Annotated in this window: 65 protein-coding genes and 2 tRNA genes (1 of these 67 running past the window's edge); 21 read left to right on the top strand and 46 right to left on the bottom strand. The window is 49.3% G+C overall.

The genetic code is table 11. The annotated features are described in order from the left end of the window. Together BLQ88_RS37670 and BLQ88_RS06375 are read right to left on the bottom strand one after the other, a co-directional pair. Positions 1-248 (bottom strand): ISAon1 family transposase N-terminal region protein (locus BLQ88_RS37670; protein ID WP_090148421.1); only part of this gene is annotated, 248 nt, incomplete at its 3' end. Positions 249-568: 320 nt separating this feature from the next. Beyond that, positions 569-1,033, bottom strand: coding sequence for a helix-turn-helix domain-containing protein (locus BLQ88_RS06375; protein ID WP_090147779.1), 465 nt, complete (start codon positions 1,031-1,033; stop codon positions 569-571). Positions 1,034-1,342: 309 nt separating this feature from the next. On the opposite strand from BLQ88_RS06375, the gene BLQ88_RS06380 reads away from it, so the two are divergent. Together BLQ88_RS06380 and BLQ88_RS06385 are read left to right on the top strand one after the other, a co-directional pair. Continuing rightward, positions 1,343-1,594, top strand: coding sequence for a hypothetical protein (locus tag BLQ88_RS06380; RefSeq protein WP_090147781.1), 252 nt, complete (start codon positions 1,343-1,345; stop codon positions 1,592-1,594). 67 nt (positions 1,595-1,661) lie between these two features. Continuing rightward, positions 1,662-1,952: a hypothetical protein gene (locus tag BLQ88_RS06385; protein WP_090147783.1), complete on the top strand. Its 291-nt coding sequence runs from the start codon at positions 1,662-1,664 to the stop codon at positions 1,950-1,952. A gap of 8 nt (positions 1,953-1,960) precedes the next feature. Here the strand turns inward: BLQ88_RS06385 and BLQ88_RS06390 are convergent, their stop codons facing one another. Beyond that, a complete protein-coding gene (locus BLQ88_RS06390) occupies positions 1,961-2,476 on the bottom strand; it encodes a hypothetical protein (protein ID WP_090147784.1) in 516 nt (171 codons plus the stop codon). Positions 2,477-2,534: 58 nt separating this feature from the next. Here BLQ88_RS06390 and BLQ88_RS06395 point away from each other — a divergent pair, with 58 nt between their 5' ends. The 12 genes from BLQ88_RS06395 to BLQ88_RS06450 all read left to right on the top strand — a co-directional run bounded on the left by BLQ88_RS06395 (position 2,535) and on the right by BLQ88_RS06450 (position 7,993). Further along, a complete protein-coding gene (locus BLQ88_RS06395) occupies positions 2,535-2,843 on the top strand; it encodes a hypothetical protein (RefSeq protein ID WP_090147786.1) in 309 nt (102 codons plus the stop codon). 4 nt (positions 2,844-2,847) lie between these two features. Next, complete coding sequence (locus BLQ88_RS36380; protein WP_143016801.1) at positions 2,848-3,045, top strand: hypothetical protein; 198 nt, start codon at positions 2,848-2,850, stop codon at positions 3,043-3,045. 196 nt (positions 3,046-3,241) lie between these two features. Beyond that, the gene (locus BLQ88_RS06400) at positions 3,242-3,451 is read left to right on the top strand and encodes a hypothetical protein (RefSeq protein WP_090147787.1); all 210 of its coding nucleotides are present in this window, start codon (positions 3,242-3,244) and stop codon (positions 3,449-3,451) included. 2 nt (positions 3,452-3,453) lie between these two features. Continuing rightward, a complete protein-coding gene (locus BLQ88_RS06405; protein WP_090147789.1) occupies positions 3,454-3,762 on the top strand; it encodes a hypothetical protein in 309 nt (102 codons plus the stop codon). Between the two features lie 193 nt (positions 3,763-3,955). Next, positions 3,956-4,028: transfer RNA gene (locus BLQ88_RS06410), tRNA-Met, on the top strand. Between the two features lie 230 nt (positions 4,029-4,258). Next, positions 4,259-5,770, top strand: a complete 1,512-nt coding sequence (locus BLQ88_RS06415; protein WP_090147791.1) for a hypothetical protein — start codon at positions 4,259-4,261, stop codon at positions 5,768-5,770. An 11-nt stretch (positions 5,771-5,781) separates the two neighbouring features. Continuing rightward, positions 5,782-6,126: a hypothetical protein gene (locus BLQ88_RS06420; protein ID WP_090147792.1), complete on the top strand. Its 345-nt coding sequence runs from the start codon at positions 5,782-5,784 to the stop codon at positions 6,124-6,126. 17 nt (positions 6,127-6,143) lie between these two features. Next, positions 6,144-6,398: a hypothetical protein gene (locus BLQ88_RS06425; protein WP_090147794.1), complete on the top strand. Its 255-nt coding sequence runs from the start codon at positions 6,144-6,146 to the stop codon at positions 6,396-6,398. Continuing rightward, positions 6,395-6,757, top strand: a complete 363-nt coding sequence (locus tag BLQ88_RS06430; RefSeq protein ID WP_090147796.1) for a hypothetical protein — start codon at positions 6,395-6,397, stop codon at positions 6,755-6,757. The genes BLQ88_RS06425 and BLQ88_RS06430 overlap by 4 nt, the downstream gene beginning before the upstream one ends. Before the next feature lie 304 nt (positions 6,758-7,061). After that, positions 7,062-7,475, top strand: coding sequence for a hypothetical protein (locus BLQ88_RS06440; RefSeq protein ID WP_090147799.1), 414 nt, complete (start codon positions 7,062-7,064; stop codon positions 7,473-7,475). 25 nt (positions 7,476-7,500) lie between these two features. Further along, on the top strand, positions 7,501-7,731 hold the full coding sequence (locus tag BLQ88_RS06445; RefSeq protein ID WP_090147801.1) for a hypothetical protein: 231 nt from the start codon (positions 7,501-7,503) through the stop codon (positions 7,729-7,731). Positions 7,732-7,744: 13 nt separating this feature from the next. Beyond that, complete coding sequence (locus tag BLQ88_RS06450) at positions 7,745-7,993, top strand: hypothetical protein (protein ID WP_090147802.1); 249 nt, start codon at positions 7,745-7,747, stop codon at positions 7,991-7,993. A gap of 300 nt (positions 7,994-8,293) precedes the next feature. On the opposite strand, the gene BLQ88_RS06455 is transcribed toward BLQ88_RS06450, so the two are convergent. The 25 genes from BLQ88_RS06455 to BLQ88_RS06575 all read right to left on the bottom strand — a co-directional run bounded on the left by BLQ88_RS06455 (position 8,294) and on the right by BLQ88_RS06575 (position 36,051). Beyond that, positions 8,294-8,650, bottom strand: a complete 357-nt coding sequence (locus BLQ88_RS06455) for a hypothetical protein (RefSeq protein WP_090147804.1) — start codon at positions 8,648-8,650, stop codon at positions 8,294-8,296. 338 nt (positions 8,651-8,988) lie between these two features. Then, positions 8,989-9,591: a hypothetical protein gene (locus tag BLQ88_RS06460; RefSeq protein WP_143016802.1), complete on the bottom strand. Its 603-nt coding sequence runs from the start codon at positions 9,589-9,591 to the stop codon at positions 8,989-8,991. A gap of 981 nt (positions 9,592-10,572) precedes the next feature. Further along, on the bottom strand, positions 10,573-10,980 hold the full coding sequence (locus BLQ88_RS06465; protein ID WP_090147807.1) for a hypothetical protein: 408 nt from the start codon (positions 10,978-10,980) through the stop codon (positions 10,573-10,575). A gap of 85 nt (positions 10,981-11,065) precedes the next feature. Next, positions 11,066-11,266, bottom strand: a complete 201-nt coding sequence (locus BLQ88_RS06470; protein WP_229212605.1) for a type II toxin-antitoxin system HicA family toxin — start codon at positions 11,264-11,266, stop codon at positions 11,066-11,068. An 85-nt stretch (positions 11,267-11,351) separates the two neighbouring features. Then, positions 11,352-14,648 (bottom strand): phage tail tape measure protein, encoded by a 3,297-nt coding sequence (locus BLQ88_RS06475; RefSeq protein ID WP_090147808.1) that lies wholly within the window; start codon positions 14,646-14,648, stop codon positions 11,352-11,354. Between the two features lie 2 nt (positions 14,649-14,650). Next, complete coding sequence (locus tag BLQ88_RS06480; RefSeq protein WP_090147810.1) at positions 14,651-15,118, bottom strand: hypothetical protein; 468 nt, start codon at positions 15,116-15,118, stop codon at positions 14,651-14,653. Further along, positions 15,115-17,178: a hypothetical protein gene (locus tag BLQ88_RS06485; RefSeq protein ID WP_090147811.1), complete on the bottom strand. Its 2,064-nt coding sequence runs from the start codon at positions 17,176-17,178 to the stop codon at positions 15,115-15,117. Before BLQ88_RS06485 ends, BLQ88_RS06480 begins: the two co-directional genes overlap by 4 nt. Positions 17,179-17,188: 10 nt before the next feature. After that, positions 17,189-17,692 carry a hypothetical protein gene (locus tag BLQ88_RS06490; RefSeq protein ID WP_090147813.1) on the bottom strand — a complete coding sequence of 168 codons (504 nt, stop codon included), beginning with the start codon at positions 17,690-17,692 and terminating at the stop codon, positions 17,189-17,191. A 1-nt stretch (position 17,693) separates the two neighbouring features. After that, entirely contained in the window at positions 17,694-18,146 is a 453-nt protein-coding gene (locus tag BLQ88_RS06495; RefSeq protein ID WP_090147819.1) for a DUF5675 family protein, read from the bottom strand. Next, a complete protein-coding gene (locus BLQ88_RS06500) occupies positions 18,131-18,415 on the bottom strand; it encodes a hypothetical protein (RefSeq protein ID WP_090147821.1) in 285 nt (94 codons plus the stop codon). Before BLQ88_RS06500 ends, BLQ88_RS06495 begins: the two co-directional genes overlap by 16 nt. Further along, complete coding sequence (locus tag BLQ88_RS06505; protein ID WP_090147823.1) at positions 18,387-18,701, bottom strand: hypothetical protein; 315 nt, start codon at positions 18,699-18,701, stop codon at positions 18,387-18,389. The genes BLQ88_RS06500 and BLQ88_RS06505 overlap by 29 nt, the downstream gene beginning before the upstream one ends. Positions 18,702-18,785: 84 nt before the next feature. After that, the gene (locus tag BLQ88_RS06510) at positions 18,786-22,076 is read right to left on the bottom strand and encodes a hypothetical protein (protein ID WP_090147824.1); all 3,291 of its coding nucleotides are present in this window, start codon (positions 22,074-22,076) and stop codon (positions 18,786-18,788) included. Next, complete coding sequence (locus BLQ88_RS06515; RefSeq protein ID WP_090147826.1) at positions 22,076-22,480, bottom strand: hypothetical protein; 405 nt, start codon at positions 22,478-22,480, stop codon at positions 22,076-22,078. The genes BLQ88_RS06510 and BLQ88_RS06515 overlap by 1 nt, the downstream gene beginning before the upstream one ends. Then, positions 22,477-22,851, bottom strand: coding sequence for a hypothetical protein (locus BLQ88_RS06520; RefSeq protein ID WP_090147827.1), 375 nt, complete (start codon positions 22,849-22,851; stop codon positions 22,477-22,479). The genes BLQ88_RS06515 and BLQ88_RS06520 overlap by 4 nt, the downstream gene beginning before the upstream one ends. Then, on the bottom strand, positions 22,851-23,378 hold the full coding sequence (locus BLQ88_RS06525; RefSeq protein ID WP_090147829.1) for a hypothetical protein: 528 nt from the start codon (positions 23,376-23,378) through the stop codon (positions 22,851-22,853). The genes BLQ88_RS06520 and BLQ88_RS06525 overlap by 1 nt, the downstream gene beginning before the upstream one ends. A gap of 13 nt (positions 23,379-23,391) precedes the next feature. After that, complete coding sequence (locus BLQ88_RS06530) at positions 23,392-28,938, bottom strand: hypothetical protein (RefSeq protein ID WP_090147830.1); 5,547 nt, start codon at positions 28,936-28,938, stop codon at positions 23,392-23,394. Between the two features lie 86 nt (positions 28,939-29,024). Beyond that, entirely contained in the window at positions 29,025-29,540 is a 516-nt protein-coding gene (locus BLQ88_RS06535) for a hypothetical protein (RefSeq protein WP_090147832.1), read from the bottom strand. Between the two features lies 1 nt (position 29,541). Further along, complete coding sequence (locus tag BLQ88_RS06540) at positions 29,542-30,354, bottom strand: hypothetical protein (RefSeq protein WP_090147834.1); 813 nt, start codon at positions 30,352-30,354, stop codon at positions 29,542-29,544. Further along, complete coding sequence (locus BLQ88_RS06545) at positions 30,351-30,587, bottom strand: hypothetical protein (RefSeq protein ID WP_090147835.1); 237 nt, start codon at positions 30,585-30,587, stop codon at positions 30,351-30,353. Before BLQ88_RS06545 ends, BLQ88_RS06540 begins: the two co-directional genes overlap by 4 nt. A gap of 11 nt (positions 30,588-30,598) precedes the next feature. Beyond that, positions 30,599-31,537 carry a DUF6712 family protein gene (locus tag BLQ88_RS06550; protein WP_310590141.1) on the bottom strand — a complete coding sequence of 313 codons (939 nt, stop codon included), beginning with the start codon at positions 31,535-31,537 and terminating at the stop codon, positions 30,599-30,601. A gap of 12 nt (positions 31,538-31,549) precedes the next feature. After that, positions 31,550-32,881 (bottom strand): hypothetical protein, encoded by a 1,332-nt coding sequence (locus tag BLQ88_RS06555; RefSeq protein WP_090147839.1) that lies wholly within the window; start codon positions 32,879-32,881, stop codon positions 31,550-31,552. Further along, positions 32,878-33,189: a hypothetical protein gene (locus BLQ88_RS06560; RefSeq protein ID WP_090147840.1), complete on the bottom strand. Its 312-nt coding sequence runs from the start codon at positions 33,187-33,189 to the stop codon at positions 32,878-32,880. The genes BLQ88_RS06555 and BLQ88_RS06560 overlap by 4 nt, the downstream gene beginning before the upstream one ends. 240 nt (positions 33,190-33,429) lie before the next feature. Continuing rightward, entirely contained in the window at positions 33,430-35,100 is a 1,671-nt protein-coding gene (locus BLQ88_RS06565; RefSeq protein ID WP_090147842.1) for a hypothetical protein, read from the bottom strand. A gap of 13 nt (positions 35,101-35,113) precedes the next feature. After that, on the bottom strand, positions 35,114-35,749 hold the full coding sequence (locus BLQ88_RS06570; protein ID WP_090147844.1) for a hypothetical protein: 636 nt from the start codon (positions 35,747-35,749) through the stop codon (positions 35,114-35,116). Beyond that, complete coding sequence (locus BLQ88_RS06575) at positions 35,746-36,051, bottom strand: hypothetical protein (protein WP_090147846.1); 306 nt, start codon at positions 36,049-36,051, stop codon at positions 35,746-35,748. The genes BLQ88_RS06570 and BLQ88_RS06575 overlap by 4 nt, the downstream gene beginning before the upstream one ends. Before the next feature lie 110 nt (positions 36,052-36,161). Here BLQ88_RS06575 and BLQ88_RS06580 point away from each other — a divergent pair, with 110 nt between their 5' ends. Both BLQ88_RS06580 and BLQ88_RS06590 read left to right on the top strand, forming a co-directional pair. After that, positions 36,162-36,509, top strand: a complete 348-nt coding sequence (locus BLQ88_RS06580; protein WP_090147848.1) for a hypothetical protein — start codon at positions 36,162-36,164, stop codon at positions 36,507-36,509. Between the two features lie 322 nt (positions 36,510-36,831). Beyond that, the gene (locus BLQ88_RS06590; RefSeq protein WP_090147853.1) at positions 36,832-37,122 is read left to right on the top strand and encodes a hypothetical protein; all 291 of its coding nucleotides are present in this window, start codon (positions 36,832-36,834) and stop codon (positions 37,120-37,122) included. A 46-nt stretch (positions 37,123-37,168) separates the two neighbouring features. Here BLQ88_RS06590 and BLQ88_RS06595 read toward each other — a convergent pair whose 3' ends face one another. After that, positions 37,169-37,384 carry a DUF6965 family protein gene (locus BLQ88_RS06595; RefSeq protein ID WP_090147855.1) on the bottom strand — a complete coding sequence of 72 codons (216 nt, stop codon included), beginning with the start codon at positions 37,382-37,384 and terminating at the stop codon, positions 37,169-37,171. A gap of 48 nt (positions 37,385-37,432) precedes the next feature. On the opposite strand from BLQ88_RS06595, the gene BLQ88_RS06600 reads away from it, so the two are divergent. Both BLQ88_RS06600 and BLQ88_RS06605 read left to right on the top strand, forming a co-directional pair. Next, a complete protein-coding gene (locus tag BLQ88_RS06600) occupies positions 37,433-37,867 on the top strand; it encodes a hypothetical protein (RefSeq protein WP_090147857.1) in 435 nt (144 codons plus the stop codon). Between the two features lie 107 nt (positions 37,868-37,974). After that, positions 37,975-38,184, top strand: coding sequence for a hypothetical protein (locus tag BLQ88_RS06605; protein WP_090147859.1), 210 nt, complete (start codon positions 37,975-37,977; stop codon positions 38,182-38,184). Between the two features lie 15 nt (positions 38,185-38,199). On the opposite strand, the gene BLQ88_RS06610 is transcribed toward BLQ88_RS06605, so the two are convergent. The 11 genes from BLQ88_RS06610 to BLQ88_RS06660 all read right to left on the bottom strand — a co-directional run bounded on the left by BLQ88_RS06610 (position 38,200) and on the right by BLQ88_RS06660 (position 46,328). Then, a complete protein-coding gene (locus BLQ88_RS06610) occupies positions 38,200-38,958 on the bottom strand; it encodes a DNA adenine methylase (protein ID WP_090147860.1) in 759 nt (252 codons plus the stop codon). Between the two features lie 2 nt (positions 38,959-38,960). Further along, positions 38,961-39,788 (bottom strand): hypothetical protein, encoded by an 828-nt coding sequence (locus BLQ88_RS06615; protein WP_143016804.1) that lies wholly within the window; start codon positions 39,786-39,788, stop codon positions 38,961-38,963. A 20-nt stretch (positions 39,789-39,808) separates the two neighbouring features. Further along, positions 39,809-40,003, bottom strand: a complete 195-nt coding sequence (locus BLQ88_RS06620) for a hypothetical protein (RefSeq protein WP_090147863.1) — start codon at positions 40,001-40,003, stop codon at positions 39,809-39,811. A 1-nt stretch (position 40,004) separates the two neighbouring features. Then, positions 40,005-40,547: a hypothetical protein gene (locus BLQ88_RS06625; protein WP_090147865.1), complete on the bottom strand. Its 543-nt coding sequence runs from the start codon at positions 40,545-40,547 to the stop codon at positions 40,005-40,007. Positions 40,548-40,589: 42 nt separating this feature from the next. Beyond that, entirely contained in the window at positions 40,590-41,000 is a 411-nt protein-coding gene (locus BLQ88_RS06630; RefSeq protein ID WP_143016805.1) for a hypothetical protein, read from the bottom strand. 75 nt (positions 41,001-41,075) lie between these two features. Beyond that, positions 41,076-42,053 (bottom strand): hypothetical protein, encoded by a 978-nt coding sequence (locus tag BLQ88_RS06635; RefSeq protein WP_090147868.1) that lies wholly within the window; start codon positions 42,051-42,053, stop codon positions 41,076-41,078. A gap of 41 nt (positions 42,054-42,094) precedes the next feature. Continuing rightward, positions 42,095-43,381, bottom strand: a complete 1,287-nt coding sequence (locus tag BLQ88_RS06640; RefSeq protein WP_090147870.1) for a S49 family peptidase — start codon at positions 43,379-43,381, stop codon at positions 42,095-42,097. A 190-nt stretch (positions 43,382-43,571) separates the two neighbouring features. Then, the gene (locus tag BLQ88_RS36385; RefSeq protein ID WP_143016806.1) at positions 43,572-43,859 is read right to left on the bottom strand and encodes a hypothetical protein; all 288 of its coding nucleotides are present in this window, start codon (positions 43,857-43,859) and stop codon (positions 43,572-43,574) included. A 166-nt stretch (positions 43,860-44,025) separates the two neighbouring features. Continuing rightward, on the bottom strand, positions 44,026-44,508 hold the full coding sequence (locus tag BLQ88_RS06650; RefSeq protein WP_176884926.1) for a hypothetical protein: 483 nt from the start codon (positions 44,506-44,508) through the stop codon (positions 44,026-44,028). Positions 44,509-44,761: 253 nt separating this feature from the next. After that, a complete protein-coding gene (locus BLQ88_RS06655) occupies positions 44,762-46,045 on the bottom strand; it encodes a tyrosine-type recombinase/integrase (protein WP_090147874.1) in 1,284 nt (427 codons plus the stop codon). A 211-nt stretch (positions 46,046-46,256) separates the two neighbouring features. Continuing rightward, positions 46,257-46,328: transfer RNA gene (locus BLQ88_RS06660), tRNA-Glu, on the bottom strand. A gap of 253 nt (positions 46,329-46,581) precedes the next feature. Here BLQ88_RS06660 and BLQ88_RS06665 point away from each other — a divergent pair. Continuing rightward, a complete protein-coding gene (locus BLQ88_RS06665) occupies positions 46,582-49,068 on the top strand; it encodes a M14 family zinc carboxypeptidase (protein WP_090147876.1) in 2,487 nt (828 codons plus the stop codon). 123 nt (positions 49,069-49,191) lie between these two features. On the opposite strand, the gene aroQ is transcribed toward BLQ88_RS06665, so the two are convergent. Continuing rightward, positions 49,192-49,605: a type II 3-dehydroquinate dehydratase gene (gene aroQ, locus BLQ88_RS06670; RefSeq protein WP_090148424.1), complete on the bottom strand. Its 414-nt coding sequence runs from the start codon at positions 49,603-49,605 to the stop codon at positions 49,192-49,194. 34 nt (positions 49,606-49,639) lie between these two features. Between aroQ and xerD the strand changes: the two genes are divergently transcribed. Further along, positions 49,640-50,536, top strand: coding sequence for a site-specific tyrosine recombinase XerD (xerD, locus tag BLQ88_RS06675; protein ID WP_090147878.1), 897 nt, complete (start codon positions 49,640-49,642; stop codon positions 50,534-50,536). Between the two features lie 4 nt (positions 50,537-50,540). Here the strand turns inward: xerD and BLQ88_RS06680 are convergent, their stop codons facing one another. Together BLQ88_RS06680 and BLQ88_RS06685 are read right to left on the bottom strand one after the other, a co-directional pair. Continuing rightward, on the bottom strand, positions 50,541-50,747 hold the full coding sequence (locus tag BLQ88_RS06680) for a hypothetical protein (protein ID WP_310590142.1): 207 nt from the start codon (positions 50,745-50,747) through the stop codon (positions 50,541-50,543). 1 nt (position 50,748) lies between these two features. Then, a complete protein-coding gene (locus tag BLQ88_RS06685; protein ID WP_090147881.1) occupies positions 50,749-51,255 on the bottom strand; it encodes a SixA phosphatase family protein in 507 nt (168 codons plus the stop codon). Positions 51,256-51,455: 200 nt separating this feature from the next. On the opposite strand from BLQ88_RS06685, the gene sppA reads away from it, so the two are divergent. Further along, positions 51,456-53,222, top strand: coding sequence for a signal peptide peptidase SppA (sppA, locus tag BLQ88_RS06690; RefSeq protein ID WP_090147882.1), 1,767 nt, complete (start codon positions 51,456-51,458; stop codon positions 53,220-53,222). Between the two features lie 50 nt (positions 53,223-53,272). Here sppA and BLQ88_RS06695 read toward each other — a convergent pair whose 3' ends face one another. From BLQ88_RS06695 to BLQ88_RS06705, 3 genes are all read right to left on the bottom strand, one after another. Next, a complete protein-coding gene (locus BLQ88_RS06695; protein WP_090147885.1) occupies positions 53,273-54,196 on the bottom strand; it encodes a YihY/virulence factor BrkB family protein in 924 nt (307 codons plus the stop codon). A 161-nt stretch (positions 54,197-54,357) separates the two neighbouring features. Then, complete coding sequence (locus tag BLQ88_RS06700; RefSeq protein ID WP_090147887.1) at positions 54,358-55,596, bottom strand: NupC/NupG family nucleoside CNT transporter; 1,239 nt, start codon at positions 55,594-55,596, stop codon at positions 54,358-54,360. A gap of 95 nt (positions 55,597-55,691) precedes the next feature. After that, on the bottom strand, positions 55,692-55,916 hold the 3' end of the coding sequence (locus BLQ88_RS06705) for a nuclear transport factor 2 family protein (RefSeq protein WP_090147889.1). Its footprint extends 330 nt past the window's final position; the window shows 225 of its 555 coding nt (coding positions 331-555); its start codon lies beyond the right edge, outside the window — the gene reads right to left on this strand; the stop codon is at positions 55,692-55,694.

Here is a 55,916-nt window from a genome sequence, read left to right on the forward strand (position 1 = left end):
TTAAGCCATCTGCGGCGTTTGATGTGAAGGAAGACCTTATGGCCCCGAATTGGAAAATCCTGAACAGTAATCATCGGAAAGAACCCTTTGGAGAGCAAATTCTTCCTCTCCGGGTCATTCTCATCCGCATTCTTCTCATCTATATGCACGTGAAATACTCCATCCTGACGGTCGATGGATGTCAATTCAAAATTTTCAAGGATAAACTCTGGTAATAGAAACTGGATAATAGGCAAGAAACTTTCCAAAACGAACTAGGTTGATTAAAAACACAAACCTAGAAAATCCTATGCGCTCCACAAGTTTTTGATTTGATCCGAAAATCCTATGCGCTCCACAAGTTTTTGATTTGATCCGTGATGATTTGTAACTGTGAGTGAATTTGCGGGGAGCATGTCTGGAAAACGAAAAAGCCTGCTTTTCAGCAGGCTTTCCAAGTTACTCATCGTGAAAGTAGTTGCCTTTTTGCACGGTTTTGTGACCCATAGGGGAACAAAGGTGGTCTCTTAGCGCATTCATTATAAGCCATTTGGAAACCTGATTTCCAAACTGTGAGTGGAACTGTGAGCTAGGCCGCCTCCATTTCTTCTTCCTGCGATTGTTCAACAGGCATCGGAAGGACCTTCCCGCAGGGCGTATTTCCACCCAGATCAGGCTTTCCCAGGGACATTTTAAGCAGCTCCTGTAAGCTTGCTATCTGAGTATCCTTCACGTGCAGTTGATCTTTAAGTGCCCTGAATTCAGTTTCAATTTTAGCCAGATATTCCATTAAGTAATTTCCCGCATCTGATTGGCTCCCCTGTCCGGTTTCCGAAACCATAAGTGACATGCGCTTTTCGATTTCTTCTTTCGTAACTCCAAGTGCTTTCGCCCATTTTCGAAGTTCTGTATCTGACATTTTTGACCTATTGTAAATAAGGTAAATGTTTTGACGATTGATACGGAGCGCGTCCGCGACGTCTTGTGGCCGCAGACTCTTCTCATCGATGATCTCCTTTATTATGACTCCAACTGGAATCCTTTTCGTAGCCATACTATTTTCGTTTGATGAAAATTGATCGATAAACTATATGCAAATATTAACCTCTCAGGGACAATTGTCAAACCATCTGTAAAGTTTTTTAACCTTTCAAGGGCGATTTCTGACCAACGAGGCGAAAACAACAACATCTAGTTGTTCTTGACTAAAATTAATAGCGCTGAAAATCAACTAATTGTAGAATTATTTTCCATTTTTTATATAAAACTATTGACAATTGATTTTTTTGAAAATACTTTTGATAGGTAATAAATAGTCCACTAAGGTACTCTAGAGTTCCAAACCGGTCAAATAACTCAAAGGATGAAGTTCGATAGAACAAAAGAACGACAGCCATTAGGCCATCTTCTGGCAGATTTAGAGGAATGGCAACGGATGAAAATCAAAACAAGACTCAAGGAATTAGGTTTTTCCCAGGGTCAGTGGAAAGGACTATTAACCAATGCAGCAGCTCACAAGGTACCTGCATTTGTGAGGGATGTTATTGTAGGTGAGCTCCCAGATTCAGCTCAACTTTTCAATCACCCAAATTTGAAAACAGAGCGGGTCGCGTAACGCGACCTTTTAATTGGTCATAAAAGTAGAAGTAGTTAATAGTAGAACCCTAAAGTAGCTTGAGATCATGAACCCATATTTAAATACGGCGCTGGTATCGCAAACACCGGAGGTTAAGGTTCAAGAAGTTATCGTTTCCCGACTGACCCGGCGTGGCGACGGCGATAATCAAGCGGATCCAGTCCGGACGGTTTTCCAGATTTTCGATTTAGAGGGAAATCTGCTTGCCGAGCGAGATGAATATAGTTCATTCTCGAAAGAACAGCTGCTCCACTTCGCGAAGTTCGTGAAAGAGATGGAGCTCAATGACGTGGAGAGAGCATTTGCAAGCTGGGTTGACTCGATTAACGGCGGATAATGAATGATTTATTCCGGCTTGCTAATAACTAGATAAACCTTTCGCTGTCTGAAATCAATGTCAATCTCATATTTAGTACCCGCCACTAGTGTTACGTCTTCCTCCAACTGGAAATCAGTTGACAATTGTCGCTCCTTCATTTTGGGGAAACTAAGTTCAAGCAGTGTCAATGGGTCTTTGGGATCAAAGAAATCAGGGAATCGGCTCTCCAGCAACCTAAGCGCATCATGATGTACGGAATATTCGAGAATTGGTTTTTTAGAAAACTCATTGGGAGCACCCCTCCGAAGCATAATAAATCCGTCACGCTCCATCTGGTTGATAACCGACCAGCGTCGACGCTCTTCCGTCCTATTCTCATCATCATTTATAAGACAGTCTTTAAAAAAGTACTTAAATACCAAATTGGGCTGGTCGCCGAAGTCATCGATGATAGCAATCAGTCGTTTCTGCTCCTCACTGAGTTCAACGGTTTTAAGCATCTCATAGCCTGCCTCCAGGCTTCTGTACTTATTGGTAAACATATAAGGGGTGACAAAATTTGTTCATCGCAAAATACGAATCCTTCACCGCCGATACAATATGGCTGAAAGGTTGAAGGGAAGAAAAACGCTCAACGATATATGGCAGGGGTTTCGGCAAGAATGGCGCAGAAATGCGGCCATCATGAAAACGCGCGGATTTTGGAGTGTGCAGTTGGTTTGGTTCGTGGCCGGAGGAATTTTCTTCCGGCTACTCCCAGCGCGCCAACAGGGCGAATCCTGGTTGCATTATGCACTTAGCGTTGCCCTGATTTGCGCGATCGTGTTGCCAATTTATTTCTGCGAGCTGCTGACCTGGTCAAAATGGGTCGAACGGCTGCTCAATAAGTTTCGAAAGCAAAAACCCTAGAAATATGAAAGCTCTATTATCAGTTTTGACGATTGTGCTCACCGGCGAGTGGGTCGCTGGGCTGTTGGCCAGCAACGCCGGCGTGCTCCTTGCAACCATCGCAGTCCTTGCATTCTGGTATCTGGTTTCCAGGAACGTGCCGCCCACCGGCCCCGGCACAAACAACAATCAGGATCTCACCTTCACCGGCAGCATGTCATGACAATTCTGGGTTACTTGATAGCCGCCTTTGCGTGCTTCGTATTTGCATTAGTGATCATCCACGAGCTCAAAAAGGCTCCCAAACTGGACACTCCGTCTGATCGAAAACATGAGCGACTTAATTCTATCAATCCTGGGCTGCGCGATCGTAGCCCTGTTCGGAATAGCCGTATTCAAGCGCCAAAACGCAACGAGCGATGACAAGCGTTGAGAAATCTCGCGAATGGGCGGAAGTCCTGCTGTTGTGGCTGGACCAGGCAAGTAGCCGTTTTCGCTACTACGATGATCTTAATGACAAGTTACAACGAATGTCAGCTTTGCAAGCGTGGGTTAATCACGGCGCTATTAAAAGCCAGATCAAACGTATCCGCGACAAGGAGCTCAAATTATATCTCAATTCACGGTAACCATGTCAGAAATTCACTCCACCGCCTTTTCAGCGACCGAGCTGCGAGCAATGATACTGGGCATACAGGTTTTAAGAGAAGTTAAAAACGGAGCATTTGCTACGTCGGAAGCTTCCACAATAGCACCGGAACGCCTTATCATTCAAAAGTTTAATGAAGAACGTCGGGTCGAACATCAACGTGGTGATGATCATTTAGCCGGCATTATAGGTAAACTGGAAGCTTTTTTAATTACCGCTGAGCTTCCCGAAATGGATAAAGACATCGGCCAGGAATGGCCACAAGAGCGTGCCGTCTCAGATGGCATTTGATAGAGGAGGGTTTACGCAGATTGCCGGTACGTATTGAATCACGGTAATCTCAGGGTGTGCCAGGCGGCTTGTTTGATTCTCGCGCTGGCAGGAAGTTCGGTCTTCGCACCCTACAAGAAGCATCCATTTTGAAAGTTAAGTCGCCCGGGAAATTTCCCCGGGCCGATTTTCAGAAGGAATGGAGGCAGGATATCGCGGGGTAGAGCAGTTGGTGGCTCGGTGGGCTCATAACCCACAGGTCGCTGGTTCGAGTCCAGCCCCCGCTACAGGGTAGGACAGACCTACAGCTGGGAAACCGGCATAGCCCCGAACCGCGGACGATAGCAACGTCCGCGGGTAAGGGAAGCTGCGGAATTAGGGTAACTATTTTGGGTTCGACTCCCATTCCGCACCACGGCAGAACATTCTGCTAACGGCAAGGTGCCGTATATCCATGAGCGTCACTAGTTTGACGGGTAAGGGATAGTATGCTTTGACAAGAAAATTTTGGCCTTAGATGCTCAAAAGAATTGAAACTTCCGATGTTATGCGACGTGCTACTCAGGCATTTGACGAGCACAATGAACGATGCCCGACATCAGTGCATTTCCGGAATACTGCGGATGGCCCAGTGGCCATCACGAGGAAAGTTGGCCTCATTCCCGAGTCTGTAACTACCACGTTTCATACTGTGCTTACCGAGTACGTTCACGCCTACAACCGCACCAGGGACATCATGCCGCTTTATTTGCAGGATCCTGCAAGCCCACCTGCTTTATTTACTACCGGTCCTAACATAGCCAAATTCGCGCGCTGCTCTGCCCGTACTGTGCGGAACCACCTGACTCGTTTGGAAAAATTGGGGTTCCTAACGCGCAAATTCCGGGGCGACAAGCATGCATTTCAGGTGTGGATTTCGCCGAAATATCTATACGGGGAAGTGGCGACCGAAACCGCGAAAAATGCCGCTCTGGCCGCATCTGAGGGGGGAGAACGGAAAATTTTTCCGCATAGCAGTACTCACAGAGAGATTTTAGGAACAGAAAAAGGGAGTGCGGATATGTTAATTGTACACGGAGAGAGCATTCAGGGACAGAGGGGTGAGACAGACGGGCAGAAGGAGCCCCTCGGTGCTCTTCCGGAGGGACAGAAAGGAAGCAGGGGGGGCGCGGCCGGCGCAGCGGATGATCCCGCGATCGCCGCCCAGGGCGAAGAAAACGGCACACAGCACCAGGAACTGGTAGCAATCGGTCGAGAGAATGAACGTCTTGTTAACCGACCGAAGGCGCCGAAGGGTATGGATCCGAAATTTACCAGACTACTTTTTGAATTTTGGCTGTATGCCTGGAAGGTGATTTATCCGACGCGGGAATTTTCGAAACAACAACAGGAAAACTCACTCGCAGCTATCAGCAAAGGCGTTTTTGAAAATTTCCAAGGCGAATGGAGCGATGAACAATGGCTCAGTTACTACCAGGTGCAGCTGGCCAAAGTCGATAAAGCCGGCCGTTACTATGACAATCACCCCGATGCTTACCTGCCTGACCCTTACGCTGTTCACATCCCGGGCAAAGGCTACTTCGATATAGAAAATTTAAAAGGTTTCATCGGAATTGATTCGTGGATAAAGCAGGATGCTATTAAGCACGCTAAGCAGCGCCAGGCATATGCCGACAAGCAGGAGGAGAAAACAAGACGCGCCGAAACACTGCTCCGGACCGCCCGTCGGGATTTCGAGAAACTCCGGAGCAATGCCAAACCTCGAAAGGAGGTTGCCAAATTTAACCAACTGGCTCTATTCCAATACTACAACGTCATTTTCTCAGGGCTTGGCAAAAAGTGGCAGGAAGCATACTGCAAACAATTCCTCGAACAACAAAGCCGCGATTTCCAAGCGCCTACCTATTACAAGCCGCGTAAAATCAAGGCGCTCGCAGCGCCGGAGCCGACGACGGTTGTGCAGGTCGAGTCCTGGATGACCTACGGTGAAGGATTCGATCCTGAATCAGGAACCAATATTTACATTTAACCTTACCTCAAATGAATCACAGACGCTACTACGGCCACAGGGAAAAGCAGTCAAAGCCCTTGTCCGACGAACGAAAGGACGAACAGAAAGCAAAAGCCAGCTGCTACCTGGTTGTAAAGTTTCACGACGGAAATACATGGTCGAAATGGAGCAACGAGCACGGCCAGCCGAAGAAGCTGCTCAACATTAACGATGCAGTAAACGAAATGTTCCGGATCGCCCACCAGTATTTCCAGGGCAAAATTCATTCAGCAGCCATTTTCGACACCCGGGAGCATAAAACGATCGGCGCTTTCAACAAGATATACCAATACGAAAAAGGCTTCTGGACTCAGGTCCAACAATTCACCTGGTAACCTAACCCGAGACTGATATGACAAAGATCACCATCCGCCAAACAGGCAAGAAGTTGACAAACATGGAGTTTCAAATTATAAATGGAGCTCAGCAGCATGCCCATGAATATGATCAGTTGGCCATGCGGTTGTTTTTGGAATCAGAAATTGACGATTGGAAGCGGCGTGACAAATACCGCGGCGCCCCTACCCGGCTGCTTGTCCGTAGCCAGTGGGAAATGGCACTCATGAATCAGGACGTCGAGCTGGCAATCTTCAAGACGATCGCATGAATGCCGGGGCAGTACCCATCCGCCTGCGTCTCTCCTATTGGGAGTCGCTCGGACTGAAGAAGTTCTTAGAGCCGATTTGCCAAACGAAGGTTGGACCGGAAACCCGCAACGAGACGATTGTACTTATTGAATTTGCCGAAAAGTTTTACGGCAAATGTTTCGGTCATGGTTTGAACAGAAGTGACAAGGTGGCTACCTATCAAATTCCGATATCAGTTGCCAGGATCATTCATTACCGATTACAGTGCCAGCCCACAAACGCCGCATTGCAGCAAATACTTTGGCTTCTGGACCAGCACCTAACCAATCGCGGACTGAAGCCCGAATTCGAAAAGACCCTCGCCATTCTTGGGCACTAATCTGAGGGTAATCTTAGCCGTTCCGAATGCACATTACCCGAAATATTACCCCGGTGAATCTAAACCAAACTGAGTAACGATCGTGGCATCGCAAATACTGATTGACATCCAATTTCTTGAGAGCGCAAGCGGGATAACCAGGTCGCTTTTGTACGGTCCAATAGATCTGACGAAACTCCAATATCTAGATCAAATGATTGAAATCCGGCTCAACGAACTGGTCAATCTCGCACACGAGGAGCAGCGAATTGCATGCCCTTACCTATATGACAATATGCGCTAACCTTAAACGATGAGAACCCCTATGAACCAACAAGACGAAAAGAAAGAGTTTTGGGCGATTGTTTCGCTCATGGGTCACCAGCAATTGGCCGGCCACCTGGATGAATACGTAATGGGCGGTTGCAGCTTTTTGCGACTGACGGTGCCGGAGACGACAAGGCAGCCGGCTTGGACTCGCCTGTTCAAAGACAACTCGATTTACTCCATTGACCCCTGCACGGAGTCGGTAGCTAGGTACAAAGCAGAAACGTTGAACATCGCCCCAATGACTGTTTGGGATGCAAACTCTATGCTTGAAAAGCAGCTCTCGAAGGAAGGCAAGATAGTTGTTCCTATCAACAGTTTGCCGGAAGGCTTCAAGGTAGAACCGGAGATTTCGGACCGTGGGCAGTATGTGTATGAGTCTGACGACGACGGCGACGAAAGACCTTTCTGATCAACCTTAAACGATCCGAACCCCTATGAAAAAAAGACGATACGAGGACCTGACACCTGATGAGCTCATACGCCATCAGCTCAAACAAAAAGGGTGGGCAGTGGTAAACCAGCTCGGTTACATTGACCTACACACCGTAAGTGGTACGCGCTCCGACTCTATCCGGAGATTTGAGGCGGATTCAACGCATAGTTGGAAAGACTGGTACCGGCACGGTTGGCGCTGCGTGAAAGTTGAAGTAATCACCAATCCTTAAACGAGTCGAACCCATGTCAGAGACAAACAAGCCAGGCGGCATTCATGGCGCCATTCTCCGGATAATCGTTGATGAAGGAACAGCAACCCCTAAGCAGGTGCAGGAGCTTAACAGGATTGAGCAAACCTGGAAAGATGCCGGGCTTGAAAAAGGCGACTGGGCAGCCGAAGTAATGGGCAAGCTGTATCGAGTAGGATCGGATGAGCATAGTGAAGCCGTCCGGGCATACCTGGCACAATATCAACCGATTGATCAACCTTAAACGAGCAGAACCCCTATGAATACCGTAGCTGAAATGCTTGAAATGCCGGTTGAAGAGCGGAAGAAGTTCCTACAATACGAGGGCTGGAATCCGTACTGCCTCATGTGTAACTATCGAGGCAGGATGCGCCCGGAGCCGTATGGCTGGCGATGTCCACAATGCAAAAACATGATCGGGCATCATCATGAGCGATTGCAAGAATCTCCACTCAATCAGCCAGGATACACGGCGCCCGGCTTGTACCCACTTTCATATCAACCTTAAACGATTCGAACCCATATGTGTTCAATAGCACCCCAATCACGTCGTTTGTGGAACCCCTCTGAAATCAAGTCCCGCTACCAGAATGGCCGGTTCACCGTCCTCTTTAATAAAGAATTCATCATACGCGGCAATGCGTCCAAGTTCATTAAGGAGTATTTCAAGTGTATTCGTTCCATGCTTTTGCGAATAAAGCACCGGAAATACTTCATAATTAGGATCGATCGGGATCCATACTTCAAACGGCACCGTTTGCAATGGCTTAGGTCTAATATTCCCGGGATCAAAATGCAGCAAATACGCTTTCTCCAAAATGTGAGGTAGAACTACGGGGTCATTGTTTATCTGCTCTAGGATTTTCGCAATGTCCTGAGACTTAATCTTTCTAGCGCTCATAGAAATCAAGTTTTGATTTAAGTCTCATAAGCAACCTTTTTTTTCTGAAAATTCAAAATGCTAATGATTCCGACAACTACATAAGTAACAGAACCGAATGACCATGAAAGGAGACTATAACGATGAATACTACCGCACGGCCTGCAACAGCAAACCCGCCACGTACTACAACCACTCGACGGAAAAACACTATTGCACGGGTTGCGCTCACCTGATCAACCTGCACAATGCAGCCGACGGGCAACGACTTTTCGGGCATGACCTGTGCTTACTTACGGTTGTAACAATCCAGCACCCGTTTTATGAGCGTAACCAGTCGAGTACCTGGCCAGGCCTTTTTACGATACGGCATATTGTCCAATCAACTCGACGTATTTTGCGCCCCGACACGAGAAACATATTCCATTCTCAATGTGTGAATATTCTTCAAAATGCCCAGCACCATTGCACCGGATGCATGGCTGGAGATTCATTTCTATTTTTCGGGCTTCATCCTGATAGTAGGGTATTTTACTGTGTTCATGTAACTCAATATGGCACTTATTGCAAAGTGTCGTTAATGCGCTCTCTTCGTATTGCCACGGATATTTCCCGAAAATATAATACTGGTGATGCACGTGTAGATAAATTGGATATTCTGAAAAGGTAGATCCGGCATATCCCGTTTCGGAATCTATCATATCATTCATTGTGTAGATCTGAGAACCACTTTTAATCAGTCGGTCTACCTCAATATCGGAATAGTCCCTAAAATGCCTGCCCATGATAAATTCCGTTGGAGTTACTCCGCACTGGGTGCAGCAATTTTTATCCCTTTTAATTATTGCCGCTCTCAACTGCTTCCATTCAAATGTTGATAACAAATGGCCGTAAGACGGTAGCTGACCGTTCAAATCCTTTAAAAGCTTATCAATTGATGGGTAGAATGGTGTAGGTTTCACGGCTAAATGTTTGGTTTGAGCGCAGATTTTGCCATAATTGAATGAGTTAATTTTTCAAATGAGATCAAAAATAAAAAAAACTGACATTCTACCCGGAAGATTGATTATTCGGTATTGCGCAGCCAGGGATATAAGTAAAGAGCGCGAGGCGAGTTTGGTTTCTGTTCACCAATTCTAGGCCGTGCCTTACTGGGTTTATCAACTTCATGAAAGTATAAACATATTACAAACGTGTTTTAATTAAGTTTACAAACAGGATATGTATTAAAAATGCAGACCTACCAAACCGACTCCTTCAACTTAATTTAAATGAAAAACCTATTTCTATCAGTTTTAATTATCTCATTGGGAACATCTTGCGAAAAGCCAACAAAAATAGATGATGATTCAAAAGCAAGTATCACGTATTTTAAAGATCGACGCACAGGATTGTGTTTTGCAAGGGTGGACCTAACGACAATGACCGGCGCCGGCAATATTCCGTCGGTATCGGTCACGAATGTTCCCTGTGATTCGGTTAGACACCTTTTGGATTAAATTGAAAATGCCCCCGGGTAGATGACATACAACCCAGCAGTCTGGAGTCTGAGCGAGAAATTTAAGATAACAAATTTGTTACTTTTTTTTATGCACTCGCTCGCAGCCTGGTCAAATCAATCTGATCCTGATATTTTTCAAATACGTTGTAATTCCACCCACTATCCGGCCGACTCGGCGATCGCCTGTGGGTGCGCGAGACATGGCCAGATGCAGGGTGGAATGGCAAGTATCCCGATCGCGCCGGCGTAGCACACTATACAAGGAAATACAACAATATCATCAACTGCTGCTCACCGAGAAGCTTTAATATTGACTTTGTCACCTTTGCACTAATATATCGGTTGCCTGTCCAATCAATTGAGTGGCAGGCAATCACATAAAACAAAAAAGGCCTTGAGAAACTCCCAAGGCCTTTTACAATAATATGAATGCTAACGAATATTACTTCGTGTAAATGTGAACTTCCGCAAGTCGAGACGCAATTTGCCTTAACGCCTCCTGCACTTTTTCTGCTTGCTTAGCAGAAGGGAATTTTTTTCCCGTTGCATACTGTCGAAGTAGGCTTCCATTTAATCCTGATGCATCAGCCACTTTTGAAATGTTCAAAAAGTTAAATTCTTCAAAAAGAGCGACCAAATCAAACAAAATGTTCAATTGAACATCGTCAGGATTAATATCATGAAAAGCCAACAACAACGATTTCATCTTAGCAATGAGCTCCTGTAAGGTCGCGGCACTTTCCACAATTAAGTTGTCGTCGTAAGAAACCCTTCCCCACAAAGCTTCATCGGATCCTTCTACAATCATTTCAAGTTGTAGAAGATTTGTTGCATGATTTTTAATATCCATAGAGCTGCAAGTCGTAAATGATAGATGTTGTCTGGCAAATCTTTATATATGTTCACAATTACATTGCCTGAAAGTCAGGCGGACTCTATTTCAAGCCCGCCTGTTTCAGAATGCTATTCAAAGTACCCTTCGGAATTTCATCCTTACCCTGGTAAGAGACCGTCACCTTTCCCGACTTTATCGGGTGGACGAACTGTCTGTGACTACCAGCTTGGGCCTTCAAATACCACCCATCCTCTTTCAGGATTTCCAGTAATTGTTTGGCATTCATTATTTCAAATAACATTGTTCTGCTGCGTTGCAGAACATTACAAAAGTAACATATACGTTACTTAGTTCCAAATTTAAAATAACAAATTTGTTACTTTTTTTTACGCACTCGCTCGCAGCCTGGTCAAATCAATCTGATCCTGATATTTTTCAAATACGTTGTAATTCCACCCACTATCCTTGTCAAGCAGCTTACGCAATAGCATGTTGGTTTCGGCAAGCGAAAGATCCGCATACGGCGCCATCGGCATGGCCGGCATAGCAGTACTCCCACCATCGGCAAATGCCCGACCAGTACTGCGCATTGTTTCCAGCATGTTGGCAAAGTCGGCTACAACAGGATTCCGGAGCATGCGGTTGCTTATCACGTATTCAGTGCCTGCTTCGCCGGCCACGTAAGAGCGCCGGCCGAGCGAGAATAGCGTCGGCTGACTCACCCACCCTTGCGGATTCCCGGACTTGTCGACCTGGATGCTGGCAAGATCGGTCGGTCCGCCTTCCGCGCGGAACGCTGGCCGTTCCGGCTGATCGGCAGCGTTGATCAGCTGCTTGGCTTTAACCATACCGGCAGTAACGGCCGCAACAGCTGCTGCGATCCGGAGTGCGACAGTGTACGGATCACCTTTTGTACCCGCGGCAACGGCAGACGCGACGGCGGTACCAGTATCGACAGCTATCTGGAATAGCCCGAGTGCCTTTTGAAATTCGGCATACTCGTTTTGGTTATCGGTTGTCAGCGTCAAAACGTCGGCGATCACCTTGCCGCCCTCGGTCATCGCCTGACCGGTCTTGCTGATCTGATCTAGCTTAATGGCCAGCAGCTCGCGATCGGCTTTTGCAATCTCGGAATTGACCAACTTCTGGTGCTCAATATCCATCGTGCCATACTTCTCCCGCAGGAGCCGGAGCCGCTCGAGCTGGTTGCGCACAATATCCTCCTTGCTCGTACCGGCTTCGTCGGCAAGCGACATTTCGCTCCGGTACTGGTTGAGTATCCCGGCCAGGAAATCGTCAGTACTTTCCTTCGATTGCTTTTTGGTAAGTGCGCTTACTTCTTCCTTCCACTGCTTTTCGAGCTCGGTAGTCGCCTTTCCGTGCGCTTTTGCCAGGGCGATCTGCTCCTGGTAGTGGTTGTTAATCTCAAACAGATCTTTATTACGCCGCTTGGCTTCATCATCCCGGCGCTGCTGCTCGTATTGCGCTTCCTCCTTGACATCGCGATTAATGCCGTCCAGGTGTGAACGCACCGTTTTATCGAAGTCTTCGAGGTACTTTTTGTTGTATTTTTTATTGATCGAAAGTACCTCCTGACCATGCTGTTCGTTAATCGACTCAAGAAGAACCGCGTTTTTGCCAGCACGCTTCCGTAGCTCGTCGTATTTAAACTGCGCGTCCTGAATCTCCTTCTTCTGCCCTTCCAGCATGGACAGTGTTATCTTTTGCTGGTTTTTCATCAAGTCTTCGGCCAGCTGCTTCTGCGCTTTAAGTGCCTCCTTGGCCTGGTCTTTACTCGGGCCGGCATACAGATTCACTTTTGGCGCCGGCTTTCCAGCGTCCGTTGTGGTGGCCTGTGGCGCTGCAACGGGCGAACGCCCCTCCAATGCATCGAGATCCTTTTTCAAGGCGACAATCTGATCCTGGAAGCTTTTCGCCTCCTTGCGTTTGCTCTCAAAATCCTCCTTTGTGAACGGCGACGTAATTAGCTGCCCGCCAGAGTTTACCGAATACTTTTGCCGCAGGTTCAGCTCGTACTCGGCCACCTTGGCGCGCTGCTGTAAATCGCTAATTTCTTCTTTTAGCATGTCGCGCCTGGTCTGCCGCATCGTTTCAAGCAGCGTCCGCTGGCTCTCTATGAATTCTGTCGCTTTACCGCGGCTGAAATCAAGTGCATTGCCGTATTTATCAAAGCCGGTGGCCGCTTCCGGAATTTCGTCGGCGATCGTATTGATAATCTTTTGAAGCTCGGCCTGCTCTTCGGTCGATAACTTCGACTTAGATTTGAGCTCATCGTACCGGCGGAGCAGCACAGGAAATTTGGACTCGACGGCCACCACCTTTTGCTGCTGATCGTTGAGTTCTTTCAGTTGAAGATCTAGCTCAGTGACCACGCCGGCCCACTTGCCAAACATCTCGATGAATGGACCGAGGCCTTCGGCTGCGCGTTCCCAATAGCCGTTTAGCTTCTTCTCAATCTTATCCATGATCGCGGCCCAGTTCTGATTTTTGACGTTGAACTCATCAATTACAGACGTGCCCTTTTCGAAGGAAGCGTTGGCGATATCCTGCTGCTTTCTTACCAGTTCGGTATTTTTGGCAAATGCTCCGAGAACTGCCGCGCCTTCCGATCCTTCGATGCCCAGATTTTCCAGCATTTTAGCCAAGCCTTCTACACCTTTGGTAGTGCTGCGGGCTCCTTCCAGTACACGCAGGAAAGCTTCGTTACCATCGGTTTTTAGCAGGGTACTGAAATCCTTAACCTGCATGCTGGCAATCCGCGCGAAATACGGGACGTCTTTGCCCATGGCGATCACCATCTTACCGATATTGGTCGACGATAATTCACTTGACTGCCCAAGAATATCTGCTGCTGCGGCCATACCCAGCGTGTCAGCGATGCTGATGCCGGCATTCGGCGCAATCCCGGCAAACCGTTTTGCCCATTGTACCAGGTAACCCTCGTTGGCCTGGCTACTCGCGCCGACTGTATTGATTGCACTACCAATTTTCAGCATTGATTTCTCAATGCCAAATTCTTCTTCAAGCCCGAAGATGGCAACCAGCTTACCGATATCGTTCAGCGTCTCTTCTACATTCCCACCCAAATCTTCACCCAGGGCAACATTGAGCACGTCGGCAGCCTTTACAAACGCCAGTACATCTTCGCGGCTTCCATAGCCTAATTTACCGGCGACGGCGGCCAGCTGTCGCAGTTGCTCGACGGGCGTGCGGGTGTCGATCGCTTCCAGGTCCTTATTGAGCTGTTGAAGCTGCTGGCCGGTGATCCCGGTTTGTTTTGAAACGTCGGCCAGCTGATCAGAAAGCTCGCCGGCCGTGTTGGCCAGTCCAGGCAAAAGCTGGATCGCTTTCTGCACGCCCTGGTAGGCGAGCGCCGCAAGGCCTGCGCCGGTGATCATCTCCTTCCAGTTCAATTTCATGCGTGAGAAAGCGCCATCACCACCGCGGATCTCGCCCACCATTTGAGTATGGGCTTTGCGCACCTGATCGAGCTGCTTGCGCAGTTTCTCAAAGCCGGCCGGGTCGTCGTCCTTTTTCATGTTGAGCAGCTGACGCTCCAGGCCGATCATCGTCTGCCGCACTTCCTTGATGGAAGTTTTCGATTTTTCATTGTTGATGATCAGCTCAATGACGGCCTGCTCATCAACTTTACTTTTTGCCATGGCTATAAATTGATTGTCACTGTATTGTTAAGCATGCTTTCGGCCAAAGCGACCAGGCTCATTCCGTACTTCTCGGCAAGGATCTCGGCCAGCCGTTTCTCCTGGGCAGTCTTGCGCCGGCTATACCATTTGATCGGCTTGCGCGGCACATCCGGCTTGTGGATCGAGTACCGCTTCCGGAGCAGCGCCGCATTCATCGGCACCCCGCGGCCAACGCCCATGTCGATGAAGCGGCCGTACATCGGAAATTCAATCCGGAGCTCGTCGCCGCCAGCTGCACTTTCGGTTTGCTTGGTTTTCCAGTGATCATACAATCCCCGGGTGCGCGGCTCCTGTCCCTTCCTTTGTGACCGGTAAACCTTCTTGTCGAGCTCCTTACGGAATTCGACGACGGCAATCTTGAGAAACTGCGCATAGGTCGCCTTCAGGTTGATCCGCGCGTTGATATCCATTTCAGTGTAATTGCTCATCTTGTCCGGTAGCCTTCGCCATCAAGCATTGCCCAGGTCGTCCATTTGATCAGGCCGCGCGGGTTGCCGGCCACCAGGTGCAGCACATGAGATTCTACTACCGTGCGATGGCCGGTGATGAAAACTGAGTGCTTTGTAGTTTTTCGGGTAGGTATCGCGTTCACATCGTAATCGTCGACGGTTTTGCGGTACTCGATTTGAAAGCCCTGGTTTGGCTCCGGCTCAGTGAAGAGCCCATCCTTCCAGATGTATGCGACGATATCGGCGTAGTTGTTTTTAATGCTTCCGTTCTCGTTGGAATTTTCTTGCACCCGGTTTTCCATGACCAGCCTTACCCAGCTGGTTACTAGCTTGCCGTCATAGCCGCCAGTGGCATTCATGGTTTTGGGAACAACCTGGCGCCCTTCGAACTCTGCCATCACATATCCTTCGCTCGAAGGCAAGCGGTAACTGAGCTTTTCCAGGATATACTTACCTAAAACTTGATTTGAAAGCTTGAAACCCACCGGCTTGCTCGGACTGATATCGGAGAGCTTTCCAAGGCCCAGCCGGGAGAGCACGGTGATTTTTTTGGAGGAAGCCAGAAACTCGTAATACGCTTTCTGGTACCTGTTCCAAATATCATCCGGCTCACCAGGTTGCAGCGACAGGTCCCCGAAAATCCTGTATTTGCTATCGTATGAAACGCTGCTGGCATACGGGTATAAGTTGCCGGCCGTGTCCTCCTTCAATCCCCAATATATCAGCATCCGCAGGCCCCAGCTATTTTTTGCTGGCGGGATCATATCCGGATCGTTCGAATCAAAATAGGGCGAGTAATTGGCTGATTTCTCAAAGAAAGGATCGGCCAGGTTTCCGGATTGCTGGGCAGCGGGTATTAGCCACGACGGGCCGGCCGGCGTGGTGTCATTGGTGCTTTTAAAACTATCCATTCTGATCGTGCCGACCGATAACGGAACTTCGTTTTGTTTGCTGCCCACGCTGAACGAAAAAGTGGTTTTCAGCTCCTTTGGCTGTATCTCATTAGAATCAAAAGGAAACGGGTGATACCTGACATACTTGTCCGATGAATCAGTGGAGACCTTCACATTATATCCCTTGCCAGTGTTTTTGTCCACACCTTCAGTGTTCGGCACGATCATCGAAGAAATGTCAGTGTAATCTTGCAGTGCGGCTAAGGATTTGTAAGTGCTGAATACTGCCTTCCTGGTGGTAAAATTAAAATCGATGCTCATGCCTATGTACGAGCGCAGTGCCTTGAAAAACTCGGAAATACTGTACTCTCCAAGGTGACGCCCGATCTCGACGGTATAGCCTGCCGTGTCGACGGTTAATCCGGGCGTGGTCTGCGTATTGTAGATCACCAGGCGGCTCAATACCGGATCATTGAAAAAAGACCCCGAAGCTGAAAACCCCAGCTTGTTGCAGATATAGGTGATCAGCCAACCGACGTAGATGAACGGGACCAGTAACCGGTCGCCTGTGCCGTGCAGTGTATTGGAATAGACCGGTTCAGGCAAGCCCGGGTAACAAACGTTGACGATCGTTGGCGCTTTGTAATTTTCGGTCGGCTTGAATTCGGCGTCGACCATTTCCGAATTGTGGAATGGCGGAAAAACACAAGGGTAACGGCTGGGTGGCGCTGTGGCCAGCTTCCGCATCGATGGAGTTTCGCCCGTTTCGTCGGTGGTGACAAAGAAGCGCTCTGTCACAAACTCGCGAACTGGTACATTCCGGATCTGGTCGGCCAGCTCGCCCAGGTCAATCAGTAGCGATGCATTGGCCTTATTGCCCGTTGTTTTGAAAGTCAGCAGTGCGTCAAAATGAAAAGGCCGTGACCGGACCGATACTTTCATATCAGTTGCCACCGGACTTTCCGGCAAATGGCTGTTGCCGATAAATCGGCAGTTGTGTGGGCTCAACCCGAACTCAAACGGATAAGAATACGATCCGCGAAAAACATCGTCGGTATCAAAGATGGTGCTGTTCAGCTCGACGGTGATCGACTGATCAGCCGGCAGTTCGAGCATGAGCCCGTCGGCATTACGGATTTCGAGCATGGCATTGTGGTTAACCAGCCAGCCAGGTGATCACCGCGGCCATCAGGATAATGATCTTGAAGGATAGCAGTAATCCGGCCACGGCCAGAAGGGCGAAGACAGAAATATTTATCCAGGATATCGGCGCGGCCGGCCGATCGATGTGCCATTCACCTTCAATGGATTTATAGCAGTGATCCCCGTCGAGCACGCCCAGAAACCCAGCGCAACCCAGACCGAGCCAGGTCAACCTGGCCAGCGTCCAGTTCTTTCCCAGCGCGCTGCTGAGCGTCTCCCCTTTTCGTCCGAAATGATAGCCGCCTGCCGACAAGAAAAGCCCGTTGAAAAGCGAGTAGTAAGTTTCATTGGCATAGACGTCCAAAGCCCGTGCCCCTGTCAAAAATGAGTCGCGGACCCGGCCCGGTTGGGGAAACCTAATCGCGTCGACAATAGTCATCACCAGCCCGAAAGGTGCAAAAGCGATGCAGGAAATTGCCGAGTATAGGAAAAGAAAGATGTTTGTGATCAGCTTCATGTCAGTATGCGCTTACGATTTTACACCAGATTTTTTCACCTGCCTGGATCCGTTCCTGGATCATTTGATAAAGCCCGTCAAAGGCTTTCCGGCTGTCAGTCACAATCCAGTCCTTGCCTTGGGCACGGTAGTTGGTACCCGGAAGTAGGCACCCTTCGGTGTCTAGGTGTGTATTGCCTGGATGGATCAGGATGCCGGCGAATCCGGGTACGTCGACCAGGCGCGGCAGCCGGCGCTTGAACCGCGGCGACATCACATCGACCACCTGGTATTTGCCTTCCGGAATAGCCGTGGCGCCATGCACCTTTTTGGCCTTAATCTCTTCCAATGTCATCGTGCTGACAAGGCCACGATCGGCATCTTGAAGCACGTAGCAGAAAAACCGCCCATTAACCGAAAGCGAGCTGATCGTGCTGTTCTGCCCGCCTTTAATTTTGGCTACTGTGATATCCATGTATCAGAGGTTTTAAAGCGGATGTACAACATGGCATAGGAAGCCAGCGCGACGGACGAGTGCACAACCCCGTTGGTAAATCGGATGTGCGCCGGGTCTGCATTGCTGGCCAGCAGGAAAAATGCGCCGACCGAAATGGCCAGTAGGGTGACGCGTTCGAAGAAAAACTCGCGAAGCCCGTCGGCCAGACGGACCAGCGCGGCAAGCATGATCACCACCAGGATCACCTGGTTGATCACGTTACTCTGTGGTGCTGTTAGTGCTTCCATCGTTTGGGTTGTTATTGATTTTTAGAAAGATCTGGTCGATGGCCCGGTCGACCACCGAGAAACCGCCGACGCCGATCGCAAAGGCAATCCCTTGTAATGAGCTCAGATTTGCCATTTCGGCAATCAGTTTGGTCAGATAGACAGCGGTCATGTAGTTTATCAGGACCGCCGAAACGATAGCCTTCTTGCCTCTTTTTTTGCCGTTAAGCAGTAGCACCGTTGTACCGATGAATGCAGCTGTGGCGATGCTCCGCTCGACCGGAAAAAAAATATCCCAAATTGACATCGTATGACAGGGGTTTACGATGTGCAATTTGGGATGCTAACCCTGATGAGCAGTAGGACAGGCTACCCTCATTCCAGGACTTAGCTACGGCGCATGGTACAGAATTTGATCGAGCGTCAACTGAGCATCAGTTTTTATCCCCAGCGCGGAGTGGTGGATATCTGAGCAAAACAGCTGCTGCTTTTTTTCCTTGTAGGTCGTCGGCGTTGACCCGTTGTAAAGGGTGACAGCCTCCATGTTTTCCAGGGGGAATGCAGTTACATCCCGCGCGATATTTTGAATGCCGTAAAGCCTGTGGATCGGCATGTGACGCGGTGAAATGAATATTTTTTCAGCGTCCCGGCCATCAAATTTTGCAATCAGTAGCTCGCTTTGTTCAAGCTTCCGATTCTGATCCTGGTCAGTATCGATATTCATGCGGCTGCTGCTTCCCGGTGGCACCGTGCCAACAATAACCGGCAATGTTGCGCTGTACTGCCTGATCGAATCAATCATAAGCTGCGTCGAAACGCCCGTATTGGAAGCGGGGTTTACCGGGTTAGTGCCAAGCAAAATTGCTACGATATCAACTTGTCCAATGTTGTAGGTGCTCATGTACTCAGAGAAGCTGAAATATGCGCTGGCCGCGGTGTCGTTGGGGCTGAACATGAATGAACAGTGCAGCTGCCCTTGTCCGTTATCACTACTTCCTGCCGGCAACCTGTTCGCAACCGGCACATACCTGGTTGTAAAGGTTTGCTCGGTCCAGGACCCGTAGGCTTCCGCAAAAACAGTCGCCCCGGTACCTGCCGGGTATTTATAGTTCGTAGGCCTGGTGCCCTTGGAAACGATCGTGTTTCCGCCAGCTGCCGCCATGGCCATTACCTGCTCGATATATCCGACGCCGTCCTGGGAATTATTGCCTAGGCTGTCCATAATGAAAAGGACATTGATTGTTTTGCCGGTCGGACGGGGTTTGGCCGCAATGCCAACTACTTTTTCATCGATAACCAGCGGAGCATTGGTCGCGTCACGGTGCAAACAGTCATAAAGCTGAACCGTCATATTGGAATCTGCAGCCGTGCCTAACACCTGCCCAAACTCCTTTCCGTAAGCATAATTGGTAACAACGCTGCTATTGGAAACCAAGCGAGATACGAGAGACAGACCGTATGGCAGTTTATCGTAAACCTCGAAATTTTTGACGATCGTGTCGTGATAGAACCAGATTTTAGAATCGGCCAGCGGGTAAAATTTCGATGGTAATACAAGCTTTGGAATTATCGGATCCACGTCTGCCACACGCGCCACAATTTTCGAAGAAGTCGAAAGTGTGTAGGTACTCGTTTTAAAAGCGGCGGATTGAGCAAGTGTGCCGGCATTCTCAATTGCAAGGTTCTGCGCCAAATACCGTATCCGCGTCGACAGGTTGGCGTCGACAACATCGACGCTCCAATTCAATGAGGTGGGGAATGGCGCGAAAGACTGGTTACTCGAATCACAATAACCGAAAGTAATCTTGATATCGGTCTTGCTCTGATCGTAGAGCCGCGGCATCAAAAAATCGTAATTGGTAACACGCTTATCAAATTTGATTCTTTGGAGATCCTTATTGGTCCCATCGTCCACCAGGCAAAACGCATATTTCGCGCGGATATGCGAGAAGTTGTGCCCCGGAAATGAGAACGTATCGAATCTATTGGCATTCCTGGCCAAGACTAAAATGATGGCGGCAAAGTTGTTGCTGCCTATATTTCGCACCGCTGGTTGATTGTACACATTCGTCAGCTGCCTGGATTCTATTCGAGAGCTGTCCGTCACGCGAATATTCTCAGAAATTGCTTTCGCTACATCGCTTGGCGCTACGATCGGGGCCACCACCACATCTGTGGACATCATCAGGCGATAATTCGTGCAGTTCCAACCCGTCGCCGCAGCCGCGCCGGTATCGAAAATATCGCGCACATTGGTCAAAACACTAATCTGCGCTGTGGATTGGTTCGCGTCGACATCAACAGCAGCCCAAAGAATGGCTACACCCGGGGCGAACGTATTTGCATTTGCGTCACAATAACCGAAAGTGATTGAAATGCCCTCCAAAAGCGAGTAGGTTCTTCCCAGAGTAAATGAGTATTCACTGGTGCGCTTGTCGAACTCGCATGTGCGGGATTCCTTTTCACCGTTTGCGGTTCGAATTACGCAGAATGCACTTTTTGCACTGGCATGCGCCATATTGTGACCCGGGAATTTGAAAGTATTAAAGTTCAAATCAACAGCAACAAAACCTACCCGAACCGCTGAAATCAGCGCGTGAGAGACCGTTTTTGTTACAGTGTTACTCAGAACAACGCTTTCTTTCGATGCGAGGACTTTCTGTTCAGTTGATGATTTTATTGGCTGGATATCGGCGATTTGACTGGTCATGAAGCGTTTGTTGTCGTATGGAGACTTATAGCACATTTTGGAGATACCCGTGTGGCCGATCTGCAAGCCAGCCGGGTAAAACCCATCTGGGATCAAACTCCAATCGATCGTGATATAAGCCAGCAGTTGGCCAGCTCCTTTAATCTCGATCCTTTCCGGGAAAGAACTTGGGGCATAACTCGATCTTGTGAAATCGAACACTACCGGCCATGAACCACTTTCAACATATTCATGAATTTTGATCACATATTGTGAAGAGCCTAATGGTTTCTTCCCGAAGATGCCAATCAGGTAAGTTTTTGCCTGGTCGACCCCGATCAATTGAATGTCAGATATCGCAGCGCGGATTATCGCCGCATTGGCATTAACGGCCCCAGGTAACCATGGATAATTCTTCCATACAACGTCATCCCCCAATTTTGAAGATGTAACAGCGCCGTCCCGCGGCACCGCGCCCATTTCTGACTGCTCCCATGCCGTTCCGTTGGATATAGCTTTGTTGCCCTTTATCCAGGTAATGGAGCCAGCGCCAAGATCCCGGGAAGCTCCCGTCTTGATTTCATACCAGGTACCTGCCGGCGCTACCGTGTTCAAGTTGGGTACGTTTGCGGCCGCATCCCAAAAACCCTTATAAATCGCTCCGTTGGTAACAATTTCACGGGCGCTATCTGCAATTTCCTGAGTTTCATCTTTGAGCGCCGTGAGCTCTTCCAAATAGGATGTTTCACTATCTAAATTTGGGTACCGCGGCACCAGGTTTTCGAGTTGAACCCCGCCTTTGTACCAGTATTCAATGATACCTTTTCCATCGCCTTTATCGATGTAACGCCTGCGGCCCTGACGCAGAAAAGCAATATCCGCGCCATTATGAGCAGCTGCAATGGATGGCCACGGCGCGCCCGATGGTTGCCATTCGAAAGCAAATTCAGGCTCGTCGCCGAGCATGCGAAACCCCTGATGAATGTCCTTCATTATGATATTCTGAATTCAGTAGTTGTTGAAAAATAGGTTTTGGACTTGGATCGGTATACGCGCCAACCGTTGACCACGCCAATCACGGAAAATACCTGGTCCGGGCCAATCTGTCCGTTATCGTCCGATGTCGCATACCACACTGTTTTGAGAGGTTCGGTATCACGCTCAGCCATATATAAAAACATAGGTTGTGAGTTTCCAGACCGGAAGTCTGCCACGACTTTCGCGCCGGCGGCAAATTCCGCGGAGCCTTGCAGCACAACGATTTGTGCTTCGACCAACATATCCGGAGTACTCATCCAGCCCCAGTAAGCCTTTTTAGCCGACCCTGTGAACGGAACTGACGACAGCGTTATCTCTATGAGATCATCGTCGTCCCTGGTATAAACTGTGAAACTCATGATAGCGGTTTGGTTACGTCGTCAGTGATAGTACAAGTTCCCCGGAAACGGGTTTTCACCTTGCCAGTTACAGCGTAGGTCTGCTGCATGTCAAACTGGTAGGTGCCAGGATTCAGCGTTGACATCTTTGCAGCATCAATTACCAAAGCCAGCACTCCGCCGGGCGTTTGCTCGAAGGTGATCCCTCCATTGGGATCAGTGGTCAATTCGATGATGACGACCGATGCTGAACGTACCTGCATCCGAAATTGGTGGTCAGAAAGCTGCTCTTCCACCCCGTTCCGCTTGATCTGGATAAATCGCTCCATAGTATCGCCACGGTAAACATTGATATCAAGGCCTGTCGCCGGGCCAGTTGTCGATGTAGGCATTAGTTTGAGTGGTTTGACTTTAAAAGAATAATGATGATGATCAGCATTCCCACAGTGATCAGTCCTATCGAGAGTAGCCCCGTCGCGTTGGGCTTCCGTTCCTTTTCAAGGCGGTCTTCCTTTACGTGCTTTTCTTCGTTTTGCCGAATGAATTGTTGCGAGGAATGGCGGGTGATCTGTCGAAATGCGACCTTTGCCGCCACTTTTTTTTTAATTGGAGAATTCAGGTTCGACCGCACCAATGTGGGGTGCTCGCGTAAATCCTTTTCTGACAAACCGGGAGCCCGTTGGATCAGGCCCAATAAGGAAGACAGTGGCGCACCGGATTGTATAAATGGAAGTTCATCAGACTCGATGACGATCTCCTGGATGGTTTCGTCCCGCCAGGCGTTTTGCTCTTCGACATTACGGACGATTGTACTGTCGGCCGATAATTTCCCTTTTTTGAAACTGCGACAGGCAAAAAGGCCGTAACAACTCAAAAAACTGAGCGCGGCCAGTAACAGGTAAACAAAGCACTTTTTCATGGCTAATAGGCTGTTAAAACTTGATAAACTTAGTTTGACGACCGTAGACGCGGCCAAGGTTGACAGAAGAGCCCGCATGCGTGACGGTGACGTTGTCCTCGTATTCCTGAGCGGATAAATAACCGTTGTAGTACACTGCGACCTTGCCAGCACCGCCGACGCCGACGATGGCCAGCCCCGCCTTTTGATCACGGCCGTCCACAAATGAGAGTGAATTCATATTCAGTGGACCAAAGCCATTCAGGTGTAATCCGGCATTTCCCGGCGCAGGTGTAAAGCTTTTTCTACTGGAAGTATAGGAAGCGAAGTAAAGCGTATCCGCACAATCAAGGATCCCGCGGGCTTCCTCATAGCCGTAGTGGGCGTAATCGACCACAGTAGCATAAAGCAAATCCGCGACGCCGTTACCGTCATTAACCGGAGCGCCGTTTTGCCCACTTACCCAGTCTTCGCGCGAGCCTCCGTTCTTTGTCCAAAATATCGGCTGGTCGAGCGGTTCATAAGTCGAGATCTTGGTCGCATCTGTGCCGAAATTGTTGCTCGCCCAAATAGCGATGCCGTTTCCTACAAACGTCGACCAGAAGGCCAGGTCGAAATATTCTCCGGCCACGGCTGCACTCGGCGTATTATAAACCGACAATACTTCCCCGTTTGGAAAAGGGATCACATCGCCAGTGCGGACTTCTTCAATGCCGATTTGCGCGCCATTTCCGTCGCGCACAAGCGTTTGCACCAGTGTCGTGGTGAACACCATCCATTTAGATTCACGGTCCTGTCCGTTGTATGTTTTCGTTCCAATTTTTACCCGCTCATTGATGTACACCAGCTCATAAGGAAGGTTTCTTTGAATCCCATTCATGAACTGGAAGCCATTGTACATGTAGTAGCTGGCGTTGATGTTTCGCACATCGATCTGCCCGGATGAGAAATAAGCCTGTACCCCTGCCCATGTCTGATTGGTCGCATCCCAGTTATGCCAAACCTTGCTATCCAAAGATTCCGCGACCAATGCTTTCGATCCGTTGATGTGGTGTTGCGGGAACGTGTCTGCACCATAAGAGCCGTACAGGTTCGTCTCCGACTTATCCAGGCCGGGCTCTGTCTCGCGGAACTTGTCGAGCGCTCCCTTGTAGGCATGGTACATGCGGTCATAAATAGTCGGATCTTGCCCCTGGGCATTTTCAGGAAACTCGTCGGTGATCACCGTGTCTTTGGTCAATCCGAGCGAATCGATGAAACCGCGGAAGGAATTGTATAGCTGCTCATTGGTAAAGATCGGCAAACCGTCCCATGGCCATTTGAAGGTATGGAAACTGTAAGGCTGATCGATCGTGTCTTCGCTAGTCAGCATGCGGGTATGCGCAGCTTTCGCGTGGTAAACCGAATGCGCATCACCCACGTTGTGTGCCTCCATGGCGAAAATCTTATCATTCCGGAACGATTTATTTTTGGCACCGGCTCCAAAATTCATTTTACGGGAGGCGATTAGCCATTTAGGAATGCCCGGATTACTTTCGGTTCTGATAGCAATGGTAATCTCTGACAAGCGAGCGTTGTACTTGTTTAGCCCATTGGAACCATAGCCGTGGCTTTCAGCCATAAACGTTTCCAGCGTCGGGAACTTCGATGCATCACAGTTAAATACACGAAGGGTGTGTACCCCGTCCCGCAACCGAAGATTTTTTAGTTCGGAATAAATTGGGACGCCGTCTCCATTGGAAACCAAGGTCGAATAATTAACTCCGTAAAAGATGTTGCGTCCGTCAAGTTTGTTCGGCGTCCCGGGTTGCAACCCCGGCGTCACGTCACTAATCGTGCCGTCAGCGTTGAAGGCAAGGCGAACTTCCGGAGATTTTGTGTACGTGAATCTCCGTCCACCGGCATCAGCTGTCAGATAAGTACCAAGTGGCGTCGGATCCGGGTCTGACGTGTCAGGTGAATTAGCGACTGAGTAAGGGCTGGACCGAACAGATGGCAAAGACGGGTTTCGAAAAATCACCTGTTTCGTAGAACCCTTCGGAAAATTGTCGATTGGGTTATTGTTCAATATCCAGACATTTGAATATGCTCCTTCGCCTCCCCAACTGTCAGGTGTCGGACTAACATCATTATACCAGGTATTACCTCCATCAACGCTGTATTCAAGTTTTTGCCCCTGGCCCCCACCAAATGGCTCCACCCATGAATTATCATCTACTACGCCCTTACCATCGTACAGGACTTTCCTGATGAGAGGACAATACCTGTTAGGTTGCCCGCCAAGATTTGAAACGGTCCCCAATATTTCGAAAGCATGCAGCTTAAATGTTTTCTGAATTGTTTTTACTGCCGGTGTGAACTCAGTTACTCCGGAAAACAGGGTAAAATCGACCCTGAATTCACCATACCGGTTCAAAGATTTACCTTGAAACGAAATTACACGCGAGTCGACGCCGGGAGAAGAGAACAGGCGAGTGAGAGGAATCACGGTTGTATCTGCCTGCGAGACACCAAAGGACTGTGCATTAGGAACCGTGTTCCAGGTCCCACTGACCTTATACATGAGCATTAACCGGTAGCTGCGGCCGGCGACTCCAGTATTAGCTGCCTGGAAAGAGGCGTTAAAACCCGACACGGGTACCGGCCCCTCATAGTCTCCACCAAGCAAATCGGCAATTTGAGCGCCATTCCAACCGGAAACAAGCTTGAATGTCTCGTCAGGGCCTGCTGGCGGCGTACCCACGGTAAGCTCGGCGGTCGCAGTCCCTACGTTAATCCGGTATTTACTGTCGGCATAAGTTCCGGCTTTCCAAACCTGGTGCTCAGTTGTGTTGGCGACATAGTCAACTTCTTCGGAATAAATTTTCGTGTTTTCCGGAAGCTTGATGATTTCTGTCAGGAACCGGCCCGACGGCTCGACCATCATCAAGAATTCGCTAAAGGTTCCATTATTATTGAACTTCGGATATCCCTCGGAAAAGTTAACCTGACTGTTCTCCGGAAAAACAATCTGACGCCATTCCCAATTGCTTTTGCACAACACACCGCGGATACCCAGCCAGTAACTTCCAGCTGGCACCGGGTCGGTCGTCACGTCTATGAAAGGGGTTTGGTTGAAAGCAGGTTCCTGCCCCTTTCGGATGAAAGCGGCCGCGTCTTTCGTCGCAGAGATCACCCAGTCGACCGGGTCCACTCCTTCGGCATCGAATGGCGCTTTAAAGTGCCCGTTGTCAAATATTTCGATCGGAAGCTGTGGGTAATGGAACGGCCCTTTTGGACAGGTCGGGCGGTTATCCGGAACTTCTGGTTCGTCGATCGCTTCAATTCGGAGTGCGACCGATCCCTGATTTCTATCCGGGTCCCGGATGATTAGCAGGACGTTGTCAGTTTGCTTGAGCAGCTCGGTTAAGGTGCCTTTTACTGAAACCAAGAGGCCATCGGCGGTAATTTGGATGCCGGATAATTTGTCGGATTTAAAAACAATTTCCACGTCTAATTGATCATCGGGATGAAAGGAGGTTTTGTAAAGCGAGAGATCCAAGTATTTCTCAAACAGCACGCCTCGCTCCACCACGATCGGAGGGACCAGGTCAAAAGCGGGATGCGTCATGCGTTGGATGTACCACGAAGCCAGCTGTCCGCCGAGCTTTGGCACGTTCAGCCCTGTCTCGGGTGGAAGGGCTTGCAGGTCATTTACTATCTTCATGACGCTGTTAAGCGTCTTTGCATAGGTTGGAACGGTAGGGTCTACCTCGTTTGAATTGACCGCCTGCCGCATACTCCGCATCTGATGCAAACCATTCAGGTATTGGTCTGCATCGCCAGTGGGAAGCCTCTTTTGGAATTGTTCCAGGAGACGGAAGACCCCGTCGCTGCTGATCGGATTTTTGCTCCCGGATATTGGATAAGGATCTACATAAAAATTAGAAGGTGCCGTCGGCCCTGCCGACCCAGTGTTTTGGGATCCGGCCAAAACAGTGTTGGGCGGGATGATATCGGCCTGGTCTTCGCCTTCAAGCAACTCTTCATTGACAGAATCAAAAATCCTGGCAAATTGGTATTCGAAAGTGAGCGCATGCTGGTTGTCTCCATCAGCTCCCTTCTGGATGGTATCACTATTGATCTGGATTGCGTAAGGCTTTCCATTGATCACGCGGTATTTGAGAGCGGCAATAAACAGGTCGAGCCAAAGGAGCAAATCCTTTCTGCGCATCCATCCTGTGGCAACCTGTTGATTGTCCTGGTAGGTGGCATTCCACTCGACGAACTGCGCTTCCGATGATTTAAAGTTGTATGGAAGAACTTTCTGCGCCTGCTCCTTAAATACCTTCCAATAAGAAGACCCTTTCCCGCAGCTCATCAAAGTTTCGATGCACCCGTAGCTGCTGACGTGCGCGAAGTAACGGACGTATTCCTTATGGCCATAATCCACCACCAGGCGGTATTCATCTGAAACCGGCCCGAGATCGTCGCGCAGTTGAACAGTGTATTCCGTAACAAACCTGCCCTGGCCATTGTAGATACCCAGACTCAATTGACTGAACCCTACGCCAAAAATCAGCTTGTCGTATGAGTCGATATTGTTCACCAAGTTCGTATTGGTGATCGTCTTGGAGCCGTCCGCAAAAGTCACCGACGCAATGGCCACGATATTACGGCCGGCATCTCCAGTGTTTAGCCAGCTGACAAATACAGGTTCATCCGTCCGGACCACGCGCAGCGCGGGCCGGATCTTCATGATCCTGGATTCCCGCACGCTGATCTTAAAGCTATTGATTACGCTTCTAGGACCTTCTTCCCACTGGGCAAAGCCGCCCAGCAAGACCACAAACTCTTCGGTACTCTGGATCTGTCCGATGCTGGGCGGCGTGCCACCAAACAATGCGTACCGCAAATAATAACGACGCCTGCTTTGCCTGCACCGCTCGGCAACTGGCAGTAGCATATCCGGAACTTCGGACGCCAGAGATGCATGCAACACTGATGCCACATCGAATTCGGCGACTGAATTGGAGTCAAACAATTGCGGAGCCCCATATTTTAATTCGAAAATACCTGCATCAGGATTTTCGACCCATGCTTCAACGTAGACACTGTTATTGCCAACGACGCTATCATCCTTACCTTCGACAACCATACTGATCCCGCCGCCGGCAAACGAAGTATCGGCGAAATTGTAAGCTGATCCGCGCTGCTTGGCAGTCAGCTGCACGACCCAAATTTCGATGCCGAAAATGGGCACGCCGATTGCCTCGATATCGAAATCGCGACCCAGGAAGAAGTTGTTCTGAAGGTAGGGTACCAGGTTCTGGATGTATTCGTTATGGCCTTCCACAGAGTATACCGGGAATGTCGGAATCTCGTTACCGTACTCCCCTACCGTGTCGCGGGCAGTAAACCGCAGATCGTTGTTGCCCCAGCGGAAGATGATTTGCGTACCGTCAAAAACTTTGTCTCCAACTGATAGGTACGCTTGTGCGTTGATGCCAGGTGTGATGCCGGCCCGATCGTCTTCGAACCGCCACAATATAACATCTTTGGAAAAACCGACTTTTTCGGGGGGAGTAACAACTATCGCCATGCACCAAAATTATTGGCATCTCAAGCGCGACGATGGGACAGGAAAACGGTAATTAAACCGCTTTAATTAAAGTACTTTAATGGCCGTTACAGCTCCCAGGCATTCAGATCAAGGCATATTCCAGACGGGATCCGCCATTCAAAACTGTAACGCCAGCCGTACATGTTGTTAAACAAAGGCCCGACCCAATTGCCATGAACTGCGCCTTCCATGGTGATCATTTGGCCGTCGAGCTGCAACTCGCCACGCCTGGTGAGATTTCGCATCCTGGCCATGATCTGGTCGGCGGCAGGCTTCAAGCGCTCATAGACGCCGGCGCGGATATCATCTGCCCCGTTGGCATCTGTCTTGATTGGTTCCAGCACAGCGAACGCGCCGGTGATGGTCCGGTAGTCAAGCGCGCCGGCGTCCAGGTCTTCATCTGGGAATTCAACAACCACGCACGGGTAGCTCATTTTATTTTTCAAAGCAACCAGCAGCGCATTGGCCAGTTCTGGCTCCTGAATAAAGATAAGGTTGCTTTTGCCGGAGTCGCGGCCAAGCAGCAGGAGCTTCGCAGAAACGTCCCGAAAAAAATCTTCGTAAACAGGGTAAGTGTTCATGTTACTTTTTGTTGGCTTGCATCATGTCATTAAACCCGAACAGGACAGTGTGCATCGACGTTTGCTCGGTAGATTTGATCCTGGTCACATCCCATTCAGCTGTGCGGAATAGCATGTTAAGCCAGGACAGCGAAACCGACTTCCTTGGCTCCTTCACTTGCATCTTTTCCGATGCCTCATTTTTTGGCGCAGGAAACACGTTCGGGTACATTCTGGGCAAGTACTGCGTCGCGCCAAAATAATTGAGCAGAATCGCCTGTTTAAGCGCGTCGCCGACTTTTTCGAACAAGGTGCCGTAATATGCCACTGTCCCCTCCGAGTAGGGAACCCGCTTATCCTGCTGTTTTTGCCGCTCCGGATCCTGCGGCCTGTAAAGCACACCGCACAGCTGATTAAGCATTGTCACATCGCCTGTTTTTTCCCAGGCTTCGAGCCTGCCTTCGGCCATGACAAATTCGCCAAATGTCAAATGCTTGATCGTATCGCCAGGGCCAGCCATTGAAACCTGCCCGTCCTGAGTTGCAACCTTGAATGGCGGGATCTTTGATTTGTGCGGTAATCCTTTCAAATCAAATAGGAATGCCAATTGCAACAGCAGTTCAACCCGCTGAACACCGTTAAGTATTTTTAGGTCCTGGTAGGTGATCCCGCTGACGTACATCAGCAGCCGCCACTGAATCGCCGGATCGATCTCGGCAGCTTTGATCAGCTCAATGCAACGGACAAATTGCTCGTCGGTCAGCTCATCAAACCCCGTAGGTAAAATGAGTGCTTTTTTCTTCCCGTCACGGAAATTTAGTTGCGCGGTGATCATCGTTCCAGGAATTCAAGCACATCGTCAAACGTGAATTTCCGAAACGCCAGGCCAAACAGGACGCAGCCTGCAATCCTTAGCACGGCCTCGATAATAAGTGTTGGGTATTCGTAGACATCAAACGCTACATACGCCCAATAAGGCGCATATAAAAACAGACACGTCCATGCTAAACCCTGAATAATGCCGCAAGCCACGGCAATGAAATACGCAAATGCTTTCAGAAAATCCATTGAGTGAAAGGTTAAAAAAAGGCAAATCCACGGGGTTCATCGTCGCCCACCGGAGCAGGCCTGGCCGCCGGCGGAATGTAGCCTTCCGGAGCAAGCTTGTTAAGCTCCTTGACCAATGCTGCCAGCTCGCTTTCGCCGCTCTGCTCGTACTGTTTGGCGGATGCCTCAATACGCTTGTTTTCAGCTTCGGTCACCGTGTACTGGCTTACGATCACCTCTATGCCGGCAGCTGTCAGCTTCACAGTCCTGGTCAGCATCGCCCTGGCCGTGGCCATGTAAATCAGAGCCCTGCGCGCCAGCGTGCGCAGCTCTTTATCAGACTCGTCCAGCTCGTCTTCTGACTTGCCGAGTAGGTTGTCGTAGTAGTCCTGCATCACCGGCTGGATCCTGCCAGTCTCGTGGAAACGCAGCGCCTCGCGCATGGCATCGAAAGTCACCCGTTTGTAGATTAGCTTGTGAACCGAGCCTAGCACCGCGGCTGAAGGGACCAGCGAGTAAGTTTCTTCCTTGCGGGCATGCGAGTCTCGGTATTCCGGATAATCGTCCAGGTTGCGTTCCAAAAAGTCTATCAGGTAATCAAGCTGATCCAAACCATCCGAGAGGTACGCATTTTCTAGCTTCTTCTGCTCTGAATCGCTCAGGTTCCATCGGTCCGTCTGCTTGTGTTTATACATACCCGAATCGTCGGTTGTTACACCTCCAATCTGCGAATGATACCACATGGCCAGTGGCGCTGCTGCTGCACGGATGTGTTCAGCAAGACTTTCCAGTTTGTCGGACATTTGTCCGGACTTAAACGCACTGACAAGATTTTCATAAAACGGAAAGCCTATGAGCGGAGCAACGAAACGCTTCTCTGCCTTCCTAATAGAAGACTGAATTGACTTAAGGCTTAAATCTTGCGAAACAGAGACGTGCTCTTGTAATTGTTCAATTGTCGATATCAACATGGCCAAGTAGGGTTAAGCAGGTACTTTTTTGGCGTCGGCACCGGTATCGAGCGTGGTCAGTAGAGACTGGTGCGTCCTGAACTCGAGCCCGGGATACTTTTTCTTCCAACCATTGAACTCGGCGACAAAGTCGAGCGGTTCAAAGAGCACGTCCTTGTATGGTTGCAGCTGCTCGTAGTAGATCAGCAGGGATTCGCGTTTGTCGGACCCACCAGAGCGGGATCCCATTTCCTTGCTGGCAAAACCTACGAGTGTCGGATCAAGGCCGAGCGCATAAAGCAAATGGGCGGTCGCCTCCATGTTGTCGGCCAGGTACGCGCCATCTTTCAACTTGTCGGGCAGTACGTCGATCTTCCAGCCTTCAATGGTCTTTCCGTCGATTTCAGAGATACCGAACTCGGTTGCCATTGCGATGCCGGCATTTTCTGCGCCCACCAGGCGGCGGTTAATTTCACGAACGACGTCTTTTTTCATCGCCTCGCGCTCATCCGGACTTGCCTTTTTCCAAAGGTCAAGAAACCTCGTTTCCCAATAGCTGTTAGGAATCTGGATGTGGTATTTGATTGTCATCTGGTTGTCGAGCAGAGACTTTTTCAGGACAGGTACTTTTTCAAGAACATCCAGCCATCCGGATGAGCGGATGCCGTCCCAATGCGCCAACTGATAGAAAGCATTGCCCGGCGTCGGGTAGCTGCTCGGATAGATGAATTTGAAGTCCTTGGTGTGCTGCTCACGTACCCAGCCGACCAGGTCAAACTCATAAGGATCGATCATCCGGATCTTATCTGTCTGCTCGGAATTGTAGGCCGCGTTCGGCCAGTTGGCATTGTGATAAAGAAACTCTGAAACACCTTGCTTATTCTGGGTCCCGATACGGCAGTACGATGCATCATTGGGCAGCAGGTGTGTGATCTTCTGCCTGTTCTTGGAAAGGATCACTTCCGGGAAAATATTCAGGAACCAGAAAATGTCGTTGGCCGATTCCTTTTGATAGCGTTTGAAATGCCGGCTTGTAAGAAAGTTGTTAATCTCCGGATCCCGGACGTAGCTCAGCTTCTCTTTTCCGTCGTCGTCAAAGTCAACCATGAACGGGATCACTTTGCGGGCGATCATGTTCGCCTGCCATTTGAGGGCCGTAGGTATTATTGTCGATTTTCGCCCTTTTTTTAGGATTTCCTGCGGGAAATTGTTGGCTGCTCCCCACGGCACAATTTCCTGCGTGCCGACGGTTTCGTTGTCCAGCACGATCCCCTGGGTCGGGCGCGCGCCTGGTGTTTCCATGCTCACTACTGCCTGGGCGCCTGGCAGCAATGCACTGTTAGAATCTGGGAATATGATATTCATAGCACAGGGTGGCCGTTCAATGTTTCAATCAATTCAATGTTGACGCTCCGGATTTCCAGACTGGTCATGTTCTTCACTTTGATCGGGTACCTCTTTTCACGACTTCTTTTTTTTCCGTCGGTACTGGCGATTGCCGAACGCCGGCGCGCTTTGGTAAGGATGGCCCGGTCGAAGACGATTCGCTCGCCACCGGTGCCGTGCGTCCGGCTTCCTGTACAGAATACAATATGGAACGGGACTGGCCGATCTCCGCGGACAGAATCGTCGAGTATCTCTAATGCTTGGTTTACCCTGATTGGTGGCTTCATTGCTCGAAACTACCCCTGATTTCAGGGCTTTAATGGGACAGTAAACACCATAATTGCACGGAAACAGCCGCTTTCGGTAACGGTTTTGCAGTAAATTTTCCGACTTCAACTTCATTATCAACCACTTGACCGGTTCGCTTTTCAAAAACAGGCCGTTTGCCACGAAGAAGACCCAGCCACACCCTGTCGCGTAAGGCAATTGCTTGTGGGGGGCGGCGGCCATATATGAAAGCGCCCAACTCAGAAGTCGATCATCGAGGCGGTCGCCTGGCTGCCCGCGCGTCGGCGCTTGATCATCCCGTATACCAGGATGTCGGCCGCATCGGTATAGTGTGGCGCCTCGCGCTGGTCGACGTCGCTGCGCCGCTCCATCGACTTATCCTTCTCAAAGCCGGTCTTGCCATTGACCGCAAAGCTGGTCTGCTCCATGGCTGTGCGCAGCACCTTGGTATTCTCACGGTTGAACTGCACCTGGTAGAACTCCCCGGTGCGGTAGGCCGCACCCTTCAATAGGATTGACCAGATCCGGTAACGGTTATAATACGACGGCGTCACACCCACGTTGAAAGGAGTGACCCGCCATCCAAGCTTGGAGATCTGTTCGACGAACTCGTCGACCGGGTTCTTGTCGCTGACGGGGTTCTTCGGTACGTGAGTGTGGTCATAGTACAGGATCAGCTCCTTGCGGGAGTAGTACTTATAGTAAGTGGCGAACTCCTTAGCCAGGTCGGCGATTTTCTTCGGGTTGAGCACGTCCATCGCATTCAGGATCGAAATGGTCTGCTCTGTCTCCTGGCCACACGCCAATGTGTTGATCCGTCCGCCCACGTCCATGGCCGCTTCGATCGGCATCGTCCTGTCCAAGTCAGTATCCTTGCGACAGTCGTTGAGCTTACCCTTACCATACACCGATTCGTTATGGCCATCGACGATCGAGTAGTCGATCGCATCGTAGAAGTTGCGGTCTTTCAGGTCTGGGTAGAAAGTATTCTCGACGTTAGCCGGCCGCTCGTTGAGCACCGACGTCCGGAAGATGAACTCGGGAAGTGTCCGTTTGAGCTTTTTGATGAAATCTACCCCAAGGACGTCGATGTTGTCCAGGGTCGATGCTTCTTTGTAGTAGACCAGGTGCCTACGGATTTTCGACAGATCGCGTTGCAGGAAATCGACCTTATAAGTTTCCTGCCTGGTAAAATGGCCACGGTCACCCGCGCGGGCGCGAATCAGGAACAGTTCGGCCTCGATGCCCAGCACCATCTCGACGGCTTCTCTGTCCACGTCTTTTTCGAAGTCATGGATCCATTTCGACTCCGGACTGGTAGGCATATCCGTGGTATAGATTACCGAGTGGTGCAAGTGGCAATCCCGGAAGTAGCGCTCGTTCCCGCGGTTGGTGGGTACCAGCTCGCTGTCGAGCTTCTGCTTGTTGAGCAGCTTGGTTTCATCACCACCATACCAGTCAATGCTCATACCGTTTGAGGAACCAGGTCGGTCCTGAGACACCAGGCGCATCACTGAAACATCGTACCGGTTCACACGCATGAATACGCTGTGCTCCGCCGTTTCCGGAGCAACATACGGCATACGAAGGCCAATGTTCCTGGGAGGGAAACGCCGCACCCAGAAGTCGACGTCGCGCTGTAAGCCCATTTCCTGCCACCGCTGAAAGATGGGAGGCAGCGTCCGGTCGAGCAGCTGCATGTAACTTTGCGCAACATTTACCCCCGAAGATCTGGGCATTAATGACAGGCATCGGTGAAACCGGTGTGAGAGTACGCCGGCGCTCTTACCGGTACCGCGGCCGGCAACAAGTGCAAGCTCGTTCGCATCGACCAGGTTGACATCCAGCTGGGGCTTGTTAAAATATAGGGAGCCCAGTAGAATAGGCTCCTGATCAGGGAGGGAAACCATATTAAGTCAGGGCTTAATTTTTCTGATGTTCGCGCTCGTTGCGCGGATTGTCCATTACTTCGTCGAAGTCGACATCTTCGATCTCGGCCAGCTCCTTTTCCTCTTTTTTCTTCCAGAAAGCTTTCAACACTTTCTCGACATTCGGGATCGGCAACGCGCCGATTGTCGACGGATCCGAGCTGATGGTCACCTGGACAATCTTCGGTTCTGGCATTTGAGCCTTTTCACGATCAAAGCCATAGATCTTGACCAGAGTGGCATCGCATTTGGCCGCAGTGTCCAGCCCGCGCGCTGATCCGGACGCGAGCGCCTTTTTGCGCAGCCGCTTGGTGCGCTCAATTAGCATTACCTTTTCGAAGTCTTCATTAGTCTGATCGACCGTGCAAAAGAAGCGTTGGCTGTTTTTGACGTCGGTGTATGCCTGGCGCTGCGAGATGGAGAAATGATTCACCAGGGCACGAACGACCTCGATATCGTTGGAGGGGTCAAAATTGGTGTACCACTCCCTGGCAAAGCGCCACCGTTCCAGCTGCTTTTGCTGGACGGCGGTCAACTTGAATTTGTCCTGGTTGGTGTACCATTTGTACACTGCGTCGAAGTCATCCGCAAACGGATCCGACAATGCCGGCACTTTCTCTGGAAGGTTCATGCGTCAAGAATTCTTTGTCGTTCCATGGCCTTCTCCAAGCTGATCAGCGCAGCAGACTCGCCCATGTGGGCAAGCGGGATCAGCGCCAGGTTCATCTGCTTTTGAAACCGGAGCCGACCGCGGTTAACAGCGATAAAGAAAGGGTGATGACGGTCATTCATCCAGCGCTGAGCGTGGATCTCGTCGACTTCGGCAAGGATTGCAATCTCCGATATCGTCATTTGCGCATAGGCGCTTTGTTCGACATCAAAAAGGGCATCCTGAGACAGTACTGGCTCAGCTTGATACAATTCGGCTTCCATGGCTTATGATTTACCATGCAAGGGTAGCGGTTTTTTCGCCTGGTGAGTGGGACAGGGCCGGAAGGTCGATTATCGTAGTATATTTATATCGAAAGAAAGCCCGCAATGTTATGGATCAACAACACTGGCCGGATATTTCCGGAGACAAATTCACGGTCGTCAAAAGCGAGCTGGCTGCTGGATCGGACGAATCAACGCTTTTCGAAAAAATGGGAAAGCGTCTGGTGCAAGAATTCAAGTCGGATGTTAAAGGTTATGCGCAGCTCATATATCGGGGCTACTCGTTTCACTACATACTGCGATATAATGGTCAAAAAGTCGACTTTGGAAGAGATTTTCTTTCCATAGACGTCCCCGTCATTGTCCAAAATGAAGACGTTTTTGAGCACATGATCACACGGTCGATCAGTGAAGCAGTGGCTTTGTTTCCAAATGGTCGTCAAGTTTCATTGAGATAATTACCTATGACAACAGGAGAAAAAATCCACTTCCTAATGCACTGGTGCAAGGGATCGGTGCGAATTTTAATTAACCAACATCGGGACTTTCAATCGACCATAATAGAACACCTAGATAGGTATGGCCCGGGACGGGGACGGATTGGCCAGGAAATAGTGCAAAATATGATCAAACTGGATTTTCTCGTTCAAATTGACTTTACCCCGGAAACACCGATCACTGCTCATGTAGTATGGCACTACGACCTGGATCAGGGGCTGGATGATTGTGTGGAGATAATCCGGAATAAAGAAACGATACACTCACTTAAAATTCGCAATAATGGGCCACAGTAGATCCAAAGTGACGTTTGATTGTCAATGTGGAAAGTACTACGACGGGAGCTGCGATCACAAAAGCGCCGTTTTCATGCAGTATTATCATGGGACCAACTTCTTCGAAGTTGTCCACAAGCGCCATATTGATGATCCGGAAGAAAAGCCAGAGAAGATCATCGAAGGAGGTGACAACATTCTTCTGGCACTACAAAGGCTTCTATCTCTTCCGGACCACCAGCTGGAACGCTGGGATGCGGCAGATTTCGATACTTTCAAGGCTGCCCGCGGTAGGTAACTGGGTGAAACCTCCGTTGCGCGGAGCAGGGAGCAGTCTACTCCATTCAGGCATGTCCATTCTCTTCAAGCCATTTCTTCATTAAAATGAGCCTTAGAATGAAAGGTTCGTTTGCTCTTGGATTTGGATTACCTTCAATCGAATTGAAGTGAAGCTGGACGAAATGTTCCGGATCATCCACTTTCATTGATTTATGTATCCAGGCTGGTCCCGCCGGAAGTTGGCGGCCAGCAAACCATTCTTTAAGTTCTTGTGCAGTCATGCGGTCAAAGGTATTACTTTTGCACCTTCAAACTTCATCAGCAAAAAAATGTCAAGGTTAAGAAAAGGAGACGTGTTTCTTCTTTGTGAGAGGCACTATGTGATGCTCGGGAACTTCAATATACAAGTCGGCAGGGTCTACAATCGCGGCAAGGACAGGTCAAAAGTCAGGTCACAGCTGACAATCTCGGTCACGGATATTCTTCACAAAAACGGTATTGAGTACGACAAGGACTTAATAGACCGCTTCGCAAACTACGTTGCAAAGGACATACAGCCAGGTAAATTCCGGCTACCGATGGGACACTTCGTCGTTACCGAGGTCGATTCATCCGGAAACAGTACAGAAGAGACTGTTCATTGTAAGCGCTTCCATCCGCTGCCCGGAGAGAATGAGGATGTGATCCGTTTTAATCAGAATAAGTTTGGAACGGGTCAGTACCCGCATAACGTCCTTTTCTCGCTGGGTGATGGTGAGTATTGAGCGTAAAGGGGATAGATTGGACAAAACAATTTCGACCACTTTATTTATCAGCACTCGATTATTGGTACCTTCGTTGTAACCGCACGTTTCGATCTCAACCTCAATCGATGAAATACAAAATACTCTTCAAGGCGTTTAAAACTGCCATCCTCTGGGTCGCAATGCTGATAGCACCAATTGATTTAATGATTTGGATCACTGGCGTTCAATTATCAACTTTTGCAAAGGATATTCTTGTATGGGGAGTTTTAGCAGTCTTTTTGATGTTTCTGCTTATTTCTGGATGGATTGAGCTAAAAAAAAATGGCCCGTATTAACGAGCCATTTAACTGCTATTTGTTTTGCGATATTTGAAAGTTGGTGACCAGGATTTCCACCCGAGTCGCCTTTAAAGCTTTCCTTGTGACGATTTCTGTCACGTAGCAACCATGCCTAGTGGCCAATTCCAGAATGTACGGATGGTCAAATTCGCTCATCGCCCATTTGATTCCCGAAGTTTGAAGAACGTCGAACAAGTCTTCACAGTCTTTCTTTTTGAAGCCAGCTGAATAATTGTTGTCCGTGTCCAGATACGGCGGATCACAATAAATAAATGCTCGTTGCTTTTCGCGATCAGTCTTTACAGCAACTTTTCGAAATATGCCGCGGAAGTCAGTGTTCATGAAGCTGACGCCTTCGAGCAGCTCATTGGTGGCTTTTAATTTTTCATCCAGGCGCAGCTTCTGGCCGCCGAAGCCGAAACGCAGGGTTTCGGGCTTGCCCAGGAATCCAAAATTTGAGCGGAGAAGGAACCGGACCGCTTTAACGAGCGGGTCAGGCTCCTCGTTTTTTTTCCAATGGTCCCATAGATCCTGGTGGAGCGGTGTCCGGTTCCACTCTTCCAGGAACTGTTCGCCGAAATTGCGGACCACTTGGTAAAGATTATAAACTTCCGAATCCAGGTCGTTGAGAATGTTGTACTTGGCTTTTGGCTTGAAGAAATACATCCCGCCGGCGCCAAAGAACGGCTCGATGTAAAGGTCATGAGGGGGAAAGTGTTGATAAATCAGGGATGCAATACGCTTTTTGTTTCCTAATCGGTTCAGGATCATGCTTATAATTCAGTTTCAATTTCGGATAATTGTTTCCGCCAATGTTCAAGGACCTTTTCTAACTCCTTTTTCTTGGCCGTATCCTTTGATTCGTTAATTTTTTTAAGTGTTTTACTAATGTATGTGCGGATGTTGAGCATCCGTTTGGGCAGCTTGATATCGTCTTCCTTGATCACTATGTCCTGAGGCACCCGTCCGTGCTCTCGGAAATAGTCGATCTTGGCAAACAACACATCCAGCTCGTCCGTAATAGCAAGAATCCGCAACGCGGCCACTTGCCGATCGGCGCGGCGCCCTGGATCCGGAAGCTCGCGCAATCGTTGTTTGAGCGCGATCCGCTCATCCATCAGGCTGTAAGTAGTATCACGCATTTCCCGGATCTCGTCGGGTTCATCCGGAGCTTTGGCCGGTATTGGCTCAGGTGGAAGATTCGCGCCGGTCAAATCGTCGACCGTGTCTTCGAGGTAGCTCATTCGATCTTTCAGGTCGTCCAGGTTCCAACTAAGGTCTGACATCTCACTTTCGAGCTTGGCCGTCTCCGCAGCACTTATCGAACCTGTTTTTTCACTGTCGACTGTTGTCTCATCTGCGATGGGCTCCACCTCCTTCATCAAGCCGTCACGCATCTTATCGCGGTTGAAAGGATGATCACCAGTGCAAAGCGCCCGATAAGTGATACTTTGGTCACCATACCGCTGCTTCCAAAGGCGCAGGCCTTCGTTATAGTCTTCTGACTTCTCCCAGGCAAGGGCATCCAAAATATAGTCGCGCGATAAGGTCATGGCCGAAGAAAAAACATCCGGACCTAAAAAAAGTCCGGATGAATACACTACTTAAAGAAATGAAATAATCAGACAAGGGCAATGTGGGGATATCCTGACTCAATCAGAATACCGGCCTGCTCTTCGGAAAGATTGGCCAGATCAAATGTTTGCCCGGCATGGAGAACGGGCATGTAATCAAGCCGCTTCAAACCAATAATTTCGTAGGTGGGAGCTGATACTGGCGGCTCTCCAGCCGGGGCGATGTTTTTTTGCTTTGCCATGTTAGGCTGCCGGCGTCAAGGTTACAGTTGACGTGTAAAGCAATCGGTGCGGCATGATGGCCGTGATTGTGAATTCGTACAGCGATCCTTCGCCGTTGTTCGAACCAGGCAACATTTGTGATTTAATAGTTGCTGCCATAGTTTCGATACCAAGCTGATCATACGTCCCATCAGGCATGTTTGCATTTTGCACAAGGACAATGAACGGTGTAATACCGTTTGCTTGGTTATGCAAGATTGTTGCGTTCGGATTGTTCGAAGGCACGCGCAGCACTAAAACATTATTCTTGGTGCCGGAAAACTCACCACCCTCTGTCGCAGCCAGCGTGCCGGTATTTGGCAGGAACTCAATTTTTTTAAAGCATTTGCCCTGTTTGAAAGTATGGGCGCTCGCCACGGTAAACATTGCAATTCCTTCTGCATTTGCCGCGGGTTTTTGGATAACCAGAAAGTCAGCAAGCTGCGCAATAAACGCAACGAGCCTGGTACCGCCTTGGTTAGTGCCGCAGGTATCGCCGAGAATGACATCTACTATTTCGCACATAGTATTTTATTTGATTATTGGCTTGTTTGGGCCGGTTGGAAATTATTTTTTGACAGGCACCAGAACGCCGCTTTTCGCGTCGATCAGTTTAGCGATGAGCTCCTGATCGTCTTTGAGCTGATCGGCGGTATAGTTTTCTCCCTTGAAATGGAAGCTTGGGATCGCTATACGGTAGTGCCCTTTTTTATAGGTCACCACCAGGTCGTCCACTACGGTTTCGGTCGGCTGCTTGGCGAGCTGAGCTTGCTGGGCCAGCACAAGCGTTTCTGCTTCTTTGACCGCACCTGTGAGTTCGGTGATCCGGGCATCTTTGCCAGCAATCTGCTCTTCCAGGCTTTTTTTTTCGGTCTCCAAGACTTCGACCTGGGCTTTCAGTGTTGCCACTTCCGCCTGTGTGTCTGCGAGCAATTTATCCGCGAGCTCAGCGGTAGAATTTTGGGAAGTTGGTTCCATGGTCGGGATTGTGAAAAATGAAGAATACCGCCCGAGCGGCATCCTTCATTCGATGATCATTTTAATTAACCAGCCTTATGCTGCCCCGTCGTTAACCCAAACGAGTTCAGGGATGATGAAGCCAAAGCCCAACCACCAGTCGGTGAGCAGCTTCACTTCACGACCATCTTCCTGCACATTGAAAATGCCATTGGCGTTGTTGAAGCCTTTTTTCAGCATGATCGCATTCTCCTTCGGCGTGGTGAAGATCCGGTCGTTGACCGATCCGTTTGCCTTGAAGTTCATCGAAGGCAAGCCGGCCAGTGAAAGCTGGGTATCCATGATTTTCACGCTGCCGTCGGCGTTGGTCTGGAAGTCTGTGTCTTTGCCATACTTGGCGCGGTAACCACGTTTGTAGCGCAGAACCAGTGGTTCTGGCACGTAAGTGGTCATCGGGATGTTTTGGTAAAGGATCGGAATGCCGGCATGGTAATCTTCGAAGTATTCAACCAGTTCGACGTTGTCAGTCGGGATAGCTCCCAATGCGATCGGCGCGATGCGGGTTGCAGTAATGTGATCATTGATGATCTTCTGGATACCGTTCATTGCGGTACCAGCTGCGCCAGCAGTGCCTGGTGTTGGTGCAGCAAACACACCGCGGCCAGCTTCGTTAAGCTCGATGTCCTGTTGGATGCGTGGCACGATCAGCTTTTCCATCCAATACTTAATGAATGGCCATTCGGTGCGCTTCACGTTCGTCGAAGAAAGGAAACCCAACCACGCTGATTTCAAATCGTCAGGATACTCCGAAAGATCTGCTTTCAGGTTGTACTGGCGAATCTCCACCGGCTTGAACTCAGCTGTCCCGGTCGGCGTAAACGCCTTCTGGAAGGGCTGCACGATACGCGAATGACGGGCTTCGGAAGCGCGCCAGATCTGGTTGTCGGTGATCACCGGAGTAAACACCTTTTCGGTCACAAAACCCTGATACAGCTGGCTATACAAGCTGTTCATGTTTTGGCCATGGTTCAGGTAGTAGGCGCCAAACGCGGCAACGATTTCTGAAACTAACATTGGTTATTTAATTGAAGATGAAGTGTAATTTGAAACCGGTGTTAGAAGCCCATAGCAGCGGCCTCTTTTTCGGAAGGCAACTCAGCAAGTATTTCTTCGAGCGTCTTTTCCTGACTTGCGTCCGGAGCTGCGTCGGCTTCTTTTTTATTTTTGGTACCCATTGCACCAGGCTGTTTCCCGTACTCGGTAACCTTCGCTTGCAGGCCAGTGTTTTCGGTTGTCAGCGTCGCAACACTTGCCTGGGCCGCGTCACGTTCAGTGGTCAGCGTAGTGATTTGAGCCAACGCGCTGTCGCGCTCGGTAGTCATTGCGGTGAGCTGAGCGGTCAGGCCTTCGACTGTCGGCTCTGCGTTTTCAGTTTCGTCAATCCCGCTAAGTGCAGCGATCAACGTGGCCACAAGGCCCGTTTTCTTGATTGTAGACATTGTTATGGTGGATTTTTTGGAAGTAGATACCATGTCGGAGAGCACGGAAAAAGATTCACTGGCGGCAACCAGGTCATCGATCAACCCGTTTTCGATTGAGGCTTCAGGGAAAAACAGGCGACCTTTGAGCGGATCCTGTCCTTTGCCTGTGAGCTTTTTGCCGCGGCCGGCGGTCACGTCGGCCAGAAATTGATTGTTGTAGGCGGAGAGCTGCTTCTGGGCCAGGTCGGTCTGCTTGCCGGCGCTCGCGATCAATTGCCGGAACTCTTCGTTTTTCTCGGATGAGTCGCTGGCGTAAATCGTGTAAAGCTTGATTCCCATGCTTTCATAGTAGCCATCCCAATCAGAATAGGTTTGGTAAGTCCCAATCGAGCCGATTTGATCTGTCGGCTGGGTCGCCACGATACGGCTGCTGGCCGCGAGTTGGTGATATGCAGCGCTGGCCATGTAGCCATCGACGGTCGTTAATACCGGTTTTGGGAAATCGCGGATCATCTCAAAAATTTCCCGCGAGCCATGAACTTGTCCGCCCGGGCTGTCGACATTCACACGAACGCCGCCAACGCGGTCATCCGAAGCCATGATCGAAAGCTGGTTCCCGAAGATTTTCGACCCGCTGTAATAGCCGTACTTGTAGATGGGCCCAATCAAATTAATTACACCGAGTGCCTGCCCCTTCCCTATCGTTTCGGCTTTTCCAGCGGCAGCGAACGCCCCTCCGTGATTAACTAGGATCTCGCTGGTCATTTTCGGCCAATGGCCTTCGAGGGATTCTCCGCTGTCCGCCCGCACCATCAGGTCGGCGTTTTGGAACAACCAGAGGGGATCGATATGCCACTGCCCAGAAAGGCAGCGGCCGATCATTGTGATTAAAGCATGAGAGGAAAGGTTTGCGTCCGCCATTAGTTAATAAGCTCGTCTCCGAAGCTCTGGGTCATGAAAAAGATCAGACGCAAACTTAAATGGCTGGTCGTCTTATGGATGGGACAATGAATGTGCAGATTACATAACAAAAAAGGCCATCAGACAATTTGAAGGCCTTTTTTATATGATTTACCCCCGCAGGTAGCCGGGCGATTATTTCAAGGATTTGCTATGTGGGTAGTGTTAACGGGCGCTTGGTGAAGCTGCCGGTAAAGTTAAGTCGGTGCCCTTGTGCACCAACGGGCTGGGAAAGTGTCATTTCTGTTGCTGACAGTGTAACAAATTCTTCGGGCGTACCCACAATGATGCGTTTCCCGCTATGCTGGGTAAGACGGAGCGCGAAGCGCATTTCACCCATCTGTGTCAGTTGGTCAGCGGTCGCCTGGCTGTCGCTTATGATCAGACAGCTGACGCTTACCGGTGTGAGGCTGCCGTGTTCGCTTGATTGCGTAGGCACGGCCATTGAGATCGAGTCGCGGTGTGCGTGTATCTTATACCACCTATTGATCGGCACCGGATAACCGTCCTGCCAGACGCTAATCTCATGCCTGGGAAGGAACTCTATCAAAAATACCCCCGTAGGTAAATCACAATATTCCGACTGGATATCGGTCATCTTTTGGTCAAATTTTGGCAAAGAACATGCCTAGTGAAAGAAATTGGCTGTTACCTGGTGCGCGGTTACGCTCGCGGTGCCGCAGGTACATTTTGCGGATCCTGTCGTCCTCCAAGTCGCGGTCCCATATTTTATACCGGTCGCGAAAATTGTCGATGGTATTCTGGATGAAGTCGATTTCGCCGGCTGCTTTCCGGTGTTCGAATTCCATAATGATCTCCGCATACATTTGCGCCATGACCATGTTATGAAATTCTAAGACCCTGCGCCTCGGTAGCACGACGCTGTCCTGATATCGGACCGGCACCAAAAAATGCCACTTCTCGGTAAACTGGCGGCTTTGAAGGTATTTCAAATCCGTTGCGCAATTGGTGAAAGTTTTTGCCGAGCTAGTCTTCTTGACCAGGGCATTGATGAGCCACATCCCGATGTAGTCATCCTTTCTTGCATTGTAATCGTTTGGTAACTGATTTTCCAGATACTTCTTCACAGGGATAGAGACCGGGATGACATGTTTCATCCGTCGGCCTACCCGAACTTGCTCCAAGCACATAACTAATAACTGAAAGAGGTTATAATCGAACACTAACGAAAATTAAGTACGATCACATCAGAGGGATAGGACATCCACAGAGGGTTGCAGATGTCCAACTGATACTCATTCTATCAACAAGAATGTGACTAAAAATATCACTTTTTGTGTAGAAATAATTGACGAGTAAAAATTCCTTAGTTGTTAAAAGTTATGATGCCTTGAAAAGCGATTCGAAGGCCGCGAGGTTGAAGGGAATTACAATATCATGCTTTCTGAGCTCATGCAGAATCCTGGCTGGCATTACCCGTGAATAGTTGCGGAGTTGTCGCGGATTGGTATGGCCCATCATGAACATAAGAAGCCGATCGGGCACCATAAATTCATTCTCCATCATGCTGCTAAACGTCTCGCGAAATGTGGAAGTGCTAAGCGAATACGGGGACTTTGCCACTTCACCTAACATCTTCAGAGCCTTGTTAAGATCGGATATATCTGGCCTAGGCAAATGACAAATCCCTCCATACTTGGCAATTACAGCGTGAGCTTCATGCATGAGCGGAACAATGGAATAAATTTCAGATTTATCACGAGGCTTCTTAATGAAGGGCTCTCCGGACGGAAGCCGAAGTACATGGTCTTCCTCCAAGGTGATGTAGTCTGTGTATGACAAACCGGTGTGCATAAGGAACACTGCGACGTCCCGTTCTTTTTCAAGTGTGGTTAATTCGCAATTCGCAATGCGCTGCCTAGCTTCCGGAAGCAAGTATTGAGGCGGCTTTGTATCTTCATATTCTAATCCCAGCTCACCAATCGGGTTATATTGGAGATACTTCTTATTGACCCCATAATTCAGGACTTTATTAATCAGGGTCAAATGTTTGTTGATGGTGTTGGTTCCCCATCGGCGCACTTGAGTTTTACTTTTCTTACAGGTAACACGCTGATCAATCATCCATGCTTGCAGCATTTCAAAATCATGGTATTGAAATTCATGGATTTTCATCGAGTCGAGCCTATTGGCCGACAAAAATTCATGGATGTTGTTCCGCCTGGTTCTATACGTAAGCATTGTTGACCCTTTGCGCTTCTTTCCTAATACGGAACGGAGCTCATCGAGCACATCCAGGAAGTTAACTGTTTGAATAGCTGGGCGTGGGTTAAAGAATTGCGCTTTCACCCTGTCAGCTGATACCTCAATGTCCATGAGTTCCAGGTCGCGTGCGGCAGCTATAATGAATTGTTTGATTGCAATAAGCTTCTCGTTCAGTGTCTCGCTAAACGGATAGCTTTTGCTTACCGGCAGATCAGAGGTCGAAGGCTTAATACCAGTGCGGTTCCTGGATACCATCCAGTATGCCGGCGGCACTTTTAACTTCGTGGAAAATGCTGTGGCTTTTGTCTGCTCGACATGAATTTCCGCGTAGATAGCACACTTTCGATCCTTGGCTGCTGATTGTCCCCCACGTAGAAAAAAATTTACGTAGACGTTCATCCTTTTTTTAAAGCTATCATAAGCTACTTATTAACTGTGTGAGGTAAATATTTTCACCGAATATTAATAATTAACTGTGAGTGTAGATTTGTAACTGTGAGTAAATCTGCGAGGGAGAAATCCTGGAAATGAAAAAGCCTGCTTTTCAGCAGGCTTTCCATTTGGCTTGTAATGAATTCGTGAAAGAGGTGTCCTTTTTTGCACGGTTTTGTGACCCATAGGGGAATCGAACCCCTGTTTCAACCGTGAAAGGGTCGTGTCCTAACCGCTAGACGAATGGGCCGACTGGTCTCCTACTTCGTGCGTTTTTTCAACACTTTCTTTCACTTTTTCCGTTTGCGTTTCCGTAACGTGGTGCAAAGATGCAGGGTCGGATTTTAAAAAGCAACCCCTGAGGAAAAATAAAAATAAAATAATTTTTAGTTAACTCATTATCAACAACATTTAACACAAACTTTTTTTCTCACTCTCCGCCGCGATGGTATTCCGGTAACTTTTTAACTTTGGGTTTACCTACTTACGCCGCTTCGCTTCCTATGACCAGACTGATCCGCTTTCTCCTTTTTCTGCTTTCCATTCAACCTGCATTTGCACAAAATCAGACACCGGACCAGTTCCTGGGCTTTCCATTGGGTTCGAAGTTTGCGTACCACCATCTGATCGTCGATTATTTCAAATCCATTCAATCGCAGAATGCGGACAGGATGAAGCTGGTGCGGTATGGCACCACCAACGAAGGGCGCCCGCTCATGCTGGCATTCGTGTCGTCCTCGGAAAACATCGCGAAGCTCGAAACGATCCGCACCAACCACCTGAAAAGTATCGGCCTGCTGCCGGGTAAGGCCGATGCCGAAGTACCACCGATCGTTTGGCTGAGTTACAATGTGCATGGCAATGAGGCTGTGTCGGCGAATACGAGTATGCAGGTGATTTACGAACTGCTCAACAAGGACAATGCGCTCACGCAGGACTTCCTTAAAAATATGGTGATCCTCGTCGATCCGTGCATTAACCCCGACGGCTACGAGCGCTATACACAATGGTACAACCGCGTCCAGAATGTTTCACCAGATGTTACGCCATTTGCGATTGAACATGACGAACCCTGGCCCGGCGGGCGTTTCAACCACTATCTTTTCGACCTTAACCGCGACTGGGCCTGGCAAACGCAAAAGGAAACACAGGAGCGCGTAGCATTATACAACCAGTGGATGCCGCATTTCCATGCCGATTTCCACGAAATGGGCCCTTCGCGAAGCTACTACTTCCCGCCGGCCGCAAAGCCGTACAATAAGGACGTGACGGCCTGGCAAAGGCACTTCAATGAGCTGGTGGGCGAATACTGCCGTAAATATTTTGACAAAAACAACTGGCCGTACTTCACCAGGAACGATTACGACCTCTTTTACCCCAGCTATGGTGATACCTGGCCTACGGCGAACGGCGCGATCGGCGTCACGTACGAGCAGGGCGGAGGCGGGCGCGCAGGCCTGGCGCTCGAACGCACGAACGAGCACGATACATTGACGCTCAACAGCCGCATTGCACACCATTACGCCACAACGCTGGCTACATTGGAAACTGTCATGTCCCAAAGAGAGAAAGTGATTTCAGAGTTTATCAAGTTTCATCAGGACGCTGCCAATGCGCCAACGGGGAGTTTTAAAACTTATGTGGTCAAAACCGGAGACAGTGAAAATACCCGTTCGTTCAGTCAATGGCTCGACAGGCAAGGGTTCAGCTACGGCATTGCGGGTAAGTCGATTTCGACCAAGGGCACCGAGCTTACTAGCGCGACCGAACAGCCTGTCAAAATCGACAATAATGATTTGCTTATCAGCGCATTTCAGCCTAAATCCAATCTGTTACGCATTCTTTTTGACCCTAAACCGGCCCTCGAAGATTCGGTAACTTACGATGTTACCAGTTGGGGGCTTGCATATATATTTGGTTTAAAAGCCTATGGTTTGAAGGAAAAGCTGACGCCTGCTACCAATGCAGCTATGCCGATTGAAAATACCGTACCCGCTGCATTACCTTACGCATACCTTTCCAAATGGTCGGATTCTGAGGACGCGGCATTTCTGGCTGAGCTTTTGAAAAATGGTGTGCTTGTCAAAACCTCCAACACACCGTTTGAAATGGATAAGAATAGCTACGCATCCGGCACCTTGATCATTACCCGGAAAGGGAATGAGCGAATCCCGTTCGATAAACTGGTCACGTCGCTTGCTAACAAGCATTCCGTAAAGCTGACGCCCGTCAAAACCGGCTTCGTGAGCACGGGTCCTGATTTCGGGAATGATAATGTGGTAGCGCTCAAAGCACCGAAAGTGGTGGCATTGTCCGGCGACGGCATTTCCCCGACCGCATTTGGTGCGATCTGGCATTACTTCGAACAACAGATCAACTACCCCGTAACGATTGTCAATGCTGCGAAGCTGGCGAGTCTGCCCTGGAATGAGGTGGATGTGCTGATCCTCCCGGATGGCCGTTATGCCGATATTATTTCCGACAGGCAGGTAGAAGCCATTCAAAGCTGGGTAAAAAACGGTGGGAAACTGATTGCCATGGAGCACGCGACCGATGCTTTCGTGAGCAAACCGGGCTTTGGTTTAACCAAAAAATTCTCCGAAAAAAGAAAGGACGACGATACCTTTAAAAAATACGGTGAACAGCAACGCGAGGACGCCAGCGACTCCTCACCAGGCAGCATGTTCCAGATCACGATGGATCGCACGCATCCGCTCGCATTCGGATGCGGGGAAGCCTATTTCACCATCGTACGTGACGCCTACGAGCGCGACTACCTCAAAGACGGCTGGAATGTGGGTTATCTCAAAGAAGACAATTATAAAGCCGGGTTCGTAGGCACCAAAATGGCTGGCAGGCTCAAAAACACCCTCATCATCGGCGCACAGGAAATGGGCCGCGGTCAGGTCATCTACCTCATGGACGACCCGGTATTCCGCGCGATGTTGGAGAAAGGCAAGATGCTGTTTGGGAACGCGGTGTTTAGGTAATTTTGAATGATTGAATGATGTCAAGTTTAGTCATATGTAGTCATGTATCGCTTTACCTTCGTGATAATTCATGACTACTTCTGACTCAATGACAATTTATTCAATCATTCAATCATTCAATCATTAAAAGTACCGCACCGCCAGCTCATATCCCCTCAGCCCCAACCCCGCAATAATGCCCTTGCAGCGCGACGTCAGGTAACTATGGTGCCGGAACGATTCGCGGGCGTGGATGTTGGAGATGTGAACCTCTACGGCCGGTGTGGTAACGGATGACAATGCGTCGGCGAGAGCTACGGACGTGTGGGTATAACCGCCCGCATTGATAACGATGCCGTCGAATGAGAAGCCTACCTCGTGTATTTTGTCGATCAGTGCTCCTTCGTGGTTGGATTGAAAGTAATGCAGCTCCACGTCCGGGAAAATGGATTTCAGCGTTTCGAAATAGTCGTCAAACGACTGGCTTCCGTATACACCAGGCTCTCTTTTGCCCAAAAGATTAAGGTTCGGACCGTTCAGGATCAATATCTTTTTCATTTGCTTTGTAGCATTCATTAATTCTTCCTTCGTAATGTGGCAAAGCTACATCAAACATTTTAAAAATTACCTGCGCCTGGAACGCTCGCTGTCAGGCAACTCTGTGGAAGCCTACGTGCGCGATGTGGAAAAGCTGGAAGAATTTCTGGAATTGAGCAAAATCGATCTCGCACCCGCCCGCATACAGGAAGAACACCTCTCGGCATTCCTGAAATACGTTGCGGAACTGGGCCTTGCGGCGCATTCGCAGGCACGGATGCTGTCGGGGATCAAGGCATTTTTCAAATATTTACTGCTTGAAAACGAGATTACCGAAGATCCTACGGAACTGCTCGAATCCCCTCGCCTGCCCCGCAAGCTGCCCGACGTGCTTTCATACGAAGAAATCGAGACCATGCTAAGCGCCATCGACCATTCCACTCCGGAAGGCACGCGAAACCGCGCCATTATGGAGGTTTTGTACAGCTCCGGGTTACGCGTTTCGGAACTAACGGACCTGCAATTGACCAACTGCCATTTCGATATCGGTTTCCTGCGCATTATCGGGAAAGGCGATAAAATGCGGCTTGTACCCATTGGCAGAGAGGCCATCAAGTACACGCAAATATACCTCGACCACGTGCGCGGCGAGATTGCACCTCAAAAAGGAAGCGAAGACATTGTGTTCCTGAACCGCCGCGGCGGCCAGCTTTCGAGGGTTATGATCTTCCTGATGATCAAGGATACGGCGAAAAAAGCGGGCATTAACAAAAACGTCAGCCCGCATACGTTCCGGCATTCGTTTGCCACCCATCTCATCGAGGGCGGCGCGAGCCTGCGCGCGGTGCAGGAAATGCTGGGGCACGAGTCCATTACCACTACCGAGATTTACACCCACCTTGACCGCGATTACCTTCGACAGATCATCACCGAATTCCACCCCAGAAGTTGAGCGGTTATTTTTCCACTTCTTTCAGCAGCGAGTCCAGTTTCAGCGAATCGGCGTCGGGTGTAGCGCCCGGCAATGCCCTTTTCAGCTGTTTGGGCTTGTTCCAGGGTGCGGTCGTGCGGCTCGACATATCGTAGGAGATGTAAACAAACAGTCCTACAAATGCGAGAAACACGATAATGAATATCTTTTTATTACGGTTTGCTTTCTCCATTTCACTCATCTTCTCTCACCTGCTTCGGCGTCTTGTAAAGTACCAGGTCACCCGTTTTAGCAGATATTTCTTCCCATTTCTGCTCTTTAAACTCAATAAATACCGCACTTCCCTTCTTCATGGAACCGATGCTTGCCCCGGAAAGGTACTCGGCAAAATAGGTAATGTCGGGGTTATGGCCGAACAACATCACGACCGAATGCTCCTCCTGCACCGTATTCACAGCCTGCAAATAGGCCCGCGGGCCACCGTCGTAAATTCCGGCCTGCGTCTGGATTGCGTCAACCGGTAGTTTATATTGCCCGGCTATGATCTCGGCCGTTTTGAATGCGCGTGACGCCGGGCTCGACACAAAAAAACCGGGTTTCACACCTTCCTGAACCAGCCATTTCCCCATTGCGAGCGACTCCGACAAACCTTTGCTGTTCAGATTTCTGTCAAAGTCCCTAATTCTGAAACTTTGGTCTTCGGCGGTCGCGTGCCGTACTAATATGAGGGTCTTTTTCATGAGCTGGATTTTTCTCCAAAAGTAAATAATCTGCTTTTCTAAAACTGCCGGTTCTGGCCGAAAAATTGGAACGGTTATTTTCAACCACTTAATGGTCGTAAACTACCTTTTGACATTATTTCATCCATAAACCGCGACAATTAATACGTAATTTTGTTCCTTGATCAACTTATAGAGAAGAAATCCATTAGCAATAGATTATGTTACAGTTCCTTAAATATGTCCTGGCTACGTTCGTGGGCATTATCCTCTTTCTGTTCCTCTCGTTCTTTATCCTGGCCGGCATTGGTTCAATGTTTTCTTCCGAAGAAAAAGTGGTGCTGGAAGATAAATCAGTCCTGAAACTTGATTTAAACCAGCCCATCCAGGAAGTAGGCGTCGATAATCCCCTGTCTGAGTTCGGCTTGCCCTTTACCGGCGAAGAAACGGTGGTGGGATTGAAGGACATTCTGGATGCATTGAAAAGCGCGCAGAATGACGATAAGATCAAAGGCATTTACCTGAAAACAGAGGGCCCCGAGGCCGGATGGGCTACTTTGGAAGAAATCCGGAACCAACTGCTGGAATTCAAAAAATCGAAGAAATTCGTTGTCACTTATGGCGAAACATACTCCGAGAAAGGCTACTACATTGCTTCCGTAGCTGACAAAATTTACCTAAACCCGGCCGGCGGCATTGAATGGAACGGGCTTTCGGCCGAATACAGCTTCTTCAAAGGCACATTCGATAAACTGGAAATCAAGCCGCTTGTTTTCCGCGTGGGCGAGTTCAAAAGTGCGATCGAAATGTTCTCCCGCCAGGACATGAGCGAAGCGAGCAAAAAACAATCCACCGAACTGATCGGCGCCATTAATAATAACTTCCTGAAAAACATTTCGGCATCCCGCAGCATTCCGGTGGACGAGCTGAAAAACCTGGCCGATTCGCTGGCCGTTGAGAATCCGAAATCTGCATTGAAATACAAATTTATTACCAACCTCGGCTACCAGGACGAGCTTGAAACAGCACTTAGAAAGGAGCTGAAAGTAGCCACCGACAAATCCATTTCCTATGTAGGTGTGAGAAAATACCTGGATGGGTCGAGCTCGACAGAAAAAGGTGATTTTAACAAAAGAGTGGCCGTACTCGTGGCGGAAGGCGAAATTACCAGCGGCGACGGCGGCGACCAGAATATCGGCTCCGACAAGTTTGTAAAAGAACTGAAAGAGATCCGTGAAAACGACAAAATCAAAGCGGTGGTGATCCGTATCAATTCGCCCGGAGGCAGTGCGTTAGCGTCGGACGTAATGTGGCGCGAGATCCAGATTACCGCCAAAAAGAAACCCGTGATTGCCTCGATGTCCGATGTAGCGGCCTCAGGGGGTTACTATATGGCCATGGGATGTGATACGATTGTGGCCCAGCCGAATACTATTACCGGCTCCATCGGTATTTTCGGGCTGATCTTCAATGTGACCGATTTCATGAACAACAAACTGGGCATTACCTTCGATGGCGTTGGTACCAGCCCGCATGCCGACTGGCCGACTGCCACCCGCGAAATGACGGAATTCGAAAAAGCCACGATCCAGAAGAGCGTGAACGAAGGTTACGAAACATTCACCCGCAAAGCAGCCGAAGGCCGTAAAATGCCGGTTGAAAAGCTGAAATCCCTTGCGCAGGGCCGCGTATGGTCGGGAGTGGAGGCTAAGCAAAACGGGCTGGTGGATGTACTGGGCGGCGTAGACGATGCCATCAAAATTGCCGCGAAAGCCGCCAAACTCGGCGAGGGAGATTACCGCGTGCGTTACTACCCTGAAAAAAAGAAACCATTGGATGAAATGATCAACAAGTTCATGGGAGACAATGAGGAACAAGCTACCAACAAGGCGCTCGGTGACCTTGCTCCTTATGTGAAAATGTATAAAAAACTGATGAATATGGGTGGAATGCAGACGCGTATGCCTTTCGAGCTGGTGATCCGCTAATACTGATTCACATAATGATATCAAAGGCCTGCAATCGATGCGGGCCTTTTTTAGTCGGTAATCTCGACACCCGTTTTCTTATCGAGCTCCTGCCGGACGATCAGTACAGCGTGTTTGTTGGGCGCAATGGCGACGCCGTCGATACGCGCGTAAACTTTCGTGAATTCAGCCCCGAAATAGAGGATAATGGAAGAATAGTAAATCCAGGTCAGCAGGATCACAATCGACGCCGAAGTGCCGTATGCAGCCCCGAGATCGGACTGCCCGAGGTAAAAACTGATAACGAATTTCCCTATCAGAAATAAAACTGCCGTAAATGCCGCCCCGACGAGGCATTCCTTCCAGCGCAAATCGCCATCAGGCAGTACTTTGAATATTACCGTGAACAATGCAGTAATAATGGAAAGTACCAGCGCCAGATTGACAATATAAAACACGACTACCGAAGCTTCCGAGAACAACGCTTCCAGGCGGCTGCTGAGCAGATCCACCAATGCGCTTGCTCCCAGCGATACTACCAGAAGAAATCCGAGCGTAAGAATAAGGGAAAAAGATACCAGCCGATTTCTGAGGTATTGCAGCCACCCTTTTTTAGGTTTGGCTTTAATTGCCCAGATGAAGTTGATCGAATCCTGCATTTCAGCAAACACCCCGGTAGCACCAATCAGTAATGTGCCTATCCCTATTGCCGCAGCCATTCCGGATTTGTTGGACAGCTCCGCGTTTTTAAGGATTTCCTGCAATTGGGACGCGGCGGAAGCCCCTACCAATCCGCTGATCTGATCAAACAATTGCCCCTGGATTGCATCCCTGCCAAAAAAAATGCTGAAAACCGAAATGATCACCAGCAGCATTGGCGCAAGGGAAAATATGGTGTAATACGACAATGCAGCCGCCAGTTTCATCCCATTATCGTTGAGAAATTCATTGAAACTGTCTTGAAGCAAAGACCAGAAGAGTTTGATTCGTTTCATAGTATAATGTGTTGATATGGTTTTCCGGATGTTGACAGCGGAAGAACAAAAACATTTGTGCCAAATACATTACCGCATTTTCAAAGAAAGACCTTAAAAACACAAAAAGAGCAACCTATGTGCTCTTTCCTGCTAATTCGAATACTTTTTATAATCCTCCTTCACAAAAGCAACCCCGCGAGCGTCGCCGACATATAGGATGCTAATGTCCCGGAAATCAATGCTTTAAATCCAAGCCGCGCCAGATCGGCACGTCTTGAAGGAGCCAGTTCGCCTATCCCACCTACCTGAATGGCAATGGAACTGAAATTGGCGAAACCGCACAATGCAAAACTGGTGATTACGATGGTTTTATGATCGAGTGTGTCTCGCAATTTCACCATGTCCAGGTAAGCCACAAATTCGTTGATCACCATTTTGGTACCCATTAACGAACCCGCCGCTTCGATATCCTTAGCCGGAACGCCCATTGCCCACGCGAAAATCGAGAATACCTTACCCAGGATGAAGTTGAAACTCAACTGCGGGAATGAAAAAATGCCTCCGATGTAACCGAGCAAATAATCCAGCAATGCAACAAGGGCAATAAACCCGATCAGCATCGCGATCACATTGAAACCTACCTTCAAACCTTCTCCCGCACCCGCTGCAATCGCATCGAGCAGGTTCGCATGCGTTTTCTGGATTTCGAGCTTCACCATTCCCTTCGTATCGGACTTGTCGGTCTCCGGAAATACAATTTTTGAAATAACCAATGCACCGGGTGCGGCCATGAGGCTCGCCGCGATCAGGTAAGGTGCCGGTACGCCCAATGAAATGTATACGGCCATTACCCCACCGGCAATGCAGGCAAAACTGCCCGTCATGGATGCCATCAGCTCGGAATTGGTCATGTTTTTCAGGTAGGGCTTGATCATGATCTGCGCTTCTACCTGTCCTACAAACGTACTTGCCACGTTTGAGAGCGCTTCTGCGCCGCTCACGCCCATGAGCCAGTACACCGCCCGCGCGATGACGGACACGACGCGCTGCATGATGCCCAAATGGTAGAGCATATTCACCAGTACTGCCACGAAAATGATGGTCGGGATAACCTTGAAGAAGAAAACGAAGTCGTTACCGGGCCCGAATGCACGCTGCATTAATTCGGGGCGCACCAGTGTGCCAAAAACGAAATCGGCACCCTTATCGGAAAAGGAAAGCAGCTTTTGTACTTTTTCGCCCAGCCATTGGAAGATCCGCTGGCCAATGTCTGTTCGGAGGATAAATACAGCTAGGCTGAATTGGAGGCCCAGGCCAACGGCGACTGTACGATAGTTGATGGCCTTTCTGTTATTCGACATCGCAAATGCAATGCCCAGGATCAATACGATACCCAGCAATCCTGTAAATCTCTCCATGCGTAGTTTGTTGTCACTTTTTAACCAAAGGTGCAAAATAACAACAAATTAGTCGCCCGGAGGCAACTAACTCAAAATATCAGGAAGAGAGGCAATTATTTAGAAGAATTGTCTGATTTTGTATCAGTTGCAATGGGATCCACGTTGCGGTGGGCAATTTTCCAGACATTGTTTTCTTTCCGGAAAAGTACCGTAACGTGCAAATCAGCTTTGCGGCCGTCTGCGAAGCGGTAATGCTCCTTTTGAATGAGGTAACCTTGTGTAGCACCTTCCTGGCTCGCAATCTTCTCGTAAGTATAAGCTACGTCTTTGGCAGGAGC

The organism is Dyadobacter soli (assembly GCF_900101885.1).
Classification (GTDB): Bacteria; Bacteroidota; Bacteroidia; order Cytophagales; family Spirosomataceae; genus Dyadobacter; species Dyadobacter soli.

Coding starts and splice junctions, on each gene's coding strand:
- BLQ88_RS06375 (WP_090147779.1), bottom strand. CDS start 1,033: ATGGCTACGAAAAGGATTCCAGTTGGAGTCATAATAAAGGAGATCATC.
- BLQ88_RS06380 (WP_090147781.1), top strand. CDS start 1,343: ATGAAGTTCGATAGAACAAAAGAACGACAGCCATTAGGCCATCTTCTG.
- BLQ88_RS06385 (WP_090147783.1), top strand. CDS start 1,662: ATGAACCCATATTTAAATACGGCGCTGGTATCGCAAACACCGGAGGTT.
- BLQ88_RS06390 (WP_090147784.1), bottom strand. CDS start 2,476: ATGTTTACCAATAAGTACAGAAGCCTGGAGGCAGGCTATGAGATGCTT.
- BLQ88_RS06395 (WP_090147786.1), top strand. CDS start 2,535: ATGGCTGAAAGGTTGAAGGGAAGAAAAACGCTCAACGATATATGGCAG.
- BLQ88_RS36380 (WP_143016801.1), top strand. CDS start 2,848: ATGAAAGCTCTATTATCAGTTTTGACGATTGTGCTCACCGGCGAGTGG.
- BLQ88_RS06400 (WP_090147787.1), top strand. CDS start 3,242: ATGACAAGCGTTGAGAAATCTCGCGAATGGGCGGAAGTCCTGCTGTTG.
- BLQ88_RS06405 (WP_090147789.1), top strand. CDS start 3,454: ATGTCAGAAATTCACTCCACCGCCTTTTCAGCGACCGAGCTGCGAGCA.
- BLQ88_RS06415 (WP_090147791.1), top strand. CDS start 4,259: ATGCTCAAAAGAATTGAAACTTCCGATGTTATGCGACGTGCTACTCAG.
- BLQ88_RS06420 (WP_090147792.1), top strand. CDS start 5,782: ATGAATCACAGACGCTACTACGGCCACAGGGAAAAGCAGTCAAAGCCC.
- BLQ88_RS06425 (WP_090147794.1), top strand. CDS start 6,144: ATGACAAAGATCACCATCCGCCAAACAGGCAAGAAGTTGACAAACATG.
- BLQ88_RS06430 (WP_090147796.1), top strand. CDS start 6,395: ATGAATGCCGGGGCAGTACCCATCCGCCTGCGTCTCTCCTATTGGGAG.
- BLQ88_RS06440 (WP_090147799.1), top strand. CDS start 7,062: ATGAACCAACAAGACGAAAAGAAAGAGTTTTGGGCGATTGTTTCGCTC.
- BLQ88_RS06445 (WP_090147801.1), top strand. CDS start 7,501: ATGAAAAAAAGACGATACGAGGACCTGACACCTGATGAGCTCATACGC.
- BLQ88_RS06450 (WP_090147802.1), top strand. CDS start 7,745: ATGTCAGAGACAAACAAGCCAGGCGGCATTCATGGCGCCATTCTCCGG.
- BLQ88_RS06455 (WP_090147804.1), bottom strand. CDS start 8,650: ATGAGCGCTAGAAAGATTAAGTCTCAGGACATTGCGAAAATCCTAGAG.
- BLQ88_RS06465 (WP_090147807.1), bottom strand. CDS start 10,980: ATGGATATTAAAAATCATGCAACAAATCTTCTACAACTTGAAATGATT.
- BLQ88_RS06470 (WP_229212605.1), bottom strand. CDS start 11,266: ATGTTATTTGAAATAATGAATGCCAAACAATTACTGGAAATCCTGAAA.
- BLQ88_RS06475 (WP_090147808.1), bottom strand. CDS start 14,648: ATGGCAAAAAGTAAAGTTGATGAGCAGGCCGTCATTGAGCTGATCATC.
- BLQ88_RS06480 (WP_090147810.1), bottom strand. CDS start 15,118: ATGAGCAATTACACTGAAATGGATATCAACGCGCGGATCAACCTGAAG.
- BLQ88_RS06485 (WP_090147811.1), bottom strand. CDS start 17,178: ATGCTCGAAATCCGTAATGCCGACGGGCTCATGCTCGAACTGCCGGCT.
- BLQ88_RS06490 (WP_090147813.1), bottom strand. CDS start 17,692: ATGAAGCTGATCACAAACATCTTTCTTTTCCTATACTCGGCAATTTCC.
- BLQ88_RS06495 (WP_090147819.1), bottom strand. CDS start 18,146: ATGGATATCACAGTAGCCAAAATTAAAGGCGGGCAGAACAGCACGATC.
- BLQ88_RS06500 (WP_090147821.1), bottom strand. CDS start 18,415: ATGGAAGCACTAACAGCACCACAGAGTAACGTGATCAACCAGGTGATC.
- BLQ88_RS06505 (WP_090147823.1), bottom strand. CDS start 18,701: ATGTCAATTTGGGATATTTTTTTTCCGGTCGAGCGGAGCATCGCCACA.
- BLQ88_RS06510 (WP_090147824.1), bottom strand. CDS start 22,076: ATGAAGGACATTCATCAGGGGTTTCGCATGCTCGGCGACGAGCCTGAA.
- BLQ88_RS06515 (WP_090147826.1), bottom strand. CDS start 22,480: ATGAGTTTCACAGTTTATACCAGGGACGACGATGATCTCATAGAGATA.
- BLQ88_RS06520 (WP_090147827.1), bottom strand. CDS start 22,851: ATGCCTACATCGACAACTGGCCCGGCGACAGGCCTTGATATCAATGTT.
- BLQ88_RS06525 (WP_090147829.1), bottom strand. CDS start 23,378: ATGAAAAAGTGCTTTGTTTACCTGTTACTGGCCGCGCTCAGTTTTTTG.
- BLQ88_RS06530 (WP_090147830.1), bottom strand. CDS start 28,938: ATGGCGATAGTTGTTACTCCCCCCGAAAAAGTCGGTTTTTCCAAAGAT.
- BLQ88_RS06535 (WP_090147832.1), bottom strand. CDS start 29,540: ATGAACACTTACCCTGTTTACGAAGATTTTTTTCGGGACGTTTCTGCG.
- BLQ88_RS06540 (WP_090147834.1), bottom strand. CDS start 30,354: ATGATCACCGCGCAACTAAATTTCCGTGACGGGAAGAAAAAAGCACTC.
- BLQ88_RS06545 (WP_090147835.1), bottom strand. CDS start 30,587: ATGGATTTTCTGAAAGCATTTGCGTATTTCATTGCCGTGGCTTGCGGC.
- BLQ88_RS06550 (WP_310590141.1), bottom strand. CDS start 31,537: ATGTTGATATCGACAATTGAACAATTACAAGAGCACGTCTCTGTTTCG.
- BLQ88_RS06555 (WP_090147839.1), bottom strand. CDS start 32,881: ATGAATATCATATTCCCAGATTCTAACAGTGCATTGCTGCCAGGCGCC.
- BLQ88_RS06560 (WP_090147840.1), bottom strand. CDS start 33,189: ATGAAGCCACCAATCAGGGTAAACCAAGCATTAGAGATACTCGACGAT.
- BLQ88_RS06565 (WP_090147842.1), bottom strand. CDS start 35,100: ATGGTTTCCCTCCCTGATCAGGAGCCTATTCTACTGGGCTCCCTATAT.
- BLQ88_RS06570 (WP_090147844.1), bottom strand. CDS start 35,749: ATGAACCTTCCAGAGAAAGTGCCGGCATTGTCGGATCCGTTTGCGGAT.
- BLQ88_RS06575 (WP_090147846.1), bottom strand. CDS start 36,051: ATGGAAGCCGAATTGTATCAAGCTGAGCCAGTACTGTCTCAGGATGCC.
- BLQ88_RS06580 (WP_090147848.1), top strand. CDS start 36,162: ATGGATCAACAACACTGGCCGGATATTTCCGGAGACAAATTCACGGTC.
- BLQ88_RS06590 (WP_090147853.1), top strand. CDS start 36,832: ATGGGCCACAGTAGATCCAAAGTGACGTTTGATTGTCAATGTGGAAAG.
- BLQ88_RS06595 (WP_090147855.1), bottom strand. CDS start 37,384: ATGACTGCACAAGAACTTAAAGAATGGTTTGCTGGCCGCCAACTTCCG.
- BLQ88_RS06600 (WP_090147857.1), top strand. CDS start 37,433: ATGTCAAGGTTAAGAAAAGGAGACGTGTTTCTTCTTTGTGAGAGGCAC.
- BLQ88_RS06605 (WP_090147859.1), top strand. CDS start 37,975: ATGAAATACAAAATACTCTTCAAGGCGTTTAAAACTGCCATCCTCTGG.
- BLQ88_RS06610 (WP_090147860.1), bottom strand. CDS start 38,958: ATGATCCTGAACCGATTAGGAAACAAAAAGCGTATTGCATCCCTGATT.
- BLQ88_RS06620 (WP_090147863.1), bottom strand. CDS start 40,003: ATGGCAAAGCAAAAAAACATCGCCCCGGCTGGAGAGCCGCCAGTATCA.
- BLQ88_RS06625 (WP_090147865.1), bottom strand. CDS start 40,547: ATGTGCGAAATAGTAGATGTCATTCTCGGCGATACCTGCGGCACTAAC.
- BLQ88_RS06630 (WP_143016805.1), bottom strand. CDS start 41,000: ATGGAACCAACTTCCCAAAATTCTACCGCTGAGCTCGCGGATAAATTG.
- BLQ88_RS06635 (WP_090147868.1), bottom strand. CDS start 42,053: ATGTTAGTTTCAGAAATCGTTGCCGCGTTTGGCGCCTACTACCTGAAC.
- BLQ88_RS06640 (WP_090147870.1), bottom strand. CDS start 43,381: ATGGCGGACGCAAACCTTTCCTCTCATGCTTTAATCACAATGATCGGC.
- BLQ88_RS06655 (WP_090147874.1), bottom strand. CDS start 46,045: ATGAACGTCTACGTAAATTTTTTTCTACGTGGGGGACAATCAGCAGCC.
- BLQ88_RS06665 (WP_090147876.1), top strand. CDS start 46,582: ATGACCAGACTGATCCGCTTTCTCCTTTTTCTGCTTTCCATTCAACCT.
- aroQ (WP_090148424.1), bottom strand. CDS start 49,605: ATGAAAAAGATATTGATCCTGAACGGTCCGAACCTTAATCTTTTGGGC.
- xerD (WP_090147878.1), top strand. CDS start 49,640: ATGTGGCAAAGCTACATCAAACATTTTAAAAATTACCTGCGCCTGGAA.
- BLQ88_RS06680 (WP_310590142.1), bottom strand. CDS start 50,747: ATGGAGAAAGCAAACCGTAATAAAAAGATATTCATTATCGTGTTTCTC.
- BLQ88_RS06685 (WP_090147881.1), bottom strand. CDS start 51,255: ATGAAAAAGACCCTCATATTAGTACGGCACGCGACCGCCGAAGACCAA.
- sppA (WP_090147882.1), top strand. CDS start 51,456: ATGTTACAGTTCCTTAAATATGTCCTGGCTACGTTCGTGGGCATTATC.
- BLQ88_RS06695 (WP_090147885.1), bottom strand. CDS start 54,196: ATGAAACGAATCAAACTCTTCTGGTCTTTGCTTCAAGACAGTTTCAAT.
- BLQ88_RS06700 (WP_090147887.1), bottom strand. CDS start 55,596: ATGGAGAGATTTACAGGATTGCTGGGTATCGTATTGATCCTGGGCATT.